Consider the following 56,632-nt stretch of genomic DNA (forward strand, 5'->3'; position numbering starts at 1 on the left):
GGGCAAGGCCGCCGCGGTGGAAGGCCTGAACTGGATGGCGGTGGCCAAGGCGCTGGGCGCGATCGCAGCGGTGGTGTTCGGCGGCCGGGTGCTGCTGCGCCAGGTGTTCCGCGTCGTCGCCCGCACCCGCATGCCCGAGGTGTTCACCGGCGCGGCGCTGCTGACCGTCCTGGGGTCGGCCTGGATCATGCAGATCGCCGGGCTGTCGGCCGGCCTGGGCGCGTTCCTGGCCGGCGTGCTGCTGGCCGATTCGGAGTTCCGCCACGAGCTGGAATCGCAGATCGAACCGTTCAAGGGCCTGCTGCTGGGCCTGTTCTTCATGGCCGTGGGCATGAGCATCGACCTGCAGCGGGTGCTGGCCGAGCCGGTCACCATCGCCACGATCGTGTTCGCCCTGCTGGCGGTGAAATTCGTCCTGCTGTTCGGGGTCGGCATCAGCGCCGGCGGCCTGGACAGGCGCGGCGCGTTCCAGCTCGCCACGGTAATGTCGCTGGGCGGCGAGTTCGCCTTCATCGTGTTCAACGAAGCGGTCAAGGCGCGGCTGCTCGACGACCCGACCCGCGACCGCCTGATCGCCGCGGTCGGCGTGTCGATGGCGCTGACCCCTTTGCTGATGATCGCCGCCCAGCGCATGCTCGACGCGGCGCCGGCGGCGAAGGAAAAGCGCCCCTACGACGAGATTCCCGACCACCACCCGCAGGTGCTGCTGGCCGGCATGGGCCGCTTCGGCCAGATCATCGCCCGCCTGCTGGTCGCCCATCGCACGCCGTTCATCGCGATCGAGAACAGCGCCGACCAGGTCGACTTCATGCGTCGCTTCGGCACCATGATCTATTACGGCGACCCGGCCCGGCCGGAACTGCTGCGCTCGGCCGGCGCGGCCCAGGTCAAGGTGTTCGTGATCGCGATCGACGACCGCGAATCCGGCATCCGCACCGTGCGCACGATCCGCCGCCTGTATCCCAAGGCCAAGGTGTTCGCCCGCGCGCGCGACCGCCGCCATGCCTGGGAGCTGATGGACCTGGGCGCCGAGCCGATGCGCGAGACCTTCTTTTCCAGCCTCAAGCTGGGCGAGGACGTGCTGGTCGAGCTCGGGGTCGCGCCCGACGTCGCGCGCGACCACGTCGAGCGCTTCCGCGAGCTCGACGAGCGCATGCTCAACGCCCAGTACCTGGTCCACGACGACGAGGACGCGATCCTGCAGACCGCGCGCGATGCGCGCAAGGAACTGGAAGAGCTGTTCGACGCCGACCGCGGCGAGGGCCTGCTGGCGAACATGGTCGAGAAGCACACGTCGGTCGGGCCGGAGAATCCGACCCGGCATTGAGGCCGCGACCGCGAACGCACGGCCTCCTGTAGGAGCGGCGTCCCACGGGGATTTCCTGTGGTCATGAGCCGCGACCAACCGCAGCGCTGTACGAAAGCGCCGCAGCCGAAGCCCGGTAAGACGGCGCTTCTGATTGAAGGCGTGGAAGCCACGGCGTCGGCGGGATACGTGGTATCTCACCGCTTCGTTTGTCGCGGCTGACGCCGCTCCTACAGAAGAGCGCGCGCCGCTCCTACAGGGGCAGCGGTCAGTGCCCCGGGCCGCGCAGGAACCTGGCCATCGACATGTCGCGGCCGTTGCCGCTGCTCGGCGCGGGCGGGGCGAATTCGGCGGCGATGTCGACGAAGCCGCGCATCACCGCGATTTCGCGCGGGGTGCGGTTGAGCGCGTCGCGCAGGTCCGGGTTGGCGCCGTGGCGCAGCAGGCGCTGGACCACCCGCAGCAGGCCGTGCAGCGCGGCCAGGTGCAGCGGGCCGAAACCGCGCGGGTCCTGCACGTCGAGCGAGGCGTCGTGGTCGAGCAGCAGCTCCAGGCCGGCGATCAGCACGTCCTCGTCGGCGGCGGTGCCCGGCTCGGCGCGCGCGCCGAGCAGCAACAGCAGCGGCGTCGCGCCGGCCGCGGACTGGTCGGCGTCGACGCCGGCCAGCAGCAAGGTGTCGAACAAGGCCACCAGGCGGCTGCGCTCGCGCGCGGTGAAGCCGTACATCGCCGCGCAATGCAGGGCCATGCGGCCCTGGGCGTCGCGCGCATGGACGTCGGCGCCGGCGGCGAGCAGGCGCGCGGCCAGGTCGGTCAGGCCCAGAGCGCAGGCCACCATCAGCACGGTCAGGTCGCCCGGCAGGCGCTGCTCCAGCGACGCGCCGGCCGCGACCAGGCGGTCGACGATCTCGCCGTGGCGCATGCTGACCGCCGCCGACAGCGGGGTCGCGCCGGAATGGGCCGCGCGTTGCGGATCGGCGCCGCGCGCCAGCAGCAGGTCGACCACCGCGCGATGGCCGCCGCCGGCGGCGCGCAGCAAGGCGGTGCAGCCCTGGCTGTCGGGGGCGTCGACCGCCAGGCCCAGATCCAACAGGCGCCGCACCGCGTCGGCGTCGCCGACGATCGCCGCGGCCGGTACGTCGGCCTCGTGCAGGGCGCGCCGCGGCAGCGGCCAGCCGCGCCAGTCCAGCCAGTCGGCCAGGTCGCGCCGGCCCGAGGCCAGGGCCACGCCGAGCGGGGTCTGGCCGTCGGCGGCGAGCAGGTCGGGCGCGGCGCCCTGCGCCACCAGGCGCTTGAGCATCGCCTCGCGGCCCAGCGCCGCGGCCAGGTGCAGCGCGCTCATGCCGTGGCTGTCGCGGGTATTGAGGTCGACGCCGGCGGCGAGCAGGCGTTCGAGCAGGCGGCTCCAGCCCAGGCGCACCGCGATCGCCAGCGGCGGGTCGCCGGCCGGGGTCGGGGCGAACGCATCGGCGCCGCGCTCGAGCAGGTCGAGGGCGAATTGTTCCAGGCCGCGGGTGGCCTGGTCGCCGGCCGAGCAGGTGCCGAGGAAGCGGCCCAGGCCGCCGCGGCCGGCCGGCGAGACGCCGTGGCGCAGCAGCGCCTGCAGCGCCGGCAAGGCTTCCACGCCGCGGCCGAGCAGGGCGAACAGCACGGTGTCGCCGTGTTCGTCGCGTACCGCCGGGTCGGCGCCCTGCGCCAACAGCCACTCGATCCGCTGCGCGGTCGGCACCGCGCCTTCGTCTTCGAACAACTGCGCGCCCAGTTCGGTCGGGCTGAGCAGCTTGGCCAGCCCGGTCAGGTCGGCTTCGTGGCCTTCGCGCAGGCCGTCGCGCAGCAGCGCCGCCGGCATCCGGTCGACGATCACCCGCTCGCCCTCGCCCACCTCGCCGTCGCCCTCGCCGCTGACCGCGGCCGGCAACGGATAGGCGCGATCGAGCGCGGCGACCAGCGACCAGCGGCCGGCCTCGGCGGCGCGGTCGACCGCGCGCTTGCCGGAGCGGTCGCGCAGCTCCGGGTCCAGGCCGAGGTCGAGCAGGCGCACCACCAGCGGCGCCGAGGCGGTCTCGGCCTGGCAGGCGAGGATCAGCGCGCTGGCGCCGTCGGCGTCGACCGCCGCGGCCTCGGCGGCCCCGCCTTGCGGCAGGTGTTCGAGCAGCCGCTCCAGCACCGCCGGGCGGCCGCCGCGTGCGGCTTCCAGCAGCGGCGTGCGCTGTTGCAGGTCGATCGCGCGCGCATCGGCGCCGGCGGCGAGCAAAGCGGTGACGATGTCCAGATGGCCGGCGAACGCGGCCACGTGCAGGGCGCTGCGGCGCTGCGCGTCGCGCGCGTCGATGCGCGCCTTGTGCTTGAGCAGCAACTGCACGCCGGCCGGATCGTCCTCGTCGGCGCCGGCGGCGGCGAGCAGGGCGGGCGTGCCGCCGGGCTGTTCGGCCTTGGCGCCGCGTTCGAGCAGGAACTTGGCCAGGCGCCAGTTGCCGCTGGCGCAGGCCACCCCGAGCGGGGACAGGCCGTCGTCGTTGAGCGGGTCCAGTTCGGCCTGAGCGTCGAACAGCAGCGCGGCGACGCCCGGGTCGGAGCTGCGCGCGGCATGGTGCAGCGGAGTATTGCCTTCGTGATCAGCCAGGCGCGGATCGGCGCCGTTGGCGAGCAGGGTCATGACCGCGTCGGGACGGCCGTGCCAGCTGTCGCGGGTCGCGGCCAGCAAGGGCGTGGTGCCCACGGCGACGGCGTTGAGGTCGACGCCCTTGGCGATCAGCGCGCGCAACAGGCGCAGGTCCGGCAGCACCGCCGCCAGCACCGGCAGGCTGCGCCGGTCGCGGTCGTCGGCGGCCGGCAACGCGCGCACGTCGGCGCCCAGTTCGATCAGTTCCAGCGCGCGCTCGACCTTGCCGCCGCGCGCGGCGGCGTACAGCGCCGGCTCGAGCTCTTCGTCGAGCGCGGCGGCGTCGGCCGCCGCGGCACCGTCGAGTTCGGGCACGAATTCCACGCCGGGCAAGGCCTCGGCCGCGGGGATGCGCTGCAGCCACAGGTGCAGGGCCGGCGAGACCAGCGCCAGAGCGATGGCCAGACCCCAGCGCAGGCCAGCGGAGACGATCAGCCCCGGCCAGGCCAGCACCAGCACCAGCCCGACCAGGCCGGCGACGATCGCGGCCACGCCCAGGCCGCGCCAGGCGCCCAGGTCGAGATCGGCCAGCCGCGCCCAGGCCGGCGCCAGCGGCGCGCCGTCGCGTTCGACCTCCTGGTACAGCGGCCACAGCCGCCACAGGCCGAGCAGGATCAGGCCGGCGACCGCGCTCAGGCCGAGCGCGGCCAGCAAAGAACCTGTCTGCAGCAGGGCGCTCAGCGGCCAGGCCACCAGCGCCGCGGAGGCGACGGTGGCCCCGCCCCACAGCGCCGACAGGGCGAGCAGTTCCGGCTTCCAGCGCGGCGCGGCGTCGCGCCGGCCCCACAGCCGGGCGGCGATCGCGAACGCGGGTTGGGCCAGCGCGCCGCCGAGCAGGGCGATCAGCGCGCCGCCGAGGCCGCCGCCGAAGCCGGTGGCCAGGGCCAGCACCAGGCCGGCGCCTGCGGCGATGCCCAGGTCGCGGGAGGCGCTGTGCGCGGTCCGGGATTCAGGCATCGGGCGCGACCGCACTGGTCAGGGTCGGCGGGAACTGGATGTGGAAGCCGCGCGACTGCAGGTGCTCGCGCACGGTCGCGGCGTCGGCGCGGGCCAGCTTGCGCTGCGCGCTCAACTCGACTTCGAGCACGAATTGCAGCGAGCCCAACTGCTCGCGCAGCGGGTCGGGCAGGCGCTCGAAATCGTCGCGCGCGCTCAGGAACACGTAGGTGTCTGCCTTGCGGAGACTTTTATAAACGTAGGCTTGCATGAAGGCGGGCGGTACGGCCGGGGGACGGGTGTTTCTGCGCCGCAGGTGGGCTACAGCATACCCGCCCGTCCGTGCCGCGCGCACTTTCGCGTTCAGCGCCGGGCGCAGGCCGGGATGGTAGGACGGCCGCGGGCGCCGTGGCGGCGGACCGGCGTCCGCTGAGTCGCCGGTGCATCGTCCGCACTCGTCCCACGATCCGTCGCCCGACGGCCTGCTGCTGTCGCTCCCGTGCAGGCGAGCCGCGCCTTGCGTCGGCGGAGCCGGATACCCAGGGCTTTACCCAAGCATGGCGCCGGAGTCTCCGGATGCCCGCCTGCGCGGGCATGACGGCCGGAAGGTTCGCCGCCCGATCCGGCCGCCGACGGTCGCGACCGTCCCTCAGTGATACCCCGCGTCCGCCGCGATCTTGCCGCGGAACACCCGGTACGACCAATACGTGTAGCCCAGGATCGCCGGCAGCAGCACCACCAGGCCGGCCAGCACGAAGCCCTGCGAGGACGGCGGCGAGGCCGCATCCCACAGCGACAGCCCGGGGACGATGTTCGGCCAGATGCCCAGGATCAGGCCGAGGAAGCCGAGCACGAAGAACGCCAGCGCATGCAGGAAGGGATGGCCGTCGCGGCCCTCGCGCATCACCGAACGCCACAGCGCCCAGGCGTTGGCGACCACCAGCAAGGGCACCGGGAACAACCAGAGGAAATTGCCGCCCTCGAACCAGCGCGCCATGATCCGCGAGTCCAGGAACGGCAGCCAGGCGCTGACCAGGCCGATGAACACCGCCACCACCAGCACCAGCGGCCGCGCCAGGGTACGCGCGACCTGCTGCATGCGGCCCTCGGTCTTGAGGATCAGCCAGGTCGAGCCGAGCAGGGCGTAGCCGAACACCACCGCCGCGCCGGTCAGCATCGAGAACGGGCTGAACCAGTCGAACATGCCGCCGACGTACTTGCCTTCCTGCAGCGGCATGCCTTCGACCACGGCGCCGAGGATCACCCCCTGGGCGAAGGCGCACAGCAGCGAGCCCAGCGCGAACGCCGCGCCCCAGGCCGGCTTGGAACGGCGCGCCTTGAAGCGGAATTCGAACGCCACGCCGCGGAACACCAGCGCGATCAGCATCAGCAGCACCGGCAGGTACAGCGCCGACAACACCAAGGCATAGGCCTTGGGAAACGCCGCCAGCAGACCGGCGCCGCCGAGCACCAGCCAGGTCTCGTTGCCGTCCCAGATCGGCGCGGCGGTGTTCATCATGTGGTCGAGCTGGCCCTCGTCCTCGGCGAACGGCGCCAGGATGCCCAGGCCGAGCACGAAGCCGTCCAGCAGCACGTACATCAACACGCCGAAGCCGATCACGCCGAACCAGATCACCGGCAGCCAGTAGTCCATCGTCGTACTCCGTCTCGCTATGCGGCGGCGCTCAGGCGCCGGCCTCGCTGGATTCGTCCGGCACCGACAACGGCCGCGCCGGGGTGCGCTCGCCCTGCACCGTGCGCGGCGGCGGCTCGTGCGGATGCGGCCCCTTGGCCACCAGCCGGAACAGGTAGCGGATGCCGGCGCCGAACACGACCAGGTAGACCACCGCGAACACGATCAGCGAGCTGAGCACGCTCGCCGCCTCGACCGTCGGGCTGACCGCGTCGGCGGTGCGCAGCAGGCCGTAGATCACGTAGGGCTGGCGGCCGATCTCGACCACGTACCAGCCGGCGAGCAGGGCGACGAAGCCGCTCAGGCTCAGCCAGCGCCAGCCGTGCAGGGCCAGGCGCGAGGCGTACAGCTTGCCGCGCCACAGCTGCCAGGCCGAGAACAGCGCCACCAGCAGCATCGCCACGCCCAGCCCGACCATGATCCGGAACGCGTAGAACACCGGCTTGACCGGCGGCCGCTCGCTGGCCGGCACCGACTTCAGCGGCTGGATCTCGCCGTCCAGGCTGTGGGTCAGGATCAGGCTGCCGAGCTTGGGAATGGCGATCTCGTAGTCGTTGCGCTCCTCGCGCTCGTTCGGCACCGCGAACACCACCAGCGGCACGCCCTCGCCGGCCGGCCTGGCTTCCCAGTGCGCCTCCATCGCCGCGACCTTGATCGGTTGGAATTCGCGCGCCTTGAGCCCGTGCAGATCGCCGACCAGCACCTGCGCCGGCACGGTGATCGCGGCGAACACGGTCGCCGCCTTGAGCATGCGCTTGGCCGCGTCCACGTGCACGCCGCGCAGCAGATACGACGCGGCCACGCCGCCGATCACGAAGCAGGTGGTGATGAACGCCGCCAGCACCATGTGCGCCAGCCGGTACGGGAACGAGGGGTTGAACACGATCGCCCACCAGTCGGCGGGTTCGAACACGCCGTCGACGATCTTGTAGCCGGTCGGGGTCTGCATCCAACTGTTCGCCGACAGGATCCAGAACGCCGAGATCAGCGTGCCCAGCGCGACCATGCAGGTGGCGAGGAAATGCATCTTCTCCTCGACCCGGTTCCAGCCGAACAGCATCACCCCGAGGAAGGTCGCCTCCAGGAAGAACGCGGTCAGCACCTCGTAGGACAGCAGCGGGCCGAGGATGTTGCCGGCCTGTTCGCTGAGCACCGCCCAGTTGGTGCCGAACTGGAAACTCATGACGATGCCGGACACCACGCCCATGCCGAAGGACACGGCGAAGATCTTGGTCCAGAAGAAATACAGGTCGCGCCAGCCGGTGTCGCGAGTGCGCAGCCAGCGCCACTCCACGAACGCCAGCCAGCTCGCCAGGCCGATGGTGAAGGCCGGGAACAGGATATGGAACGAGACCACGAAGCCGAACTGGATCCGCGACAGCAACAGGGCGTCCACGCGCTTGCCTCCACGGCGCGATGGGTGCGCCGGCCGGGTCATATTGCGTCGCAGCACGCGACCGCGACGGCGGCTTGCCGGAACCACATAAACCGCAAAGCCAGTGAGCGCAGCGTGGTGACAGTCCGTCCCAGACCCGCGTGCGCGGCGCAAACACCGCCGCCGCAAGGCCCGCATCGCCACCGTCCACCGCACCGCCGCAACGCCGACCGCCAAGGTCCCTGCGACAAACCGCAGCACGCCCGCGCGGACGAACTTCGCCCCGGCACCCGCCCCTCGCCCGAGTTTTGCGCGAACCCGCCCAAATCCCCGATTCCGCAAACCCCGCCGTACCGGCCTTGCTCCCACCCATTCCCTATTCCCCATTCCCGGCGGCCCACCGTGACCAACGGCCGACCCGTTCGCTGCCCCCCGGCTGCTACCCTGCGCACACTTTTGTCCCACGCCCAGAGCCCGCTCCATGCGCATCTCCTACGCCACGCTCGCCGCGCTGCCCTGCGCCCTGCTCGCCAGCGCCGCCTTCGCCCAGAGCGCGCCGCTGACCCTCGCCGACACCATGGCCAACCCGGACTGGATCGGCGCCCCGGTCGAGGCCGCCTGGTGGGCCTGGGACGGCCAGCGCGTGCAATACCAGCTCAAGCGCGACGATTCGATCGTCCGCGACACCTGGCAGGCCGGCGTCGGCGGCGGCGCGCCGCAGCGGGTCGACGGCGCGGCGCGCGCCGAGCTCGATGCCGCCGCCCCGGTCTACGACGCCCAGCGCACCCGCATGGCCTACGTCCGCAACGGCGACGTGTTCGTGCGCGACCTGCGCAGCGGCGCGCTGACCCAGGTCACCCGGAGCAACGACACCGAGGCGCGGCCGCAATTCGGCCGCGACGGCAACCTGGTGTTCCGGGTCGACAACCAGTGGTACCAGTGGCGCGCCGGACAGGGCGTGAGCCAGGCCGCGCAGGTGCGCGCCGAGAACGACCCGGCCAAGCCGCCCAAGGCCGACGCGTTGCGCGACTACCAACTGGCGACCATCGACACCCTGCGCAACGACCGCGCCCAGCGCGAGGCCGCGCGCGAGCAGGACGAGGCCTGGCGCCGCGCCGACGCCAGCCGCGCGCCCAAGCCGGTCTATCTCGGCGACGAGGTCGAGATCGCCGACAGCGCGCTGTCGCCGGACGCGCGCTACCTGCTGGTGGTGACCCAGGCCAAGAAGGGCGACGCCGGCCAGGGCGGCAAGATGCCCAAGTACGTGACCGAATCGGGCTACGAGGAATTCGAGGAAGTGCGCACCCGGGTCGGCCGCAACGAACCGCTGGCGCAGAAGCTGTGGCTGGTCGACGTCGCCAACGCCAAGGCCAGCGAACTCAAGTTCGACACGCTGCCGGGCATCGCCGTCGACCCGCTGGCGGCGCTGCGCAAGGCCGCCAAGCAGGAGCCGCTCAAGGGCGACCGCCCGGTGCGGGTGGAAACCGACGGCGACGGCAGCGGGGTGTCGATCCGCTGGAGCGACGACGGCCGCCAGGCCGCGGTGCTGATCCGGGCGATCGACAACAAGGACCGCTGGCTGGCCTCGGTCGACCTGGCCCAGGCCAAGCTGCAGACCCGCCACCGGCTCACCGATCCGGCCTGGATCGGCTGGAACTTCAACGATTTCGGCTGGACCCCAGACGGCGCTTTGTGGCTGCTGTCCGAACAGAGCGGCTATTCGCACCTCTACCTCAGCGACGGCGGCGCGCCGCGCGCGCTGACCTCGGGCCGGTGGGAAGTCTCCGAGCCGCGCCTGTCCGCCGACGGCAAGAGCTTCTATTTCCTGTGCAACCGCAAGTGGCCGGGCGACTACGAAGTCTGCGCGGTCGACCGCCAGGGCGGCGCCGTGCGCGAGGTCACCGCGCTGGACGGGGTGGAGAATTTCGCCCTGTCGCCGGACGGCCGCAAGCTGCTGGTGCGCTACTCCGACAGCTACCTGCCGCCGCAGCTGGCGGTGGTCGGCAGCGACGGCGAAGGCCTGGTCAAGCTCACCGATACCCGCAAGGACGCGTTCAAGGCGCGCGAATGGATCCGCCCCGAGTACGTGCAGATCCCGTCCAAGCACGGCGCCGGCACGATCTGGGGCAAATACTACGGCCCGAAGACCGTCGAGCCGGGCAAGAAGTACCCGGTGGTGATGTTCGTGCACGGCGCCGGCTACCTGCAGAACGTCAGCGCGCGCTACCCGAACTACTTCCGCGAGCAGATGTTCCACAACCTGCTGGTGAACGAAGGCTACATCGTCCTGGATCTCGACTATCGCGCCTCGGAAGGCTACGGCCGCGACTGGCGCACGGCGATCTACCGGCAGATGGGCCATCCGGAGCTCGAGGACTACCTGGACGGTCTGGACTGGCTGGTCGCCAACAAGCAGGGCGACCGCGACCGCGCCGGCATCTACGGCGGTTCCTACGGCGGCTTCATGACCTTCATGGCGCTGTTCCGCAGCCCCGGCACGTTCAAGGCCGGCGCCGCGCTGCGCCCGGTCGCGGACTGGTCGCAGTACAACCACGAGTACACCTCGAACATCCTCAACACCCCGGAACTCGATCCGCAGGCGTACAAGAAGTCCTCGCCGATCGAGTACGCCGCCGGGCTCAAGGACAGCCTGCTGATCGCCCACGGCATGATCGACGACAACGTGTTCTTCAAGGACTCGGTGATGATGACCCAGAAGCTGATCGAGCTGCGCAAGGACAAGTGGGAGATCGCCCCCTATCCGCTGGAACGCCACGGCTTCGTCCATCCGGACGCCTGGTACGACGAGTACCGGCGCATCCACGAGCTGTTCAATCGCACGCTGAAGTGAGCGTCGATTGAAAGGACTGGCGCGCAACGCGGTTTTGCCCGTCGCCGTCGGCCTGTGGTCGGCGGCGTGGAGCGCGCTGCCCTACTCGATGTACCGGCAACTCGACGAGCCGTTGCGCTCGCCGATGCTGGAAGCGGCCGCCTTCGTCGGCTCGATCCTGTCTCGGCGGTTGGGCGTGAGCGCCCTGTCCCCACTGGCGCTGCAGACCATCGCCGTGTTTGCGGCGGCCGCCGTCGCGGCGGCGATCTGGCGAGGCGCGCTGAGAAGGCTCGACAGCCGGTTCGATTCCGCGCCGACGGTCCGTTGGAGCCTGGGCTCGATGCCGATGCTCGCGCTGTGGAGTGCGGGCTTGTTCGCCGGCATCGCCTTGGCGCTGCATCCCCCGGGCGATCTCTAGGCCTGATCGGTGGCCGATCGCGGTCGGCGTCGCGGCGTCGCTGCCGTTGCTGTGCTGGCGCGGCGAGATCGTCGATTCGCCGCAGCTTCCCCGGTTTTGGGCGCCGGCTTGGCCTGGCCTGTTCCCGGCCGGGTTCGCCGTGCTGATGGCGGCGTTGTACTGGGCCCTGACCACCGCGCTCGATATCGCCGCCGGCGCGGCCGCCTGGGCCAGGCTGGCAGCCGGCCTGACCGAGATGGCCATCGCGAGCGCGCTGCTGGTAGCGGCCGGATCGCCGTGGCTATCGCGCGCGCGCCCTTCGCGCGTGCTGCGTGTGGCCGCCGATGCGTTGCGGATCGCGCCCGTGCGCGCCGCTTTCGCGATCCAATGGCGCATCCACGGATGGTTCGCGCTGGTACTGGGCCCTGCCGTGCTGGCGATGGCATGGGATCAGATCCATCTCGCACCGCAAGCGGCCGCTTCGTTCGCATCGATCGGGCAAGACGTCCCCGTGTGGCTGAGTCGATGGACCGGCATCGAGACCTGGCTGGTGTGGAGCTGGCATATCCCCGTTGCCGCCGCGCAAGCCTGGCTGGTGCTCCTGTGCACCGCCCGGGCCTTACGGCGAGCAAACCCGCCGCCGCACGCCACCCAGTGAGCGGCGCCGGACCGGCAGCCGTCGTGGCGGACGGATGCCCGCGGCGCGGCGCCCCGCGACCGAACGCCGCAGCGGCCGCCTGACCCAAATCAAATCCGCGCCGGCCGACGCCGCTAGAATGCGCGAATGAACGATTTCGACCGCGTACGCGACTACCTCACCGGTCTGCAGGACCGCATCTGCGCCGCCATCGAACAGGCCGACGGCGGCGCCCGCTTCGTCGAAGACCGCTGGCAGCGCGCCGAAGGCGGCGGCGGGCGCACCCGCGTGCTGCGCGGCGGCAAGGTATTCGAGCAAGCCGGGATCGGCTTCTCCGACGTGTCGGGCAGCAAGCTGCCGCCCTCGGCCAGCGCGGCGCGGCCGGAACTGGCCGGCGCCTCTTGGCGCGCGGTCGGGGTGTCGCTGGTGTTCCACCCGCACAACCCCTATCTGCCGACCACTCACGCCAATGTGCGCCACTTCCGCGCGATGCGCGACGGCGAGACCGTGGCCTGGTGGTTCGGCGGCGGCTTCGACCTGACCCCGTTCTACCCCTTCGACGAGGACGTGCGCCACTGGCACCGCACCGCGCGCGCGCTGTGCGAGCCGTTCGGCGCCGAGGACCGGTACCAGGCGCACAAGCGCTGGTGCGACGAGTACTTCTTCCTCAAGCACCGCAACGAAACCCGCGGTGTCGGCGGCCTGTTCTTCGACGATCTGCACGACGATTTCGAACGCGACTTCGCCTATCAGCGCGCGGTCGGCGACGGCTTTCTCGACGCCTACCTGCCGCTGGTCGAACGCCGACGCGACACGCCCTACGGCGAGCGCGAGCGGCAGTTCCAACTGTACCGCCGCGGTCGCTACGTCGAGTTCAACCTGGTCTTCGACCGCGGCACCCTGTTCGGCCTGCAGTCCGGCGGCCGCACCGAATCGATCCTGATGAGCCTGCCGCCGCTGGTGCGCTGGGAGTACGGTTTCCAACCCGAAGCCGGCAGCGACGAAGCGCGGCTGGCGGAGTATCTGGTGGCGCGGGATTGGGTTTGAAGCGAGGAGTGAGCGCAGAGGAGTGAGGATCGAGCAACGGCCGCGACTTTGGCTTTACTCACTCCTCACTCCTCTGCGCTCGCTTCCGGCTCCTACTCACTTCTCGCTGCGCTTCAAAATCGTAATCCGCCCGTTGGTCTCCAGCATCGCCACCTCGATCTGATCGACTTCGTCGCAGTCGTTCTCGCGCATCGCTTTTTCGAAGTCGGCGCGGCTGACCAGCTCGCGCCGCAGTACCTGACGCAGCACCCGGCCGTGGCGCGCCAGCACCACCGGCTCGCCTTCGAGCAGGCGCTCGGCGCGCTCGCTGCGCGCGGCGACGTAGCCGACCGCCCAGTTCAGCGCCATCAGCGTCGCCGCCAGCAGCAGGCCGCCGCCGACCGAGGTGTCGCTGCCGAGCAGGGCGTTCTGCACCGCGTTGCCGAGCAGCACGATCAGCAGCATGTCGAACGAGGTGAACTGGCCCATGGTGCGCTTGCCCGACAGCCGGATCAGCGCCAGCAGGACGAAATAGACCACGCAGGCGCGCAGCGGGTAGTGCCACCAGGGCATCGACAGGTCGAAGGCATCGGTCATGGGCGCGGCTCCGCATCGTTCGGGCGCCGCCGCGGTCGCGCCGCGGCGGCAGGACCCGGCGATTTTGGACCGCGGCGGCGTGCAGCGCGCGTGCAGCCGCCGGCGCAGCGCGTTGTAACGCAATGTGCGCCGCGTCACTTGTTGAGTTTGATTCGCATTTGCATCTTCTACGCGACCGTCGCAGAATGCGCACGCTTCGCCCGCCGAGGATTTCAGCCAGCGCGGAGCCTCTCCCACATCCGCGCAGAACCGGCGCCCGGCGACCGTCCGGCGGCGCGCGTTCGCGCCCCTGCCGAAGGAACGCCGCCCGATGTCCGCCTCCTCCTCCCGCCTGCTGTCCGGCCTGGCCCTGCTCGCCTGCGCGCCGCTGGCGCATGCGGCCGACGCCGCAGACGCCGGCGACAGCGCCCGCACCCTGGACGCGATCACCGTGGTCGCCGAGCGCGAGCCCGGCAACTTCGACCTCGACCGCAGCGAGATCGAACTGACCCAGGCCTCCGACCTCGGCGACCTGCTGTCCAACGAATCCGGCGTCGCCGTCGGCGGCGGCTCGCCGGTGGCGCAGAAGGTCTACGTGCGCGGCTTCGAAGACACCTTGCTCAACGTCAGCATCGACGGCGCGCAGGAACCGGCCGAGCTTTACCACCACCAGACCCGGGTCCAAATCGAGCCGGAGTTCATCAAGTCGATCGAACTCGACGCCGGCGCCGGCGCGGCCACCGCCGGCGCCGGCGCGCTGACCGGCGCGATGCGGGTGCGCACCCGCGACGCCTTCGACCTGCTGCGCCCGGGCCAGGACGCCGGCGTCCTGGTCAAGGCCCAGGCCGGCCTCAACGGCGAGAACAGCAGCAAGGGCGTGCTGGCCGGCTACGGCCGCCTGTCCGACCGGCTCGGCCTGCTCGTCACCTACGTCTACCAGGACGGCGGCGACTACGACGACGGCCACGACGACCGGGTCGAGCCGACCGGCTACCGCCACGAGCGCGCCCAGGCCAAGCTCAGCGGCCTGTTCGACGCGCACCAGTTCGATTTTTCGGCCGAGCAGTTGGAAGACACCGGCACCTACTACGAACGCCCGCACATGACCAACTTCAGCGGCCGCTTCGTGCTGTCCGACCACCGCATGCGCCGCACCACCTACGCCTACGAACACCGCTTCGATCCGGACGGCGAGGCGCTGAACCTGCGCTTCAACGCCTACCGCACCCGCAGCGACTACCAGAACCGGCGCAACACCACCGGCCTGCTGTACGGCTGGGGCGAACAGACCAGCACCGGCTTCGACCTGCGCAACACCTCGGTCTGGGACGCGCTGTCGCTGACCTACGGCGTGGACTACCGCGGCGACCGCCTGCACGCACTGCAACAGGCCACGCCGCGCCCGTTCTGGGGCCGCACCGAACAAACCGCGAAGGTGTTCGGCGCCTATGCCCAGGGCGAATGGCGGGCCTCGCCGCAGTGGAAGCTGGCCGCCGGCCTGCGCTGGGACGACTACCGCCACCAGGGCGAGTCGGGCGTCAGCGCCGGCGCGCGCAACGACCAGGCCAAGCTCAGCCCGAACCTGTCGCTGACCTGGACCCCGGTCGAATCGCTGAGCCTGCGCGCGGCCTATTCGCAGGCCTTCCGCGGCGTGACCATCCGCGAGGCCTTCTTCAGCTCGCTCTACACCCACCGCGGCGACCTCGACGGCGAGCAGGCCGACAACCTCGAATTCGGCATCGCCTGGGAACGCGACGGCTTCTTCGCCCGCGCCACCGTGTTCCGCCAGCGCATCGAGAACTACATCAACGCGGTCTACGACGGCGGCGCCGCCTGGGGTTACTGGGAGAACGTGGGCACGGCCAAGGTCGACGGCTACGAGGCCGAGCTCGGCCAGCGCTGGGAGCGCAGCGGCTGGAGCCTGGGGGTGTGGAACTCGGACAATCAGCTCGACGGCCGCCCGCTCAACGACGCCGACCTCGGCCTGGGCACCCGCATCGGCCGCACCTGGACCGCGCGCTTGGACTGGCAGCCGGCCTCGGCCCAGGCCAGCTACGCGATCCGCGCGCGCCTGGTCGAGGACGAGCGCAACTCGATCGCTCCGGCCGCGCCGGACAAGCCCGGCTACGCGGTGGTCGACGTGATGGCGAACTGGAACCTGCTCGGCGACGACCGGCTCAAGCTGGGCGCGGCGATCAACAATCTGTTCGACCGTTTCTATTACGACCACGGCACCTACGGCTATCAGGCCGGGACCAAGAGCTACATCGGCTTCCCGTCGCCGGGCCGCGAGCTGTCGCTGTCGCTGACCTATCGCTACTAGTCCGGCCGCGCCGGGCGCGGGGCAGGCCGCCTCGCGCCCGGGTCGCCGGCGCCGATTACCGCGTCGGATTCGTTCGAGCAACGACTCGACACGAACTTGGCACATTTAGATAGTTAACTGGGCCCGGTTAATGTCGGCAGCGCGACACATTAACTCGCTGAATGAAATCGCCAGCGGCACTTTCCGCGGCACAAATAAAAAGCCCCGCGGGCAGGGGGGGCCGGCGGGGCTGGTGGAGCGGGACCTGGGGAGGGGTCGTACGCTCCGGGGGATCACTCCAGGGGAGGGAGAGATCAGCGACAGACGTTGCATCTGTCGCGGCCTATATGACCATCTCCCACATGGATAGTTCGTGAAGATCGGAGTTAATAATTTGTTGGATTCAGGAGGGATTCATTAAGCCCAGTCCAGCAAAATCAATAGCTTCCAGATAATCAATGCGCTTCGTCCCAGTTAATCCCGACCCCGCTGTCGACGACGAGCGGTACCCGCAGGCTCGCCGCGGCCGACATCCGGGCCGAGGCCTGCGCCACCAGGGTATCGACGAAACCGTCGTCGACCTCGAACACCAGTTCGTCGTGCACCTGCAGGATCATCTTGGCCTGCCCGCCCTGCCCGGCCAGCCAGCCGTCGATGTCGATCATCGCCCGCTTGATGATGTCGGCCGCGGTACCCTGCATCGGCGCATTGATCGCGGCGCGCTCGGCGCCGGCGCGCAGGCCCTGGTTGGAGGCCTTGATGTTCTCCAGGTATAGGCGGCGGCCGAACACGGTTTCGACATAACCCTGGTCGCGCGCCTCCTGGCGGGTGCGCTCCATGAAATCGCGCACCCCGGGATAGCGGCTGAAGTACAGGGCGATGTAGTCCTGCGCCTCGCCGCGGCCGATGCCGAGCTGGCGCGCCAGGCCGAACGCGCTCATGCCGTACATCAGGCCGAAGTTGATCGCCTTGGCGGCGCGACGCTCGTTGCCGCTGACCTCGTCGATCGAAGCCTTGCCGAACACCTCCGCGGCGGTGGCGCGATGCACGTCGGCGCCGGATTCGAACGCGCGCACCAGGCCGGCGTCCTCCGACAGGTGGGCCATGATCCGCAACTCGATCTGCGAATAGTCGCAGGCGACCAGTCGCCGGCCCTGCGGGGCGACGAAGGCGCGGCGGATGCGGCGGCCGTCGTCGGTGCGGATCGGGATGTTCTGCAGATTCGGGTCGCTGGAGGCGAGCCGGCCGGTGGCGGCGCCGGCCTGGTGGTAGCTGGTGTGGACGCGGCCGGTGTGCGGATTGACCATCTCCGACAGCTTGTCGGTATAGGTGCTGCGCAGCTTGGCCAGGCCGCGGTACTCCAGGATCACCCGCGGCAGCTCGTGCTGGTCGGCGATCGCCTCCAGCGCCTCTTCGTTGGTCGACGGCGCGCCGGACGGGGTTTTGACCAAGGCCGGCAGCTTGAGCTCGTCGAACAGCAGCGCGCCGAGCTGCTTGGGCGAATCCAGGTTGAAGGCGCGCCCGGCCAGCTCGGTAGCCTTCTGCTGCGCGGCGAGCATGCGCCGCGACAGGTCGGCCGACTGCCGGCGCAGTTCGTCGCCGTCGATCATCACCCCGTTGGCCTCGACCCGCGCCAGCACCGGCACCAACGGCATTTCGATCTCGCGGTAGACGCGCTCCAGCGCCGGCTCGGCGGCCAGGCGCGGGCCCAGCACCCGGTGCAGGCGCAGGGTCACGTCGGCGTCTTCGGCGGCGTAGCGGGTCGCGTCGTCGATGGCGACCTGCGAGAACGCGATCTGCTTGGCGCCCTTGCCGGCGACATCGGCGTACTTGATCGTGTCGTAGCCGAGGTAACGCTTGGCCAGCGAGTCCATGTCGTGGCGGCTGGCGGTGGCGTTGTAGACGAAGCTTTCCAGCATGGTGTCGTCGGCGTAGCCGGCGACCTCGACCCCGTGCCGGCGCAGCACGTGCAGGTCGTACTTGCCGTGCTGGCCGAGCTTGCGCCTGGCCGGGTCGGCGAACGCGGGACGCAGCGCGGCCAGCACCTGCTCGCGATCGAGCTGGGCCGGCGCGCCGGGATAGTCGTGGCCGACCGGCACATACACCGCACGGCCGCTGCGGGTGGCGAAGCTGAGCCCGACCAGGTTGGCCTGCATCGCATCCAGCGAGTCGGTCTCGGTGTCGAAGGCGAACTCCTCGGCCGCCTGCAGTTCGGCGACCAACGCATCGAGCTGGGCCTGGGTGGTCACCGCCTCGTATTCGCCGGGCGCGGCCAGTGCGGCGTCGGGCGTTTCCGCCGCGGCGCTGGAACGGGCATGGCCGGCGGCGGTGGCGCGCAGGCCGGCGCGGTCGGCGGCCAGCTCGTTGGCGGCCGCGGCGGCGCCGCCCTCGAGTTCGCGCAGCGCCTGCTTGAAGCCGTAGCGCGCGTACAGGGTGCGCAGCGATTCGCTGTCGCGCTCGCGCAGGGCCAGTTCCTGCGGGCCGCGCTCGAGCTCGACGTCGGTCTTGATCGTCGCCAACTGGCGGTTCAGCGGCAACCGCGGCAAGGCCGCGCGCAGGTTGTCGCCGATCTTGCCCTTGATCTGCGCGGCATGCTCGATCACCCCGTCCAGGGTGCCGTACTCGCCCAGCCACTTGGCCGCGGTCTTGGGCCCGCATTTCTCCACGCCGGGGATGTTGTCGACGCTGTCGCCCATCAGCGACAGCAGGTCGACGACCTGGTTGGGGTTGACCCCGAACTTGGCGAACACCGCCTCGTCGGAGTCCATCCGGCTGCCGCTCATGGTGTTGACCAGGACCACGCCCGGCCGCACCAGCTGGGCGAAATCCTTGTCGCCGGTGGAGATGGTCACGTCGATGCCGTCGGCCGCCGCGCGCAGGGCCAGGGTGCCGATCACGTCGTCGGCCTCGACCCCGTCGATGCGCAGGATCGGGATGCCCAGCGCCTCGACGATCTCGCACATCGGCAGCACCTGCGCGCGCAGGTCGTCCGGCATCGGCGGGCGGTTGGCCTTGTACTGCGGATCGAGATCGTCGCGGAAGGTCTTGCCGGGCGCGTCGACCACGAAGGCGACGAAATCGGGCCGTTCGCTCAAGGTCGAGCGCAGCATGTTGACCACGCCGAACAGGGCGCCGGTGGGCTCGCCCGCGTCGTTGCTCAAAGGCGGCAACGCATGGAAGGCGCGGTAGAGGTAGCTGGAACCATCGATGAGGACGAGTCGTTTCATGTCCGCGATTCTACGCCCGCCGGTCTCGCAGCCCGAAACCGGCACCGGGCCATGCGCGCGCTTCACCGCATCCGGCGTATCCTGTCGGCCTGAAGCAACCGCCCAAGAATGGAGAACCGCCATGCGCGCCCCCAACGCGACGTCGGTCGCAGTGTTCGCCTCGCCCCGGGCCCTGTTCGCCGCCACCGCCCTGCTCGCCCTGGCCCTGACCGGCTGCGCCAGCGCCGGCGCCGCCGCGGACGACCCCACCGCCGGCCTGCGCAACGCCGAAATCCGCACCCGCACGGTCGAGAACGGCGACGTGCTGGAGGAATACCGCGTCGCCGGCCAGTTGCGCGCGGTCAAGGTGACCCCGGCGCGCGGCCCGATCTATTACCTGGTCGACGAAAACGGCGACGGCCGCCTGGACAGCAGCAAGGGCGAGGGCACGGTGTCGCCGGTGTATTTCAAGTTGTTCAGCTGGTAGGAGCCAGGAGCGAGTGGAGAGGAGCGAGGAGTGAGCGGGTTCGCCGCCGAATCCCAGCCTCTGTTCTTGCTCTGGCCTTCGCTCGCTCCCCACTCCTCTCCGCTATCTCCTGGCCCCATGGACATCCGCACCATCGTCGGCGACACCGCCCTGCGCCAGGTCTGGCCGCTGGTCTCGCAGCTGCGCCCGGACTTCGACGAGGAGCGTTTCGTCGCCCAGATGCATCGCCAGATCGCCGAGGGCTGCCGCGCCACCGTGGCCTACGACGAACAAGGCCTGCCGCGCGCGTTCGCCTGCTGGCGGGTCATGGAGATGCTTGCGGTCGGCCTGCATGTCTATGTCGACGATCTGATCGTCGACCAGACCGTGCGCAGCCGCGGCTACGGCAAGGCCCTGCTCGACTGGCTCAAGGCCGAGGCCAAGCGCCTGGGCTGCGCGCGCCTGCAGCTGGACTCGGGCACCCAGCGCCAGGACGCGCACGCCTTCTACCTGCGCGAGCGCTTGCGCATCGAAGCCTTCCACTTCGGCGTCGCCCTCGACTGAGGCCGGCGACGCGACGCTGAACCGTCGCGCGGCTCCGGCCCGAACGGCACACGAGATCGTCCGCGCGGCCTGCTAGGGTGGCGGGGCCACGGGGGGTGGCGACAGGGACGACGTCGATGGCGCTCGGGTTCCGACGGCAATCGCGCGGGCGGGCAGCGGCCGCCGGGTTTCGGCTGCCGTGGCTGCTGGCGCTCGCCTGGCTGCTGGCCGGCTGCGGCGAACGCGCCGCCGACCTGGAGCATCCGCAACGCTACGACGCGCCCGGCCTGCGCCTGCAGGTGCCGGGCAACTGGCGCATCGGCGAGGACCGGCGCATCGGCCAGGTCCAGTACCTGACCGTGGAAAGCCCGGGTTCGGCGCTGTTCGTGGCCATCGTCGGCAGCGGCCGCGGCCAGGAGCTGGACACCTTCGCCCGCAGCTTCGCCGCCGAAGCCGACCGGCAACTGCCGCCGTCGTCGGTGCCCGGCCACCGCTTCGAGCGCGGCGGCTTCGCCGAAGGCGCGATCCGCGAGCGCTACAGCCTGCGCCTGGGCGGCGTCGACGTGCCGCACCGGCGCGAGTACCGCAAGGTCACCGGCGCGCGCCGCAGCGCGTTCCTGATCACCCAGGGCGCCGAGCAGGACCTGGACAAGACCCAACCCGGCTTCGACCTGCTGCTGCGCTCGTTCGAGCTGCCCGAAGCGCCGTAGCGCGCCGCGCTCAGCGCGTGCCGCCCGCGTCGGCGCGACCGGGCCGCAGCAGCCGCCACGACGCCACCGCCAGCCGCGGCACCACCGCCGCCAGCGCCGGCGCGATGCAGGCCAGTTGGATCCACAGGTAATTGAACGCCAGGTTGACCGGCAGCCCGCTGTGCCACTGGTCCGGATCGGCGGCGAAGCGCAGCAGGGCCGGCACCGGGGTCAGCAGCAGGCAGAACAGCAGCCCGCGCACCGCCGCGCCGGTGCCGCGGCTGAGCCAGGCGATCGGGGCGAGGAAGGCGAAGCCGACCAGCTCGTGAAAACCCATGCCGAACGGCAGGTCCGGGGCCCAGCCCGGCACGCTCATGACCTTGCCGAACAGATAGGCCTGCGGGTGCGCCGCGACGACCGCGGACAGGCCGATCAGGCCGTAGCCGAACAACGTCAGGTTCCAGTGCCGATCCGAAGCAGGCCGATTCGAAGCAGGCCGATCCGAAGCACGCTGATTCGAAGCAGGCCGATCCGAAGCGCGCCGGTCCGAAGCTTGGCTTGTATCCATGAGTCGCTTTCCTTGGCGGCGCCGTCGCCCGATGCGGCGGCGCGGTGGTTCGTCCTTGCGCCGGCGGCCGCTCGCGGCCGGCCCGGCGTCGCTATCGCGATCGGTTCGGCGCGATCGCAGCTACGCGATCGCGCCGCGGCGGCCGGCCCGCTCAGGCCGGCTGCAGGTTCGCGTACGCCAACACCAGCCACTTGCTGCCGGCGTCGTCGAAGTTGACCTGCACCCGCGCGTGCGCGCCGCTGCCCTCGTAGTCGGTGACCGTACCGGTGCCGAAGCTGGGATGGCGCACCTGCGCGCCCAGCCGCACCGGTGGCGCCTCGATCGCGGCATGGCCCGGGTCGCGGCGCGGCGCGGCGTTGTACATCGGCCGCGACACCTGGACCTTGGGCCGGACCTCGTTGAGCAACGCGGTGGGAATCTCGCGCAGGAAGCGCGACGGCACGCCGAACATGTCCATGCCGTGGATGCGCCGGGTCTCGGCGTAGCTCAGCACCAGCTTCTCGCGCGCGCGGGTGATGCCGACATAGGCCAGCCGGCGCTCCTCTTCCAGGCGCCCGGATTCCTCGGTCGAGCGCCCGCTCGGGAACAGCCCTTCCTCCAGGCCGCCGAGGAACACCAGCGGGAACTCCAGGCCCTTGGCGCTGTGCAGGGTCATCAGCTGGACCCCATCCTCGCCGGCCTGAGCCTGGCCTTCGCCGGCTTCGAGCGCGGCGTAGCTGAGGAAGGCGATCAGCTCGGGCATCGCCGCCGCATCGTCCTCGTCGCTGCGGGTGAAGCGCGAGGCCACCGAGACCAGTTCGTCGAGGTTGTCGGTGCGCGAGTCGAGCTGGCCGCGCGATTCGTTGGCGTAGTGGTCGCGCAGGCCCGAGCGCTGCAGCACGTGGTCGATCTTCTCCTGCAGCGGGATTTCGGTCACGTCGGCCTGCAGGGCGTCGACCAGGGTCGCGAAGCCGGCCAGGGCGTTGCGCGCGCGCGCCGCCAGCACGCTTTCGCCGGACACGCGGCGCGCGGCTTCCCATAGCGACACCGCGTCGGCGCGGGCGCGCTTGCGCACCTCGTCGAGGGTGCGCTCGCCGATGCCGCGGGTCGGGGTGTTGACCGCGCGCTCGAACGCCGCATCGTCGTCGCGGTTGGCGATCAGGCGCAGATAGGCCAGGGTGTCCTTGATTTCGGCGCGTTCGAAGAAGCGCTGGCCGCCGTAGACCCGGTACGGCACCTGCTCGGACAGCAAGGCTTCTTCGTAGGCGCGCGACTGCGCGTTGCTGCGGTAGAGCACGGCGACGTCGCCGTAGCTGCCGCCGTCGCGCACCCACTGGCGCAGGCGCTCGACCACGAAGCGCGCCTCGTCCATCTCGTTGTAGGCCGCGTACAGGTCGATCGGCTCGCCGTGGCCGGTATCGGTCCACAGTTTTTTGCCGAGCCGGTCCGGGTTGTGGGCGATGACCGCGTTGGCGGCGTCTAGGATGTTGGCGCTGGAGCGGTAGTTCTGCTCCAGGCGGATGGTCTGCGCGCCGGGGAAGTCGCGCAGGAAGCGCTGCACGTTCTCGACCTTGGCCCCGCGCCAGCCGTAGATCGCCTGATCGTCGTCGCCGACCACGAACACGTGGCCGGTGTCGCCGGCGAGCACGCGCACGAAGGCGTACTGGATCGCGTTGGTGTCCTGGAACTCGTCGACCAGGATCTCGCGGAAGCGGGTGCGGTAATGGGTCAGCAGGGCCGGGTTGTCGCGCAGCAGTTCGTGCGCGCGCAGCAGCAGCTCGGCGAAGTCGACCAGGCCGGCGCGCTCGCAGCGTTCCTGGTAGGCCTCGTAGCAGCGCAGCATCACGTCCGACCAGTCGTCGCCGCCGGGCTGGATGTTGCGCGGGCGCCGGCCCTCGTCCTTCTGCGCGTTGATCCACCAGGCGATCTGGCGCGGCGGGAAGCGGGTCTCGTCCAGTTCCAGCGCCTGCACCACGCGCTTGACCAGGCGCAGCTGGTCGTCGCTGTCGAGCACCTGGAAGCCTTCCGGCAGCTTGGCCTCCTGCCAGTGCAGGCGCAGCAGGCGGTGGGCCAGGCCGTGGAAGGTGCCGATCCACATCCCGCGCGCGCCGCGCGCCAGCTGCGCGTCGACGCGCTGGCGCATCTCGCCGGCGGCCTTGTTGGTGAAGGTCACCGCGAGAATGCCGTGGGTCGGCACGCCGAAGACTTCGTTGAGCCAGGCGATGCGGTGGGTCAGCACGCGGGTCTTGCCGCTGCCGGCGCCGGCCAGGACCAGATAGTGGCCGGGCGGGGCCGAAACGGCTTCGCGCTGGGCCGGATTGAGTGCGTCGAGCAGGTGCGATACGTCCATCGCGCTATTGTAGCGGCGATGCCTGCGGGAACCTTCGCGGCGCCGCCAAGATCCAAGCCGAACATGCCGACCCGTTCACCCTGGCTGCGCCGCCTCGCCGCCGTCGCCCTCGCCGCGGCGACGCTGCATGCGCAGGCCCGGGGCGCGGCCGAGGACGTGCGCGAGGACATACGCGAGGACACACGCGAGGACATACGCGAGTTTAGCGACGGCGCGCGCCGGCTGCGGATCGTGGTCGAGAACGCGTCCGACCCGGCCCGCGCCGCGCTGCTGCAGGGCTGGCTGAACGAGTGCGCGCGCGCCGCATCGACCGCATTCGGACAACTGCCGCTGGACTACGCCGAGGTGCGGATCCGCGAAGTGCCGCCGGGACGCGACCGCAGCCCGGTGCCCTGGGGCCAGACCCGGCGCGACGCGGACGGGGTCGCGGTGCTGCTGTTCGTGCGCGCCGACGCCGGTCTGGACGAGTTGCGCGCCGACTGGACCGCGGTGCACGAACTCGCCCATCTGTTCCACCCCTTTCTCGGCGACGACGGCCGCTGGCTGGCCGAGGGCCTGGCCAGCTACTACCAGAACGTGCTGCGCGCCCGCGCCGGCCTGCTGAGCGCCGACGAAGCCTGGCGCCGGCTCGACGCCGGTTTCGCGCGCGGACGCCGGGTCGGCCCGGGCGCGCGCATGGACGCGATCGGCCGCGGCCGCGCCGGCACCATGCGGGTGTACTGGGCCGGCGCCGCGTATTGGCTGGATGCCGACGTGACCCTGCGCCGCGAGCACGGCAGCAGCCTGGACCGGGCGCTGGCGCGGTATGCGCGCTGCTGCCTGGACGGCGGCGCCGAGCTGAGCCCGCAGCGATTCGTCGCCGCGCTCGACCGCGCCGGCGGCGCGGGCGTGTTCGCCCGGTTGTACCGGCGCCACGCCGCGCTGCGCGAGTTCCCCGCGCAGCAGGCGAGCTACGCGGCGCTGGGCCTGAGCGTCGAGGACGGCCGGCTGCGGTTCTCTCAGCGCGCCGAGGCGGCGCGCCTGCGCGCAGCGATCATGCGCGCGCCGGCGACCGCGCCGGCGCGCTGAGTCCGCACCCGGGCCTCAGTGGGCCTTGGCCGGCTTGTGCGCGGCGGCGCTGCTCATCAGCTTGTCGGTCCAGGCGATGCCGATCGCCGAGATGATGAACAGGAAATGGATCAGCGCCTGCCACATCACCCCCTGTTCGGTCAGCTGACTGCAGCCGGCGGTGGCGTTGGCGACGCCGTTGGCGGTCGCGGCGGCCGCGGCCTGGGCGGCGGTGAAAGCCTCCGGCGTGCCGCACAGCGGCAGGCCCAGGTTGCCGGCGCCGATGAAGGTCTTGAGCAGGTGGATCGAGGAGATGCCGATGATCGCCATCGCCAGCTTGACCTTGAGCACGCTGGCGTTGACGTGGCTCAGCCATTCCGGCTGGTCCGGATGGCCTTCCAGGCGCAGGCGCGAGACGAAGGTTTCGTAGCCGCCGACGATCACCATCACCAGCAGGTTGGAGATCATCACCACGTCGATCAGGCCGAGCACGATCAGCATGATCGACTGCTCGGTCAGGGTCGCCGCGTCGTGGACCAGGTGGATCAGCTCGCGCACGAACTGGAACACGTACACGCCCTGGGCGACGATCAGGCCCAGGTATAGCGGCAGCTGCAACCAGCGCGAGCTGAAGATCAGGGCCGGCAGGGGATTGAGTCGGTTGATCTTGGGATCGGACATGGGGTAGCTCATGAAATCAGACAGATACAGCGCCCAAGAGTAGCCCGCGACGATGGCCGCCGTCATGTCGGGCCGGCCCCAGGGCCGATCGGCGGGACGGGCCATTCCATCCGGGCCCAGGCCCCGTGCGCCGGGCCGCGCTTACACTGCGGCCTTTGCCGGCGGAGTCATCCCCCATGATCGACCTGCACTACTGGCCCACCCCGAACGGCCACAAGATCACCCTGTTGCTGGAAGAGGCCAACGCCGACGGCGCCGGCCTGGCGTATTCGATCAAGCCGGTCGACATCGGCGCCGGCGACCAGTTCAAGCCCGATTTCCTGCGTATTTCGCCCAACAACCGCATGCCGGCGATCGTCGACCACGCCCCGGCCGATGGCGGCGCGCCGCTGAGCGTGTTCGAATCCGGGGCGATCTTGCAGTATCTGGCGGAAAAGACCGGCCGCTACGGCGGCGACAGCGCGCGCGACCGGGTCGAGATCGGCGAATGGCTGTTCTGGCAGGTCGGCGGCTACGGCCCGATGCTGGGCCAGAACCATCACTTCAACCGTTACGCCCCGGAAAAGGTGCCCTACGCCATCGACCGCTATCAGCGCGAGACCGAACGCCTGTACGGGGTGCTGGACCGGCGTCTGGCCGGGCGCGAGTTCGTCGCCGCCGATACACTCAGCCTCGCCGATTTCGCCTGCCACCCCTGGACCCGCGAACACGAATGGCACCACGTCGACCTGGCCCGCTACCCGAACGTCCGGCGCTGGTACGAAACGCTGGCCGCGCGGCCGGCGTTCGCCCGCGCCTACGCGATCGGCCAGGCCTATCGCGCCGACAAGACCATGACCGACGAGATGCGCAAGCATCTGTTCGGCACGCCCGCGCCGACGCCCTGACGGCGCGCTCCACGCCCGCACCGGAACTTCCGCCCGCATGAAACCGCGCCTGTCCCGCCTCGCCTTCTGCCTGCTCGCCATGTCGCTGACCGCCACGCCCGTGTTCGCCGCTCCCGCCACGCCGACCGCCGGCGACGGCCGCCTGACCCTGGAGGCGCTGACCGGCGACGCGCCGCTGTCGGGCCCGAGCCTGGTCAAGCCGAAGATCGCGCCCGACGGCAGCCAGGTCGGTTTCCTGCGCGGCAAGCAGCGCGACAAGAACCGGCTGGACCTGTGGGCCTACGACATCGCCAGCGGCAAGACCCGGCTGCTGGTCGATTCCGACGACGTGCTGCCGGGCGAGGAAGTGCTCAGCGACGCCGAGAAGGCGCGCCGCGAGCGCCAGCGCATCGCCGCGCTGTCGGGCATCGTCGACTACCAGTGGTCGCCGGACGGCAAGCGCCTGCTGTTCCCGCTCGGCGGCGAGCTGTACCTGTACGACCTGGGCAAGAGCGGCAAGGCCGCGGTGCGCAAGCTCACCCACGGCGAAGGCTTCGCCACCGATCCCAAGCTCTCGCCCAAGGGCGGCTACGTCAGCTTCGTGCGCGAACGCAATCTGTGGGTGATCGATCTGGCCGACGGCAAGGCGACCCAGCTCACCCGCGACGGCAGCGACAGCATCGGCAACGGCGTGGCCGAGTTCGTCGCCGACGAGGAGATGGACCGCCATACCGGTTACTGGTGGGCGCCCGACGATTCGGCGATCGCGTTCGCGCGCATCGACGAAACCCCGGTGCCGATCCAGAAGCGCTACGAGGTCTATCCGGACCGCACCGACGTGATCGAGCAGCGCTATCCGGCCGCGGGCGACGCCAACGTGCGCGTGCGCCTGCTGGTCGCGCCGATCGGACGCAACGGCGGCGGCGCGCCGCGCGAGATCGACCTGGGCAAGAACCCGGACATCTACCTGGCCCGGGTCGACTGGCGCGATCCGCAGCGCCTGACCTTCCAGCGCCAATCGCGCGACCAGCACACCCTGGAGCTGATCGAGACCGAACTGGCCAGCGGCAAGCAGCGCGTGCTGGTCACCGAGACCAGCAAGACCTGGGTGCCGCTGCACAACGACCTGCGCTTCCTCAAGGACGGTCGGATCCTGTGGAACAGCGAGCGCAGCGGCTACGAACACCTGTACCTGCTGTCCGAAGACGGCCGCCAGGCGACCGCGTTGACCTCGGGCGAGTGGCCGGTGGACAGCGTGCTGGCGATCGACCAGGCCGCCGGGCAGGTGTATTTCGCCGCCGGCAAGGACTCGCCGCTGGACAGCCAGATCTACCGCGTGCCGCTGGCCGGCGGCCCGATCGAACGCCTGTCCAAGAACGACGGCTATCACTCGCCCAGCTTCGCCGACAACGCCAGCGTGTATGTCGACGCCTGGTCGAACCCGACCACGCCGCCGCAGCTGGAGCTGTACCGCAACGACGGCAGCCGGATCGCGACGCTGATCGACAACGACCTGGCCGATCCCGAGCATCCCTTCGCGCCGTACCGCGCCGCGCAACGTCCGACCGAGTTCGGCACGATTCCGGCCGCCGACGGCAAGACCGCGCTGCACTACAGCCTGATCAAGCCGACCGGCTTCGATCCGGCCAAGCGCTACCCGGTGGTGGTCTACGTCTACGGCGGCCCGGCCACGCAGACGGTCAAGCGCAGCTGGATGCCGGACTTCAACCAGTACCTGGCCCAGCAGGGCTATGTGGTGTTCTCGATCGACAACCGCGGCACCCCGCGCCGCGGCGCGGCGTTCGGCGGCGCGCTGTACCGCAAGCAGGGCACGGTCGAAGTCGCCGACCAGTTGGAAGGGGTGAAGTGGCTGAAGTCGCAGCCCTGGGTCGAGGGCTCGAAGATCGGCGTCTACGGCTGGTCCAACGGCGGTTACATGACCCTGATGCTGCTGGCCAAGGCCAGCGACCAGTACGCCTGCGGCGCCGCCGGCGCGCCGGTTACCGACTGGGGCCTGTACGACACGCACTACACCGAACGCTATATGGACCTGCCGAAGAACAACCCGGACGGTTATCGCGAAGGCCGCGTGCTCGAACACCTCGACGGCCTGCGCTCGAAGCTGCTGCTGATCCACGGCATGGCCGACGACAACGTGCTGTTCACCAACTCCACGGTGCTGATGAGCGCGCTGCAGCAACGCGGGCAAGCGTTCGAACTGATGACCTACCCCGGCGCCAAGCACGGCCTGCGCGGGCGCGACGCGCTGCATCGCTTGCGCCTGACCGAGGACTTCTTCGCCCGCTGCCTCAAGCGCTGACCGCGCGCGCCCGCACCGAACGGAATCGACCGCCATGAACGCTCCCCGCCCCGCCCGCGCCGCCGAGAAACCTTGGGTCCAGCGCCACTGGATCTTGCTGCTGATCGCCGCCCTGACGGTATCGATCGCGCTGTCGGCCGCGGTCGGGCTGGGCGTGATGTACACCTTCATGTCGACGATGAAGGACTCCGAGCCCTACCGCGAGGCGATGCGCCGCGCCCAGGCCGATCCGCGCGCGATCGCCGCCCTGGGCCAACCGATCGAACCGACCGGAACGATCCTCGGCGCGGTCGAGCAGAAGGACGGCGGCACCGCGCAGCTGTTCATCTTCATCCGCGGCCCGCGCGGCGAGGCCGATGTGCAGGTCGAAGGCAGCTATCGCAAGCGCGCCTGGGATTACCGGGTGATGCAGATCGACGTCGACGGCAGCGGCGAGCGGATCGATTTGCTGGAGGGCGGGGAACCGGGAATGGAGAACGGGGAATCGTAGGAGCGCGACCGCGCTCCTGCAGGAGCGGCGTCCCACAGGGATTTCCTCCGGTCATAAGCCGCGACAACCGAAGCGGTGAGGTAGCACGCGGCTGGCCGAAGCCATGTCGCTCCATGCCGAACCGCGCCGCTGGCCGGACTTCGGTCGCTGCGCTGACCCACGCCGCTGCGGTGGGTCAGCGCTCATGACCGGAGCAAATCCCTGTGGGACGCCGCTCCTACCGGAGTCCGCACGGCGAAATGGGCGCGCCATCGCACGCATGACCTTCGGCGCTTGGCCGCGGCCGGGCCAGCGCCGATGCTGGCCGGCAATCATCCACCGGGACCGCCCATGAAGCCGCTCGTCCTCGCCGTCGCCCTGGCGCTGTCCGCGCCCGTCCTCGCCCACGCCGCCGACGCCGCTCCGGCCGCGGCCGCAGTCGCCAAGCCGGTTCCGGCCTGGGTCGCGCAGAGCAACGAATACACCAACATCCTGATCAAGGCCCAGGGCCAGTTCTCGCCCGAGCAGATGTCGTTCTTCGGCGTGCCCGGCTACGACGACAAGGTCAGCGACCTCAAGCCGGAGGTCGGCAAGCGCTTCCGCGCCGCGATGGAGCAGGCCAAGCGCGAGCTGCAGGCCAAGCTGGCCGGCGAACGCGACCCCAGCGTGCGCCAGGACCTGGAAATCCTGATCCAGGCCGCCGACGACAACATCGAAGGCAGCGCGCTCAACGAACGCCTGGTCCTGCCCTGGTTCGACGCGCCGCAGACGGTGTTCTCCGGCATGCGCGCCCTGCTCTCCGACCAGACCCCGGCCGAACGCCGCGCGCACGCGCTGCAGCGGCTGCAGGCCTACGTCGGCCTGGCCCCGGGCAGCGAGCCGCTGACCGTACTGGCGCGGCAGCGCTACGAAGAACGCCTGGCCGACAAGACCCTGCTGCAGCCGACCAAGCTCGAGGTCGAGCAGGCGCTGGGCAACGTCGACACCTACGTCGCCGGGATCCGCAAGCTGTTCGAGAAGTACAAGATCGACGGCGCCGAGCCGGCGCTGAAGGCGATGGAAACCCAGCTGCGCGAGTACGGCCAGTGGACCCGCAGCGCGGTGCTGCCGAAGGCGCGCAGCGACGCGCGCCTGCCGCCGGAGCTGTACGCCTATTCGCTCAAGCAGTACGGCATCGACGTCGATCCGCAGTTGCTGATCCGCCGCGCCCAGGTCGAGTTCATGGAGACCCGCGCGGCGATGCGCCAACTCGCGCCGCTGGTCGCGCAGGCCAAGGGCCTGAAGGTGGCCGACCCGCACGATTACGTCGCGGTGATCCGCGCCTTGAAGAAGGACACCATCCCCAACGATCAGCTCGAATCGCGCTACCGCAAGATCATCGACGCGATCGACCCGATCATCCGCAAGGAACGGATCGTCGACGTGCCGCAGCGGCCGATGGTGATGCGCCTGGGCAGCGAGGCCGAATCGGCCGCGCAGCCGGCGCCGCACTTCCTGCCCGCGCCGCTGGTCGGCAACACCGGCCAGCAGGGCCAGTTCGTGCTGCCGGTGGCGGTGCCCAGCGCCGGCGGCAAGGCCCTGCACTACGACGACTTCAACTACGAGTCGGCGGCCTGGACCCTGTCCGCGCACGAGGGCCGCCCCGGCCACGAACTGCAGTTCACCGCGATGGTCGAGCGCGGCGTGTCGCTGGCGCGCTCGATGTTCGCCTTCAATTCGGTCAACGTCGAAGGCTGGGCGCTGTACGCCGAAGCCGAGATGGTGCCGTACGAGCCGCTGGACGGACAGCTGATCGCGCTGCAGTTCCGCCTGCTGCGCGCGGCCCGCGCGATCCTCGACCCGATGCTCAACCTCGGCCTGACCGACCGCGCCAGCGCCGGCAAGGTGCTGGCCGAGCAGGTCGGCTTCTCCGAGGCGATGACCAAGCAGGAACTGGACCGCTACATGTTCAACGCCCCGGGCCAGGCCGGCAGCTATTTCTACGGCTACAGCCGGATCCTGGAGCTGCGCATGGAAACCGAACTCAAGCTCGGCGATCGCTTCGACCGGCTCAAGTTCAACAACTTCCTGCTCGACCAGGGCATGCTGCCGCCGGGCCTGCTGGCCAAGTCGGTGCGCGAGGATTTCGTCGCCAAGCAGGACAAGCGCTGAGCGCACGGCCAAACGTTCGATGTTCGAAAGCGAAGGCCGCGGCGAACACCGCGGCCTTCGTCGTTACGGCGATGCCGCGCGGGCACTTGCAGGAGCGGCGCCGCTCAATACATCAGCGCCGGAGTCACCGTCTTCAACGCGAACACCGACCAGGCCGTCGCCGCGCAGGCCAGGGCGAGCGCGACCGCGCAGATCCGGCGCAGGCGGTGCGGCGGCGAGCGCCACAGGCGCCAGGCGTAGACCAGGGCGACGACCGCGGTCGCCGCGCTCGCCAGCCCCAGCAGCTGCGCCAGGCGCAGCCAAGCGTCGAGCCCGCCGTCCAGCATCCGCACCGAAGCCTCGATCCGCGCCAGGATCCACGCCCACAAAGCCGCCAGGGCGAGGTTCGCCACCACCCCGGCCTGCAGCCAATGCCGCCAGCGCAACGCGCGCGCGTCCAGCCCCAGGCCGCGGTGCACCCGCCGGCGCACCAGCGCGGCGACCGGCCACAGCAACGCGGCCGCCAGCTGCGCCGCCAACGCCGCCGCCAGCGCGGGCAGCATCCAGCCCGGCGAACGCCAGGCCGGCACCGGCTGCAGCCACATCGCCGCCGGCACGTCGTCGCTGCTCACCGCGACCACCTCGGTGCCGCGCAGCTTGGCCGCGAGCAGGCTGTCGCCGCCGACCTCCTGCCACAGGTACGGGCCGACCTCGCGCCAGCGCTTGGGCCGGCCGTCCGGCGTGCGCAGGGTCGAAACGCTGACCGTGGCGTCGTCGTGGACGCGGACGGTCGCGCCGCCGAGCAGACGGGCGATGGCGAGGAAGTTGCTGGCCGAACTGCGGCTGTTCTCGTAATGCCCGGCGATCTGCTCGCCGTGCAGGCGCGCGGTGGCCAGGGTCGGCCGCGCCGGCACAGGGCTCGGGAAATAGCGCCGGATCACCCCGTCGACCAGGTCGCGGTGCAACGCGCGGCCGGCGCGGCCCGGGCCGCTGGCGGACACGAACAGGCCGACGCCGTGCTCGGGCAACAGCACCAGCATGCTCTGGAAGGCCTCGGTCGCGCCGCCATGGCCGATCGCCAATGGGCCGCGGCCGTCGCGGCGGAAGAAGCCCAGGCCGATCGCGTCCAGGCCGGCGATCGGCCGCCACGCCGCCGCATGCAGCTGGCGCAGGCTGTGCGGCTGCAGCAGCGCGGCCTGGCGATAGCGGCCCGCTTCGAGCTGGGCGCTCATGAACGCCGCCATGTCCTGGGCGGTCGCCGACAGGCTGCCGGCGGGCGCGGGATTGACGTATTCGAAACCGATCGGCGCCGCCCCGGCCTGGGCATAGCCCTGGGCCAGATCGGCGGCGAGCCCCTGGGGCAAGGGCTGGCGGAAACTGGAATGGCGCATGCCCAGCGGCGCCAGCACCCGGCGCTCGACGTATTCGTCGAACGGCAGTCCGGACACGCGCTGGACGATGTAGCCGGCCAGCGCCGCGCCGTAGTTCGAGTACGCCGGCACGGTCCCCGGCGGGTAGATCCTGCGCGGCTGAACTTCGCGCAGATAGCGTCCCAGCGGCAGCAGATGCGCCGCGTCGCGCGCGAACAGATGCTTGGTCGACTCTTCGAAGCCGGCGCTGTGGGTCATCAGCTGGCGCAGGGTCGCCGGCTTGCCGGCGTAGTCGCGGATGCGGAAATCCAGATAGCGGTTGACGTCGGCATCGAGGTCGAGCTTGCCCTGCTCGACCAGTTGCATGACCGCGGTCCAGACGAACAGCTTGGACACCGAGCCCGGCCGCACCAGGGTGCGCGCCGGGTCCATCGGTTTGCGCCGGGCCAGGTCGGCATAGCCATAGCCCTTGGACAGCAGGACCTGGCCGTCGCGCACCACCGTCACCACCGCGCCGGCCAGGCCGCCGCGAGCCAGCGCCGACGGCACCAGGCCGTCGACATAGGCCTCCAGGTCCGGTGCGGTCAGGGCCGGCTGCGGCGAACGCGCACCCGGCTCGAGCAGGATCGCCGCCGCCAACGCCGAGGCATCCGCCGGCGCCGGTTCGGCCAGCGCCGGCGGCAAGCCGGTGGGCAGCTCGATTGGCAACTCGATCCGCGCCGGCGCGCGCGCGGCGCCGGCTTTCGGCGTCGCGATCACGCCCAGCGGTTCGGCGTACGGGTCGATGGCCTCGGTCGGCGCCGGCGCGCTCGGCGCGATCCGCGCCTCGACCGGCGCGGTGCGCAGCGGCACCGCCGAGGGGGCCGCCGGGAAGGCGTCGGGCGTGGCCGCGACCGGCGCCGGCGCGTTCGCGGCCGCCGGCGGCGGGTCGGGCCGTACCTCGGCCGGGTCCACCGGCCGCGGCGCGGTCTGCGCCCAGGCCGCGCTCCAGCACAAGCCGGCGCCCAGCAACGCCGCCAACACCCTGCCCTTGTCCGCTCTCGCCTTCATCCGTCCCCCGCAAGTCCTCGGCGCCGATCCGCGCGCGGTGCCGGCCGGCACGCGACGCGCTGTGATGGCGATCAGATACCGTCCGCAACGCCGCGCGCAGTGTACGCGTTCGCCGCCTGCGCTCCGCACGGCCGTTCGCGCCGCGCACGGATTTCGCCTTTCGCAAAATCGCTTGCGCCTGCGTACAGCCTCGTCGGTCCCCGCTTGGCAAGCCCCCTGCGGCGCGCCTAGAGTCGTTGCAGGCAACCTTTACGGCCGCTCCCATGCCCGCCATGCGCAGCAAGCACGTAACCGCCGTCGCTCCCGCCGCCCACAATCCCGGCGTCGCCCTGCGCGCGCTGCGGCGACAGCGCGGCTGGACGCTGGCCGAGATCGGCGCGCGCACCGGCTTGCCGATCTCGACCTTATCGAAAATCGAAAACGGCAAGATGTCGCTGAGCTTCGACAAGCTCACCCGCATCGCGCAAGGGCTGGAAGTCGACATCGGCGAGCTGTTCGCCGCGCCGGCGGCGAGCGGCAACGACCAGTTCGCCGGCCGCCGCAGCATCACCCGCGCCGGCGAAGGCTATGCGATCCGCAGCGAGCATTACGACCATCGCTATCCCGCTTCTGAACTGCTCAACAAGCGCCTGGTGCCGATCATCGTCGACGTGCATGCGCGCAGCCTGGACGAGTTCGGCGAACTGATACGCCATGCCGGCGAAGAGTACGCGATGGTGCTGGAAGGCAGCATCGAGATGCACAGCGAGTTGTACGCGCCGATGCGCCTGGAGGTCGGCGATTCGATCTATTTCGACAGTTCGATGGGCCACGCCTACATCGCTGCCGCACCCGGCCCCTGCCGCCTGCTCGCGGTGTGCTCGGGCAACGAGAATCATCTGCGCGCGGCGCTGTCGAACCGCTACCCCATCGAGACGCCGCGCGAGACGCCGCGCGAGGCGCGGCCGCAGCGGCTGTCCGGCTGAACGGCCGCGCGGGCCCAGACCGCGCGCACGCCGGGCGGCGAATAGCCGTCACAGCGGCCGCAAACGGCGGTCACGGCGGCGGATTTTCCCGATCGGAAAATTCGCCGTACGCGCTTTCATGACCCGCTTTCATGATCGGTCGCGACAGCGCCGCAACGCGCCGGCGGCCAGCAGCCAGCCCAGCACGGCCTCGCGTTCGGCCCGGCCGCCGCGGCGCGGGTCGCGCAGCGCCTCGGCCACGGTCGTCGCAGCGCCGGTCCGCAGCCGCGCCAGCAAGGCCCGCGCCGCGTTCGCCGCGCCGTCCAGGCGCAGGCTGTGGCCGTCGGCGGCGAAGCGCCAGCCGCCGGCCTCGCGCCGCTGCAGCAGCATGGCGTCGCGGCGCAGGACCAGCCGCGCCGAGCGCGCCGGCAACGCGACCCGGCGCAGCGCCGGCACCGGCTCGAAACCGCCCGCCGACCAGCGCTGCAGCGACACCGCGGCGGTACGCGCGCTCAAGGCGTTCGCCCGCGCCGCGTCGGCGACCAGCGACAGCGCCGCCTGCAGCGCCGGCGGCAGACGCGCCGGCAGGCGGTCGCCGGAAGCATCGGCGCGCGGCCATAGCGCCGGCAGGTCGGCCGGCATGCGCGCGCGCAGCAGCGAGGCGGCCGGGTCGACCAGGGACGCGGCGCGGCCGATGTCGACCAACAGGTCTTCCAGGTCGTACACCGGCCGATGCTCGGTGCGCGGAATGCCGATGTTGACGCTGGTCGACACGCCGCCGCCGACGCTTTCGCCGACGTGGTAGTAGTCGGCCGGCCAGTACAGCAGGTCGCCCGGGCCGGCCTCGACCAGGAACGACGTCGCCAGGTGCGCGCGGTAATCCGGCAGGGTCGACACCGCCTCGGTCCACGGCTTGCGCGCCCAGAAGCGCATCCGCTTGCGGCCTTCGATCGGCACCATGAAGGTGGCGAAGCGATCGCGGTGCACGCCGACCGGGGTCGACTCGTAGTTGCCGTGGAACAAGGTGGTGATCGCGCCGGTCAGCGGCAGCCCGATGCGCCGCCACAGCGGGGCGAAGAACGCGCGCTCGCGCCGCCACAACGGCGCGTGGTAGGAGTGGAAAGCGCTGATCACCAGGGCGTAGCGGCGCGCGCCCAGCGTCGCCAGCATGCGCTCGCGATAGCCGGCCAGCGAGCCGTCGCCGGGCTGCGGCATCCACGGCGCGGGATCGAGCTGCTGCAACCGGCCCAGCGTCACCACCGCATTGTCCGGCTCGCCCGGCAGGCGGGCGCGGCTGCGCCGGGTCGCGACCAGGGCGCTGCGGTAGACCTCGGCCGGCCGGAACGGGCCGCCGCCGGCGAGCGCGCCCTTGAACAGCACCGGGCGGCGGTCCCAGTCCTCGTCGGCGAAGACCTCCCAATCCAGCGCGCCGCGCTCGATCGGCGCTTGCGGCGGCGACTCGAGCCGCGCGGTTTCCGGCATCGCGCCCTCGAACGCTAGGTTCTCGGACGTTGCGGTCTCCAACGACGCGCGCTCGAGCGATCGGTTCATGCCGGCACCCGCTCGCGCTCGATCGCGCGCAGATCGTGCAGCCTTTGCAGCAACGCGAGCAGGCCCGGATCGACACGCCGCCGCGGACCGGCGCACAGTTGCGCGACCGTGACCGGCGCGCCGCCTTGCAGCGCCTGCAGCAGCGCGTCCACCCGCGGATGCGCCGGCATCGAGAACGCATGGCCGTTGACCGCCCACCACTCGCGCTCGCCATCGGCCAGGCGCAGCAACGGGTTGCGCCGGTCCAGGCCGACCCGGTCGGCGGGCGCCAAGCGCTCTTCGCGCGGCGCAGGCACCGGCTCCAAGCCCGCGGCGCTGGCGCGCGCGGCCCAGCTCGCGCGCAGCGCGCGCTGCAGATCGCCGCCGGCCACCGCCGCGCGCATCTGCGCGGCGACCTGCTGCAGCGGCGCGATCGCGGCGCGGCCGCGCGGCGGGAAGTCGAGCATCGCCACCTGCGCCTGCTCGCCGAGTTCGGCGTCCACCAGTTCGGCCAGCACATCCTTGACCGCTACCGCCGCTTGTTCGCCGCCGACCGGCACGCTCACCGCCAGGCCCAGGGTCGGGCCGAAATCGGCCTCCTCGACCCAGCCGGCTTCGGGCCAGTACAGCGCTTCGCCCGCGGCGGCGCGCAGGATCCGCGCCGGCGCGGCGCCGGCGCGCGGGCGCGCGCGCCAGCAACGCACTTCGCTGCCGCCCAGCAGCGGCAGGCGCAGGCTCGCCGCCGCCGGCTCGAAGCGCGGCCCCAGCGTGCCGGCATCGGCATCGCCCAGCCACAGTTCGGCGCTCAGCGCCAGGCTCGGCTGGCCGAAGCGCTCGAACAGGCCGGCCAGGGCGTCGCGCGCCTGCGCCCACAGCGCATAGTCGAGAAACAGCGGCTGGCTCACCCGCAGCTGAAAACGGCGCCCGTCCAGGCGCGCGCGCACCCGCGCCACATAGCCGGCCGCGTCGGCGTCCTCCGCGCCGGGCAACAGATCGCCGGGCGCGCGCATCCAGCCGCCGTCGACGTAGAAGCGCACGTCGGGCAGGGCCAGGAAGCGGGTGCCGGCGCGGAACGGTTCGGCCGCGCGGCGCACCAACGCGTAAGCGCGCGTCGCATCCAGGGCGGGCGCCGTGCCCTGCAGGCGGCAGGCGCGGCGCCGCCAATGCGCCTGCAGGCCGCTCCAGTCGATCGGCGCGCTCATTCGCGCGCCGCCGCGAACTGGCCGTGGATGCGCGCGGCGTACTCGGCCAGCGGCTCCAGGCCCATCGCCCGGCGGCGACGGTCGACCTCGCGCGGACGCTCGATCGGGCAGGGTTCGAAGCCCTCGTCGCGGCGACGGAATTTGGTGCCGTAGCGCTGCTTGCGCCCGCGCTGCACGCGCAGGGCGTCGGTCAGATAGGCCAGCTCGCGCAGGCTCATGTCGCCGTCGCGCGCCGCCGCGGCGATCAGCCGCAGGCAACGGTCCTGGAACGCGCGCGGCCCGTCGGCGTGCTGGAGCAGACGGCAGGCGGCCGCGGCCGCGGCGTCGCCGACCCGCGCGCGCCCCGGCCAGCCGTGGCGTTCGACCACCGCCTGCAACCAGGCCATCGACTGCTGCACATGCGCCTGCAGCTGCGCCTCCAGCGCGGCATCGGCGAAACCGCCGTCGGTCCACGGCGTGCGCAGGGCCGCATCGATGCGGTCGATGCGCAGCAAGCGCTGCGCTACCGCGCCGGCGTCGTCCTGGTCCGCGCCGTCTTGATTCGCCTCGACCGCCTCGCCGGGCTGCGAAATCGCCTCCACCCGCAGGCTCACCTCATCGCCCTGCCAGCGGCAGACCACGCGCCGGTCCTGACGCTTCCAGTCGAAACCCGCTTCGCCGTCCTGCGCGCCCAGCCAGTGCAGGCGCACGCCCAGGCGCGGATCGTGCAGTTCGCCGCAGCGACCGTGCGCGGCGCTCAGATCGGCCAGCACATGGGCGACCGCATCGCGCACCGCCACCGCCAGGTCGAGCAAGTCGAAGCCTTCGCCGCGACGTCGCGCCGGCTGCGGATTGAGCCGTTCGCGCGGCTGCGGCAAGGCGCCGCGCACGCGCAGCGCCGGGCCGCTGGCCGACGGCGACTGCATCAGCAGCGGCGCGTCGCTATCCAGGCGGGTGTAGAAATAAGGCACGTCGCCGCAACGCAGTTGCGCGCGTTCGCCGGCGGTGTAGCCGCGCAGGTCCGGCGCCGTCGCGGCGTGCGGGTCCAGCGCGGCGGCGTAGTCGGGCGTCGGCCGCAGCAGCACCCGGGTGCGGTGCCCGCGCAGGCGCGTGCGCAGCGCCGCGCGCAACTCGTCGCGATGCAGGTGCAGGCGCATCCACAGTTCGAACAGGCCGCGCAGGAACTGCAGCGGATAGGCGCCGTAGCCGACCCGGCCGGCGCGATCGGCGACCAGACCGGGCGCCTGCTCGCGCCGCCACGGCCGCGCCACCGCGCGCAATTGCGCGCCGCCGTCGTCGCGGTCGAAGAAGGCCCAGTCCGGTCCCTCGCTGTCGCCGCGCGCGGCGTCGCGTTCGAACCCGGCCGGATAACGGCCGCGATCGCGTTCGCCAACGGTCAGCCCGGTGTCCTCCAGCCGCTGTACCGGAAACAGGCAGACCTCCAGGTCCACCGGCAGCAGTTGCGGCCGGCCGTGGCGCAGCCCGCAGACCAGGTTGCCCGGCCCCAGGTCGACCAGGCCAAGGCCGAAACAGGCGCCGGCCAGGGCGCCGGCATCGCGCCACAGGCGCTGCGCCTGGGCGCGGCCCAAGCGCGTCGCATGCAGGCGGCGGCCGCGCAGGCGGCCGTAACCAGGCGGCGGCGCGATCCATTCCTGCCACAGGTAATCGCGGTCGCGACCGCGGCCATGAAAACTGTTCAGCGTCGGCAGCCGCACCGCACCGGGCCCGCCGGCCAACGCGTTGATCCAGGCGAACACGCCGTCCTCGCCGAGCATGGCGATCTCGGCATCGGCCGGTCGCGGCTTGTAGGCCAGGACCACGCCGTTGGCCCAACTCACGCGCAGCACGCGCTGGCCGCCATGGTGGGTTTCTTCCGGATGCGCCCACAGCGCCGTCACCGGGCCGTCCACGCCGGCGTGCGCGACCAGCGCGCCGCTGCGCAGATCGCGCGCCAGGCGGCGCACAAACGTTTCCAGGAACCGGCGGTGGCGCTCGCGCAGGGCGCGCAGGCGCGCGGCCAGGCGCGGCCGGCGCGGCGCCAGGCACCAGTGCAGGGCCAGGTCCAGCACCGGCGCGTGCAGTTCGCCGTTGTCGAGCGCCAGCGCGGCCGGCCGCACCCGTGCGGCGTGCGCGCGCGCCAGCGCGGCGCAGTCGCGGTCGAGCGCATCGAGGAAGGCCAGCCACGGCGCCAGGCGCGCATCGCGCAAGCCATTGCCGATGCGTCGCGCGGCGCGTGCGCCGCGCCAGGGGCGCAGCGGAACCAACAAGCCGTCGTCGCCCAGGCGCGCCCGCGGCGGCCACCACCAGGCGATGCCGCCTTCGGCGACCGCGGCCAGCAACCGACGCGCGGCGGGCGAGGCCGGCGCGTCGACGGACCCGGGCGCGGGCGGCAGATCCAACCAGGATTCGCTCATCGGGCCGCGTCGCCGCAACCGCGACGACGCGGCCGGCGCGAGGCGCCGGCCGCGGTGCCGATCACGGAATGCAGTAGATGCGGCGGCAGGTGGCCGGCACGAAGCTCGCGCCTGCGGCGGCCTGCTTGCGCAGTTCGCCGATCGCCAGCGCCGGCACGGCCTGGCGCTGCTTGGTTGCGGTGGACGGGGCGGGCTTGGACTTCTTCATCTTCATCGGACCATCTCCTTGGGCAGGTGACGAGCCGCGACGCGGGCGCGCCGCGGTCAGGGGCGCAGGATCAGACGCAATAGATGAAACGACTGCACGAACGCGGCGCGTACGACGCCGAAGCCGGGATCGGCTTGCTCAACGGCTGCGGGGTCGGTTCGAGCTTGACGCGGGTGGCCGGCGCAACGGCCGGCGCGGACGCTTTCGCGGTGGCGGCTTGCTTCACGGTGGCTCTCCTTGAGTACGCGTTGGAACGCGCGGAGCGGCACCGTCGGCGACTCCGCGCACGAACGCTTCGCGGCGCAACGCGCATACCTCCGTACGCCCGCGGCGAAGCGTCCCGACTCTAGCCCATGCCGACGCCACGCCCGCCAGCGGGCGCGCAAACCGTGAGCGGCTTCGCAAGCTTCGCCTCGGCGCCGGGTCCGGCGCGAACGCGGCCGCCACCGTCGGAGGTAGCGAAGCGCCCGGAAAACAAAGGGAAAACGCTAACTACCCAGGCCGCGACCATCGCCCGGACTATGTGCGCCCGCAGCATCGGGCCTCCACCGCTTTTCCGAGTCCCGAATCCCGAATCCCGAATCAGCGTATCCGCTCGAGCATCCGCCGATTGCCGATCAGTTGCGCCCAGCGCGCGCCGATGTCGCTCATGCACACGTAGGCGGCCTCGCCGGCCAGGCGCAGCAGCATGCGCGGGCTCAGCCGCAGGCGCGGCTCGGCCGCGCACAGCTCCCAGTCGTAGCCGAGCTGGCGCGCGAACAGGGCGCAGCGCGCCAGGTGATAGCGGCTGCTGAGCAGGGTCACCCGCGTACGCATGCCCTCGCCGAGCAGGACCCGCGCATTGCGCAGGTTCTGCAGGGTGTCGCGCGATTCGGCTTCCAGCCGCAGCGGCGCGTCGGCCGACAGGCCGCGCGCGAGCAGGCCGGAACGGGCCAGTTCGGCTTCGGTCGGCTCGTCGTCGGCGCCGCCGCCGAGCAGCACCACGCTGGCCGGCGGACGCTCGCGCCACAGCGACACCGCGCGGTCCAGGCGCGCTTCGAAATCGTGGTCCAGGCGCCCGCCCGGCGCGTGCTTGCCGAACAGCAGCACGCATTCGCCGCGTTCGGGCTGGCACGGCGCATTGCGCGCCACCCGCAGCACGTGGACGAAATAGCCGACGTAGACCAGCCCGGCGCTGAGCACGCAGGCGGCCGAGGCCACCGCCGCGACGTGCAGCACGTCGCGGTCGCCGAACAGCGACAGACGATGGGACAGGCGACTGCTCATGCGATGCGGCGCGGAAACCTCGGCGACCCCTGTGGACGGAACCCGGATGCGGGGACCGGCGCGGCCGCTGAAGCGTTCACCGCGGCGGGCCGGTGCGATCCGGCGGGGCGGACGGCCCCCTCGCTATACTGCCGTCGGCTCCCTTCGCCCGATTCTACCGACTACGTGACGTCCGTACCCGCTCCGATGCCGCCGCTGGCGGTCCGCGCCTATACCGCCACCACCGCGCTCGGCCGCGGCCTGGAGGCCCAGGCCCAGGCCCTGCGCGAGCGCCGCAGCGGCCTGCGCCGCAACGATCTGGCGCCGCTGGCGGCGGGCGAGGCGCCGCTGGACTGCTGGATCGGCCGGGTCGACGGGCTCGAGGACGCCGCCCTGCCGGCGCATCTGGCGCCCTGGGAGTGCCGCAACAACCGCCTGGCCTGGCTGAGCCTGCAGGCCGACGGCATTCAGGCGGCGATCGCCGAGATCGCGGCGCGCCACGGCGCCGAACGGGTCGCGGTAATCATCGGCACCTCGACCTCGAGCATCGGCGCGACCGAAGAAGCCTACGCCGGCCTCGACGGCGACGGTCGCTTCCCCGCCGGCCTGGCCCGGCCCGGGCTGCACACCCCGCATTCGCTAGGCGCCTTCGTCGCCGCGGCCACCGGCCTGCGCGGCCCCTGCGTGACCGTGGCCACCGCCTGCTCGTCCAGCGCCAAAGTCTTCGCCCAGGCCGCACGCCTGATCGGCGCCGGGCTCGCCGACGCGGCCCTGGTCGGCGGCGTCGACACCCTGTGCGGCAGCGTGCTGTACGGCTTCAACTCGCTGCAGTTGGTCTCGACCGCGCCGTGCCGGCCGTTCGACGCCGACCGCGACGGCCTGTCGCTGGGCGAAGCCGGCGGCTTCGCCGTGCTCGAACGCCTCGGCGGCGGCGAAACCGCGCCGTTGCGGCTGTGCGGCTACGGCGAATCCAGCGACGCCCACCACATGTCCTCGCCGCACCCGCAGGGCCTGGGCGCACGCCTGGCGATGGCCGACGCCCTGGCCCGCGCCGGCATCGGCGCCGACCGGGTCGGCTACCTCAACCTGCACGGCACCGCCACTCCGGCCAACGACTCGATCGAGGCGCTGGCGGTGGCGGCGCTGTTCCCGCCGTCGCTGCACGCCGGCTCGACCAAGGGCTGGACCGGGCACACGCTCGGCGCCGCCGGCATCGTCGAATCGGCGATCGCCCTGCTCGCGCTGGAACGCGGCCACCTGCCCGGCACGCTCAACAGCGCCACGCCGGATCCCGGCAACGGCCCGCAGATCCGCTTCGACGACGCCCGCACCGAGATCGCTTACGCCATGAACAATTCCTTCGGCTTCGGCGGCAACAACTGCTCGCTGGTGTTCGCCCGCGCATGAGCTCCACCGCCACGCAAGCGCGCAGCGGCGCGTCCCCGGTTTTGAGCGCGATCGTCGAAGGCATCGGCTACTGGAGCCGCGGCCTGCCCTCGTGGGCGGCCGCGCGCGAATTCGTTGCTGGCGCCGAGGCCGACGAAACGGCGCCGGGCCGGCCCTCGCCGCAACTGCTGGCGGCGAACGAACGCCGGCGCGCGCCGGACACGGTCGCGGTGGCGCTGGAAGTGGCGCTGGCCGCCTGCCAGGACGCCGGCCGCGATCCGGCCGCGCTGCCGTCGGTGTTCGCCTCCAGCCACGGCGACATGGCGATCACCGACTACATGTGCGCCACCCTCGCCCGCGAGCCGCGCACGATTTCGCCGACCCGTTTCCACAACTCGGTGCACAACGCCGCCGCCGGCTACTGGACCATCGGCGCCGGCTCGATGCGCCCGGCGACCGCGATCAGCGCGCTCGAGGCCAGCTTCGCCCAGGGCCTGATCGAAGCCCTGGCCCAACTCGCCGCCGGCGACGAGGCGGTGCTGCTGGTCGGCTACGACGGCGCCGCGTCCGGGCCGCTGCAGGACGTATCGCCGAGCCAGGGCCTGCTGGGCGCGGCGCTGGTGCTGGCGCGCGCCGCGGCGCCGGCGCGCGGACCGCGCCTGCGCGCCTGGCTGGAGCAGGCCGGCGACGGCGACGCGGCGCCGGCCTCGGGCAAGCTGTCCGTCCGCGAAACGGGCAACGCCGGCGCGCCGATGCTGGCCTTGTTCGACGCCCTGGCCTGCGGCCATGATCGCCTCGCCCTGCCGGCGGGCGCCGGCCGGATCCTGCGGCTGGAGCTCGCGCATGACTGATCACGCCGCCGCACCGGGCGATAGCGCCGACCGGCCGCGCGTCGCCCGGCTGGACCGCAACAACGTCGCCGTCGTCATTCCGGCGCTCAACGAAGCCCTGCGCATCCGCGAGGTGGTCGAAGGCGCGTTGGCGCAGTGCCCGCACGTGATCGTGATCGACGACGGCTCCGACGACGGCACCGGCGAACGCATCGCCGACCTGCCGGCGACCGTGCTGCGCCACCCCCGACGCCAGGGCAAGGGCGCCAGCCTGCGCGACGGTTTCGCCGAAGCGCTGCGCCGCGGCTTCCTCGCCGTGGTCACCATGGACGGCGACGGCCAGCATGCGGCCAGCGACATTCCGCGCCTGATCGACAGCGCCAACCGCCATCCCGGCCACATCGTGATCGGCGCGCGCCTGCGCAAGCGCGCCGCGCAGCCGACCTATCGCCGCCTGGCCAACAATTTCGGCGACTGGGGCGTGGCCTGGGGCACCGGTTACCAGATCGCCGACAGCCAGAGCGGGCAGCGCCTTTACCCGGCCGAGGTCATGGCCCTGCGCGAGGTGCCGGGCGAGGATTTCGTGTTCGAGGCGCAGATCCTGATGTCGGCGGCGCAGCAACTGGGCACGCGCTGCGTTTCGGTGCCGATCGAATCGCGCTACCAGACTCAGGATTCGGACGAACAGTTCCGCGCCAGCCACTTCAAGCCGCTGCGCGACTTCAGCCGGATCACCTCGCACATCGTCCTGCAGTGCCTGCGCCGCGGCGGCGTGCCGGCGATGTACCGCCGCATCCGCGCCAATCCGCCGCTGATCGACGACCCCAGCGGCGAATTCGCCAGCGCACCGGCCAAGGTCCAGGCCAACCCGCGCTGAGGCCAGGCGCCGGGCTCAGGGCCGCGGCGGCGGGCCTTGCGGGCCCGGATCGCTCAGCGGCGGCGGGTCCAGTACATAGATCGCCACGCCGTGGCCGAATTTCTGCCGCGGACTGATGTCGATGCCGACCCCGCCGCCGGTGTAGCTGCGCCCGCCGACCCGGCCGCCGCCGGCGCCGACGCTGACCCCGCCGCCGCCGTAACCGTCTTCGGTGCCCTGGAACAGCACGCCGTTGGCGCCGAGCTTGGCGGCCTCGTTGCGCAGCTTGCCGATCACCGAATCCATCTTGTTCTGTTCGCCGTAGGTGAACGGGCCGCTATTGCTCTGCAACAGGGCGATCTCTTCGAAGCGGCTCGGCGGCGGGGCGAAATACACCCGCACCTGCGCCACCGGCACCGGCGGCCGCGGCCGGCCGGTCAGGACATGGGAGCTGGCGCAGGCGGCGAGCAGCGGCACCAACGCCGCGATGACGGCTAGTCTGCGCATGAGGACGGCTCCGTGGATGGCTGCGGCCATCCTACGACGGCGGGCGCCGCGGCGCGATGAAGCCGGATCCGCCGGCGCCGGGGATTCGGCCGCGCGTCGGGCCGGCGAACCTCGGGCCGGACGGCCGCCGCGAATCGCTTGCGCCGGCGCTTTGGCAGGGCCGGCGCCCGCGGCGGCCGAGGGGCAACGATCCCGGCGTCTGCGTGCGCTCGCTCACCGGCGCGGCGGCCTCGGCTCAGCCCATGCCGCCGTTGATCCCGATCACCTGGCCGTTGATGTAGCCGGCGTCGTTCGAACACAGGAACGCGACCAGGGCCGCGACCTCGTCGGCGCGGCCGGCGCGGCCGGCCGGCACCATCTGCTTGATCGCCTCGGGCGGGAACGCGTCGGCGGCCATGCGTCCTTCGATCACGCCGGGCGCGATCACGTTGACGGTGATGCCGCGGCTGGCCATCTCCCGCGCCAGCGATTTCGATGCGCCGTGCAGCGCGGCCTTGGCCGCGGCGTAATTGCTCTGGCCGCGGTTGCCCAGCACCGCGGCGACCGAGGACACGCTGACGATGCGGCCCCAGCGGGTGCGCGCCATCGGCAGCAGCAAGGGTTGGGTGACGTGGAAGAAACCGTGCAGGGACACGTCGATCACCCGCGTCCACTGCGCCGCGCTCATGCCGGCCATCGGCGCGTCGTCGTGGATGCCGGCGTTGTTGACCAGGCCCTGGATCGGACCGTCCTCGAGCAAGCGTTCCAACGCCGCGCGCGCGGCCTCGCCGTCGGCGACGTCGAACGCCGCCGCCTCGGCCCGGCCGCCGTCGGCGCGGATCTGCGCGGCCAGCGTTTCGGCTCGCTCCAGGCCGGCGTTGGCGTGCACGATCACCTGCCAGCCGTCGCCGGCCAGGCGACGGCAGATCGCACCGCCGAGATCGCCGCTGCCGCCGGTGACCAGGGCGCGACGCGGTGCGGAAGGCGGCTGGGACATGCGGGCGGCTCCGATCGTCAAAGGCCGATTGTCCCCGGATGGGGGCGGGAGGTGAAGCGTGGTCCGGGAGCGAGTGGCGGGAAGCGAGTGACGAGCGTAAAGGAGTAAGAAGCGAGCAAAGCCACCGGCATCTACCGCCCTGGCTTTTCCTCACTCCTCACTCCTCGCTCCTCGTTTCTCTCTTCTCGCTCCTGGCTTCAATCCGGCGCCGCGAATCCCGCCGGATACGGCGGCGCGCCGCGTCCGTGCCGGCATTCGATCTGGTCCAGATCGTGGACGATCGCCAGGCCGTCGTCGCCGCATTGCAGGCGTTGTTCGCCGCACCACAGCGCCCAGTCGCGCTCTTCCTCGTCGGCCTCGTCCGGGTCCGGACCGTCCATCGCCAGCACCCACCATTCCAGCCGGCGCCGCACGCCCGGCCGTCGGCGCAGGGCGGCGCGATGGACGAAGTCCAGTTCCGCCGGACCGCTCGCAGCCGAGGTTTCCAGCCAGGGCAGGAAGGTCGCCAGGCGCGCGCCGGCGACGGCGTGCATGTCGACCCAGCGGTCGGCCAGCATGTCTTCGTCGTAGGGTCGGTCGCAGCGCTCGATCCAGTGCAGCCGCGCGCCCTCGCGCTGGGCGAAGTTCAGGCGCAGGCGGAAGCGGTGGCCGATGCTGCCGTCCTCGTGCAAGGCATGCGGATCCTCGAAGTGGAACTGGAACGGCATCGGCGACGGTCTGCGGCGGGACTACCCACGCAAACGCCGCATCGCCGCCGGCGTGAACGCCGCGCTCAGTCGCCGCGCGCCATCACCGCGGCGCGGCCGCGGGCGATCGGTTCGCCGCGATGCAGGATCTCGAATTCGTATTGCCAACTGTCCGCGCTCGCAGCGAGCTGGCGCGCGCGTCCTTCCAGCGCGCCGGCCAGGTCGTCGATGCGCGCCAGCCGCAGCTCGACCCCGCGCAGCGCCACCAGCACGCCCGGCTTGGCCCGGCCGCCCTGCGCGCGCGCCAGCAAACCGCCGTGCACGGCCATCAGCTGCGCGCCGTACTCGCACAGATGCACCGCATGCAGGCGCCCGCCGCTGCGCAATGGGTGGGCCGGATCGCGGTGGCCGGCGCTGCGGGCGACGATGCGCTCCTCGTCCCATTCGGCCACTTCTTCCCACAGGCACATCAGGCCCTGGTGCGGGATCAGCGCGGCAATGGCTTCACGCGTGCGCATGCGCGCCCTCCGCCGCGGTCGCCGGCTCGCGCACGATCAGCAAGGCCAGGACGAAATTGAACGCTACGCCGAGCGCGACCGTCGCGCCGATCGCGCGCAGCACCGGAATCGAGGACAGCGCCAGCAGCGCGAACACCATGAACGTGGTCAGGCTGCAGACGATCACCGCGTGCAATGTGCGCAGTTGTTCATTGCGGTCGTCGCCGGCGTGGTCGAAGAACAGTGCGTAGTCCAGGCCCAGGCCGGCGGCGAGGATCAGCGAGACCAGGTGGAACAGGTTGAGCTCGACCCCGGCCAGGCGCAGCACGGCCAGGATCAGCAGCGTGGTCAGCGCCATCGGCGCGAGCACGCGCAGCACCCGTCGCGGCGAGCGCAGCGCGATCCACACCGCCGCGGCCAACAGCACCGCGGCCAGGGCCAGCGCCATCAGCACCCGGCCGCGGTAATCGGCGACCAGCGATTCGGAGGCCTGCTTGAGGTCGAGCAATTGGCCGCCGTGGCGGCGCGCCGCCGTCGCGACCGCGACCGGATCGGCCAGTCCGGTCAGCGAGACCAGCGCGGTGGCGTGGCCGGGGCGCTGCAGCAGCAGGCCTTCGACGCTGACCGCCAGCGGCGTGCCGGCGAGATCGCGCGCGCTCAGCGGCGGCGCCTGCCGCGCGCGCTCGACGTCGGCGAGGAACTCGGCGAAGGCGTCGCTGCGGAACGGCGTGGCGGCGAGCGCCGTCTCCAGCGCTGCGTCCAGCGCGGCGGGCTGCGGCAGACGCTGCTGGCGTTCGCGCTGGGTCCTGGCGCTGGGCAGGTAACGCGCGGCCAGGTCGTAACCGGCGATCGCGCCTCGTTGGCGCAACGCGGGCAGTTCGGCCATCAACGCTTCGGAGGCCTGCAGCGCGGCTTCGGCGTCGCCGCGTTCGATCGCCACCACGTAGCGCACGTCGGGCGCGCCGAGTTCCTCGCGCAGTTGCGCGTCGCGCGCCAGCGCCGCGACCGGCACCGGGGTCAGCTTGGCCAGGTCGTTCTGCCAGAACGGCCCCGGCACGAACACGATCGCCGCCAGCGCCAGCGCCGCGATCGAGGCGCTGCCGGCCAGGCCGATCCGCGGCCAGCGCGCCAACCGCATCCAGGCCCGCGCCAGCCACGGCGAACCGGCGGCGTCGCGCGGCGCGGGATCGATCAACGCCGGCAGCGCGAAGCGCGTGGCCAGCGCCGCGGTGGCCAGGCCGACGATGGTGAACACCGCCAGCTGCTGCAGGCCGTCGACGCCGGACGCGAAGAAGGTCAGGTAGGCGATGCAGGTCGAGACCACGCCGGTGCCCAGCGTGGGCCACAGGCTGCGCGCGCTGGCCCACGGCGACAGCCCCGGCCGCTGGTGGCTGAACAAGTGGATCGGATAATCCTGGACCACGCCGATCAGGGTGAAGCCGAAGGCGACGGTGATGCCGTGCACGCCGTCGAACAGCGCCGCGACCGCGCCCAGGCCGGCCAGGCCGGCGGTCGCCAGCGGCAGGCCGCCGAGCAGCGGCACCTTCCAGCTGCGGTACGCCAGCCACAGCAACAGGGCGAAGACGATGCCGTCGATGGTGCCGATCAGGCTGGCCTCGCGCTGGGTGCGGCCGCCGATCTCGACCGAGAACGCGCCCGGGCCGCTGATCGTCAGCTGCGCCGGGCTGCCGCCGCGGGCTTGCGCGAACGCGCTGCGGATCGCCTCGATCGCCTGCTGCTGACCGGTGGGATCGAAGCCGGCGGCGCGGGTTTCCACCGCCAGCAAGGCCTGCCGCCCGGCGCGGTCGAACCACACCCCGTGCAGGGTCTGCGGCGCCTGCGCCGGTTGCCAGGCTTCGGCCAGGCGCAGCATCTCCAGGGTCGGATCGCTGGGCAGCAAGGGCTCGATCAGCTCGCCGGCGGGCGAACCCAGGTCCTGCAGCCGCTGCTCGAGCTGGTCGCGCAGGTAGCCGGCGTCGAAGGCCTGTTCGTCCAGGGTCGGCGACAACAGATAGCGATACGGGCGCAGGCGCTCGGGCACCGCGTCCAGGCCTTGACCGGCGCCGTTGGCGACCAGCTTGAACCCGGGCTGCGCCGCCAGCGCTTCGCGCAACGCCGCCGATTGCGCGGCCAGGGTCGCCGGATCGTCGCCGTCGATCGCCAGCAACAGCAGGCGCGAGCCCGGGCCTTCGCCGAGTTCGTCGATCAGCAGTTTCTGCGCCGGGGTCTGCGCGGTCGGCATGAAGCGGCGCAGATCGCCGCTGAGCTGCAGGCGCTGGCCGATCGCCCAGCCGGCCACGGCCAGCGCCGCCAGCCACAGCAGGGCCAGCGCGATCCGGCGGGCGGGCGTCATCAACGCGCTGCGCCGTGGCCGCGGCACAGGGCCGCGAGCTGGCTGGCGTCGGCGACATTGGCCGCGGCGCGCGCCGCGCTGGCCAGCAGGGTGCGTTGCTGCTCGCTGCCGCGCGCGGGCCGGGTTTCGATGCAGCGCAGTTCGTCGTCGCGGCCGAGCAGCACGATCTCGCGCACCCGCGCCGCCAACCCGGCGTCCTTCGGGATCAGGCTGATCGTCCATTGGCGGCGCGTGCCTTCGGCGGCCAGGCGGTAGTGCCGCTCGAGCAGGGCCCGATCGCCGCCGAGCAGGGCGCCGAAGCTGGCCTGCAGCGCGACCAGTTCGGGCGCGCGCGCCAGCGAGAAACGCTTGGCCGGCTTGTTCGGGCGGACCACGCTGACCTCGCCCTGGCCCGGCTTGGCGCCGGCCTGGATGGTGGTGGTCTCGGCATACGGCGCGCGCACCTCGCGCACCAGGGTCGCCGCGTCGGGACGGCGGTACTCGCCGGACAGGCGCAGCGGCTGCTTGAGCAGGGCCGAACCGCGCACTTCGACGAAGTCGGTGCGCGCCGGCGCCGGCTGCGCCAGGCGCGGCAGGATCCAGGCCGGATCGGCCGGCGCGGCTTCGGCCGGCGCGGCGCCGTCCTCAGTAGCCGGAGCGGCGTGCAGCGACGCCGCGGCGCACAGCAGCGCCAGCGTCCACAGGCAGGGCTTGATCGTCATCGGCATGCCAGAAATCGTAGAAGTTGAACCAGTTGTAGGGCGCGCTGCGGGTGTGCAGCTGCAGCCGCTCGGCGTAGCGCTGGACCAGCGCGGCCAGGATAGCGGGGCGGTTATGCCGCTCGATCGCCACACCGTCGCTGAACGCTTCGAAGATCAGGTCGTAGCGCGGGCCGCCGCGGTACAGGCCGAAGGCCAGCACCACCGGCACCTTCAGCGCGGCGGCGATCAGCCAGGGCGCGCTCGGGAACGGCGCCGCGGCGCCGAGGAAGGAGACGGCGACGCTGGGCTCGCCGGGGCCGACGCGGTCGACCAGCAGGGCCACCACCGCGCCCTCGTCGGTGGCCTGCTTGATCGCCAGCACGATCGAGGGCCCGTCCTGGCCGGCGTCGATCACGGTGCAGGCGATCTGCGGGTCGAGCGTGTCCAGCAGTTCGGTCAGCGCCGGGTTGTGGCCGCGGTCGAGCAACACCCGCAACTTCATCCCCGGGCGTTGCCGCGACAGCACCCGCAAGGCCTCGAAGCTGCCCAGGTGCGAGCCGAACAGCAGCAGGCCCTGGCCGCGGTCGAGGTGGCGCTCCAGCGCGTCCAGGCCGCTGACCCGGATGTCGAACGGCTGCATCCGCCCGCACAGCAGGTACAGCCGGTCGAGGATGGTCGCGGCGAAGGTATGGATGTGGCGGGCGATGTCGAGCAGACCGGGGCGGCGGTCGAGCACCCGCGCCAGGTAGGCGCGCGAGGCGCGCCGTTCCGGTCCGCGCACGGCCAGGAAGTAGGCCACGATCGGGTACAGGGTCAGTCGCGCCAGGGCGCGGCCGCCGCGGCTGGCGACGAAGGCGATCGCGCGGAAGGCGAGCCGGCCGCCGCCTTCCGGGCGCTGCTTCCAGTGCGCGCTCATGCGCCCACCCCATCGGCGACGGCTTCGCCGCTGGCGATCGGTTGATCCTCGCGCCGGACCCTGAATCGCCAGCGTCCGGGCCCCAGCGTTTCCAGCTCGATCTGCGCGACCTGCTGCGGCAGCAAGGGCTGGACGAACTTGACCTGCGGCAGGCGCAGGCCGGGCAACGGTCCGTGCTCGGCCTCGATCGCCTCGATCACCCGCTCCAGCACCACCACGCCGGGCACCAGCGGCCGCCCCGGGAAATGGCCGGGCAGGCAGGGATGATCGGAATCGACGGCGAAATGCATGAGGATCGGAGCGGCGAGGAACGATGGACCGGAAGGCAAGGATAAAGCACCGGCCGCAGCGGCCGCGTGGAAATGCGACCGCCGCCGCTTGCCGCGCGGCCCAATGTGTGGCGTAGACGACGCGGCGGCGCGGGCCGGGCCCGCTGCCTTTTACGCCGAAACTCAGGAAAACAGGTCGCGCCAGAAACGCGGGCCGAGCCGGGCCATGCGCCGCAGGAAATCGAAAAAGCCGGTTTCCGGGCGCTGGACGAACAAACGCCGCCGGACCAGGTACTCGCCGGCGAACAAGCCGCCGACGATGCCGTAGTTGAGCAGGTTGGCGAACCAGGACCATTGCTCCTGGGTGATCGCGAAGGCCGGGGGATGGCCGAGCCGGGCCAGCAGGCCGTCGGGCACGGCGATCGTCGCCAGCGCGCCGTTGATCAGCGCCAGCAGCAGCAGGACCGCCGCCCACAGCGCGGTCAGGCGGCGGGTGTAGCGGTACAGCGGCGGCGCCAGCGCGGCCGGCGCGCAGTCGTGCAGGGCGGCGACGATGCGGGTGATCAGCGCCTCGCGCGGCGCGCGCAGACTGCGCCCGAACCACCAGCCCAGCCAGGCGTTGAACAGCATCGGCGGCGCCAGCAACAGCATCTGCGCCAGCGGCGTGCGTGCGGCCAGGCCCAGCGCCACGGCCAGCGCCAGCACCAGCGCCCACACCGACGGGCGCAGGGCCAGCAGGCCGTCGATGGCGACGAACACGATCAGGTCGGCCAGGGCCAGCGCCGCGACCCAGCCGCCGCCGTCGTGGCTGGCCCAGTGCGCCAGCAGCGGATAGGCGATGGCCAGCAGCAGGCGCGCCGGGGCGCTGAACGAAGAAGCGGTCACGGGGCGGCGGCTCGCGGCCGGAGCAGACGGTGGACGACGGCGGCGGACGCGCCGCTCAGGCGGCGCGGTGCTGCTCGATGTGGCCCGACAGCGCGCGCAACGAGGCGAAGATGCGCCGGTTCTCGTCGTTGTCCGAGCGCAGCTGGAAGCCGTAGCGCTTGCTGATCGCCAACGCCAGTTCGAGCGCGTCGATCGAATCCAGGCCCAGTCCGTCGTTGAACAGCGCCGCTTCCGGATCGATCTGCTCCGGCGCCACGTCCTCCAGGTTCAGGCTCTCGACCAGCAGCTGCGCCAGTTCGCGTTCGGCAGGGCTTTGTTCAGACATCGGGACGATCCGGTGGGGCTAAGGCGAAGGGCGGTCACGATCCGCCATCGGCGCCGCAGGCGCAACCGGGCGCCGCTGTCCGGCGCCGCCCGGAACCCGCCGACCGGGCAACAGGCCCAGCCAGATCAATCACTTGCGCGCCATCGGCAGGCGGCCCACAGACGCGGCCCAGGGCCGCAGGCTGCACAGCCGGCGAAGGCGGCAGGCTATGATTTGCGCATGACTCCGCCCGAATCCGCGCCCGGCGCCACCGCCACGGCTCCCGTTTCCGCTCCGACCCAGGCGCCCGCACAGACCCTTGAGGTCGACGTGCTGGTGATCGGCGGCGGCCCGGCGGGCACCACCGCGGCGACCCTGTTGGCGCGCAAGGGCTGGAAGGTGCTGTTGCTGGAAAAGGACCGGCACCCGCGCTTCCACATCGGCGAATCGCTGCTGCCGATGAACCTGGCCATCCTCGAGCGCCTCGGCGTGCTCGAGCAGGTGCGCGCGATCGGCGTGCACAAGCCCGGCGCCGAGTTCCCGATCGACGCGCAGCGCTATAACACCTTCCGTTTCGAGCGCGCGCTGAATCCGGCGTTCGGCTATGCCTTCCAGGTCAAGCGCGAGGAATTCGACCAGTTGCTGTTCCGCCACGCCCAGGCCAACGGCGTCGACGCGCGCGAGCAGGTCAAGGTCGAGAAACTCGAATTCGGCGCCGACGGCCGCCCCGCCCTGGCCCATGCCCGCGCCGCCGACGGCGCCGCGCTGCAGGTGCGCATGCGCTACCTGGTCGACGGCAGCGGCCGCGACACCTTCCTCGGCAGCCAGCTCAAGCTCAAGCGCAAGAACCCGCTGCACCAGTCGGCGGCGATCTTCAGCCATTTCACCGGCGTGCAGCGCCGCGACGGCGAAGACGCCGGCAACATCACCGTGCAGCGCTTCGCCCACGGCTGGATGTGGCTGATCCCGCTGCAGCGCGGGGTGATGAGCGTGGGCGCGGTGTGCTTCCCCGAGTACCTCAAGCAGCGCCGCGGCGACAACGAGAGCTTCCTGATGCGGACCCTGGAGTCCGAGCCCTCGGTGTGGGCGCGCATGCAGGGCGCGCAGCGCTGCGGCGAGGTTCACGTCACCGGCAACTATTCCTATACCTGCAGCCGCATGGCCGGCCCCGGCTGGGTCATGGTCGGCGACGCCTACGCCTTCGTCGATCCGGTGTTCTCCTCCGGCGTCTACCTCGGCATGAACAGCGGCGAACAGGCCGCGGCCGTGGTCGACGGCGCGCTGCGCGAGCCGGCTCGCGAGGCCGCGCTGCAGGGCGAAATGACCGTGCGCCTCAAGCGCGGCCTGAAACATTTCCAGTGGTTCATCTATCGCTTCACCACCCCGGTCATGCGCGAATTGTTCAACGCTCCACGCAATTTCTGCCAGGTCGAGCAGGCGGTCATCTCGATGCTCGCCGGCGACGTGTTCGACAACCGGGCGGTACTGCGCCGCCTGCGCCTGTTCCGTTTCATCTATGCGCTCACCGCCGTGCGCATGGCGCCGCAGGCGCTGCGCGGCTGGCTGCGGCGCAAGCGTCAGGTCGGGGTCGACTTCCGCGGCGACACTCTGCAGCGGGGCAACCCGTGAGCGCGGCCGCCGCGATGCTGGCCGGCCCGCGCCTGCAGGTCGACTACCTGGACGCCGCGCCCGGGGCGCTGTTGGCGCAGGACGACACCCTGGCGGTGTTCGGCTTCGGCGCGGACGCGCCGCATCACGACGACCCGCGCTATCTGCGCGTGGCGCTGGAGCCGTTCGGCGACACCCGCCTGGAGCGCTGGCGCGGCACCGGCCCGGTCAGCAAGGGCCGCGACGGCGACCTGGCCTGGGCCGAGGACGGCGCGCTGCAGTTCGGCGTGATCGAGTTCGACGAGCCCGAACCGCTGCCGGGCGAAGCCGCCAACGGCGAGATCGCGCGCGCCGCCGAGTATCTGTACCGCAAGCTGATCGGCTTCACCGCCGAGCGCGGCTACCCGCACCTGCTGCGGATCTGGAACTACCTCGACGGCATCACCCTCGGCCACGGCGACGAAGAGCGCTACCGCGTGTTCTGCGTCGGCCGCGCGCGCGGCCTGGGCGAGTTCGACACCGCGCAGTTGCCGGCGGCGACCGCGATCGGCCGCGCCGACGGCGCGCGCCGGCTGCAGGTGTATTGGCTGGCCGGGCGCAGCCCGGGCACGCCGCTGGAGAATCCGCGCCAGGTCAGCGCCTACCGCTACCCGCGCCAGTACGGCCCGCAGTCGCCGAGCTTCGCCCGGGCGATGCTGCCGCCGCAGCCGGCGGCGATGCCGCTGCTGCTGTCGGGCACCGCCGCGGTGGTCGGCCACGAGTCGCGCCACGCCGATTCGGTGCTGGCCCAGCTCGACGAGACCCTGGCCAACTTCGACAGCCTGCTCGCGGTCGCGCGCCAGCGCCGGCCGCAGTTGCCGGCCGCGTTCGGCGCCGGCACGCGGTTGAAAGTCTACGTGCGCGACGCGGAGGACATCCCGCTGGTCGCGCAGGCCCTGGACCGGCGATTCGGCGATCGGGTGCCGCGGATCCTGGTGCACGCGGCGATCTGCCGCCACGAGCTGCGGGTCGAGATCGACGGCGTGCACGGCGGCTGAGCGCGGGTCGGCCGCGCCGACCTGCGGCACTTGCAATCGCCCGGGCAGACATTACGTTGCAGGCATGGCCGATCCGGCCGCTTGCGGAGCCACCTCGATGGGTTTGATCAGTCTGCTCTGGGGCATCGTCGCGCTGCTGTGGATGATCGCCGCACTGATTCCGTTCCTCGGCTGGGGCAACTGGTTCATGATTCCGTTCGCCGCGATCGGCGCGATGATCGCCGCGATCGGCCTGTTGTTCACCCGCAGCGAGAACAACGCCCGGGCCAAGGCCGGCTTGTGGCTCAACGGCATCGCGATCCTGGTCGGCGTGGTCCGGCTCGCCCTCGGCGGCGGTTTGATCTGAGCGCGGCGCGGTAAGCCGCCGGCGCGACGCCGGCATCGAGCGCCCGAACGCGATCCGCGTCGGGCGCGGCTGCGGGGTGCGCCGCCGCTCAGCCGGCCGGGCGCGCGGCGAGCAGAGCGCGGGTATGCGCGTGCCGCGGCGCGCGCAGCACCTGCGCGGTGGGGCCGGTTTCGACGATGCGCCCGGCTTCGAGCACGGCGATGCGCTCGGCCACCGCCGCGGCCGCGGCCAGGTCGTGGGTCACGAACAACAGCGCCAGGCCGCGTTCGCGCTTGAGCCGCGCCAGCAGGGCCAGGATCGCGGCGCGATGGTGCGCGTCCAGCGCCGACACCGCCTCGTCGCAGACCAGCAGTTTGGGCTCGGTCGCCAGAGCGCGCGCGATCGCGATGCGCTGGCGCTGGCCGCCGGAAAACTGGTGCGGGTAGCGATCGAGCATGGCCGCGTCCAGGCCGACCGCGGCCAACAGTCCGGCGGCGCGTTCGCGGCGCGCGGCCGCGTCCGACCGGGTGTGGATGCGCAGCGGTTCGGCGACGATCTCGGCTACGCGCAGGCGCGGATCGAGCGAGGCGTACGGGTCCTGGAACACCACCCCGGTCTGCGCCCGCCAACGGCGCAGCGCGGCCGCGTCCAGCGTCGCCAGGTCGGCGCCGTCGACCCAGACCCGGCCTTGCGCGCCGCGCAGCAAGCGCAACAGCACCCGGCCGAGCGTGCTCTTGCCGCTGCCGCTCTCGCCGACCAGGGCCAGGCCCTCGCCGCTGCGCAGCTCGATATCGACCGCCTCCAACGCCGGCTTCGGCGCGCGCGGATAACGCAGGCCCAGACCCTCGCCGCGCAACCACACCGGCGCGTCGCAGACAGCGTCCGGCAAGGCCTCGATGCGGTCGGCGGCGAGCAACTCGCGGGTGTAGGCCTGCGCCGGCGCGGCGAACACGCGCGCGGTCGGGCCCTGCTCGACCGCGGCGCCGCGCTGCAGCACCAGCAGTTGCTGGGCATAGGCGCCGACCAGCGGCAGGTCGTGGCTGATCAACAGCAGGGCCAGGCCGTCTTCGCGCCGCAGGCGATCGAGCAGGTCGAGGATGTCGCGGGCGATCCGCGCGTCCAGCGCCGAGGTCGGTTCGTCGGCGATCAGCGCCTGCGGCGCGGTCGCCAAGGCCAGGGCGATGGCGATGCGCTGGCGCTGGCCGCCGGAAAACTGGTGCGGATAGCGTTGCAGGGCCGCCGCGGGTTCCGGCAATTGCACGCGTTCGAACAGACTCTGCGCCTGGCCGCGGGCCTGGTCCTTGCCGAGCCCGCGCACCGCGCGCAGGGTTTCGATCAACTGCGCGCCGACCCGGCGCAGCGGATGCAGGGCCGCGAGCGGGTCCTGCGGCACCCAGGCCAGGCGGCGGCCGCGCAATCGCGCCTGCGCCGCGCTGCCGAGCGCGACCGCTTCGCCGTCGATGCGCAGTTCGCCTTGCGCCTGCAATCCGGCCGGCAGCAGGCCGAGCAGGGACAGCGCGG

Annotated in this window: 48 protein-coding genes (2 of these 48 cut by a window edge); 21 read left to right on the forward strand and 27 right to left on the reverse strand. The window is 71.9% G+C overall.

The window, feature by feature from the left end; genetic code table 11:
- Positions 1-1,327: the 3' portion of a monovalent cation:proton antiporter-2 (CPA2) family protein gene (locus AC3A57_RS02735; protein WP_487577462.1), read on the forward strand. The gene continues 524 nt to the left of window position 1, outside the view; only the last 1,327 of its 1,851 coding nucleotides appear in the window; the start codon falls outside the window, past its left edge; its stop codon occupies positions 1,325-1,327.
- 247 nt (positions 1,328-1,574) lie between these two features.
- Here AC3A57_RS02735 and AC3A57_RS02740 read toward each other — a convergent pair whose 3' ends face one another.
- The 4 genes from AC3A57_RS02740 to AC3A57_RS02755 all read right to left on the reverse strand — a co-directional run bounded on the left by AC3A57_RS02740 (position 1,575) and on the right by AC3A57_RS02755 (position 7,993).
- Positions 1,575-4,925 carry an ankyrin repeat domain-containing protein gene (locus AC3A57_RS02740; RefSeq protein ID WP_487577463.1) on the reverse strand — a complete coding sequence of 1,117 codons (3,351 nt, stop codon included), beginning with the start codon at positions 4,923-4,925 and terminating at the stop codon, positions 1,575-1,577.
- Entirely contained in the window at positions 4,918-5,175 is a 258-nt protein-coding gene (locus AC3A57_RS02745) for a YcgL domain-containing protein (protein ID WP_487577464.1), read from the reverse strand. The genes AC3A57_RS02740 and AC3A57_RS02745 overlap by 8 nt, the downstream gene beginning before the upstream one ends.
- A gap of 378 nt (positions 5,176-5,553) precedes the next feature.
- Positions 5,554-6,558 (reverse strand): cytochrome d ubiquinol oxidase subunit II, encoded by a 1,005-nt coding sequence (cydB, locus tag AC3A57_RS02750; RefSeq protein WP_487577465.1) that lies wholly within the window; start codon positions 6,556-6,558, stop codon positions 5,554-5,556.
- Positions 6,559-6,589: 31 nt separating this feature from the next.
- A complete protein-coding gene (locus AC3A57_RS02755) occupies positions 6,590-7,993 on the reverse strand; it encodes a cytochrome ubiquinol oxidase subunit I (RefSeq protein WP_487577466.1) in 1,404 nt (467 codons plus the stop codon).
- A gap of 460 nt (positions 7,994-8,453) precedes the next feature.
- Between AC3A57_RS02755 and AC3A57_RS02760 the strand changes: the two genes are divergently transcribed.
- From AC3A57_RS02760 to hemF, 4 genes are all read left to right on the forward strand, one after another.
- The gene (locus AC3A57_RS02760; protein WP_487577467.1) at positions 8,454-10,823 is read left to right on the forward strand and encodes a S9 family peptidase; all 2,370 of its coding nucleotides are present in this window, start codon (positions 8,454-8,456) and stop codon (positions 10,821-10,823) included.
- A gap of 34 nt (positions 10,824-10,857) precedes the next feature.
- Positions 10,858-11,220, forward strand: a complete 363-nt coding sequence (locus AC3A57_RS02765; RefSeq protein WP_487577468.1) for a hypothetical protein — start codon at positions 10,858-10,860, stop codon at positions 11,218-11,220.
- 46 nt (positions 11,221-11,266) lie between these two features.
- The gene (locus AC3A57_RS02770) at positions 11,267-11,857 is read left to right on the forward strand and encodes a hypothetical protein (RefSeq protein WP_487577469.1); all 591 of its coding nucleotides are present in this window, start codon (positions 11,267-11,269) and stop codon (positions 11,855-11,857) included.
- 126 nt (positions 11,858-11,983) lie between these two features.
- Positions 11,984-12,883, forward strand: a complete 900-nt coding sequence (gene hemF / locus AC3A57_RS02775; protein WP_487577470.1) for an oxygen-dependent coproporphyrinogen oxidase — start codon at positions 11,984-11,986, stop codon at positions 12,881-12,883.
- A gap of 96 nt (positions 12,884-12,979) precedes the next feature.
- Here the strand turns inward: hemF and AC3A57_RS02780 are convergent, their stop codons facing one another.
- Positions 12,980-13,459, reverse strand: coding sequence for a DUF421 domain-containing protein (locus AC3A57_RS02780; RefSeq protein WP_487577471.1), 480 nt, complete (start codon positions 13,457-13,459; stop codon positions 12,980-12,982).
- 310 nt (positions 13,460-13,769) lie between these two features.
- On the opposite strand from AC3A57_RS02780, the gene AC3A57_RS02785 reads away from it, so the two are divergent.
- Positions 13,770-15,761: a TonB-dependent receptor domain-containing protein gene (locus AC3A57_RS02785; protein ID WP_487577472.1), complete on the forward strand. Its 1,992-nt coding sequence runs from the start codon at positions 13,770-13,772 to the stop codon at positions 15,759-15,761.
- Positions 15,762-16,195: 434 nt separating this feature from the next.
- Here AC3A57_RS02785 and polA read toward each other — a convergent pair whose 3' ends face one another.
- Entirely contained in the window at positions 16,196-18,967 is a 2,772-nt protein-coding gene (gene polA, locus AC3A57_RS02790; protein ID WP_487577473.1) for a DNA polymerase I, read from the reverse strand.
- 121 nt (positions 18,968-19,088) lie between these two features.
- Here polA and AC3A57_RS02795 point away from each other — a divergent pair, with 121 nt between their 5' ends.
- From AC3A57_RS02795 to AC3A57_RS02805, 3 genes are all read left to right on the forward strand, one after another.
- Positions 19,089-19,433 (forward strand): DUF2782 domain-containing protein, encoded by a 345-nt coding sequence (locus AC3A57_RS02795; RefSeq protein ID WP_487577474.1) that lies wholly within the window; start codon positions 19,089-19,091, stop codon positions 19,431-19,433.
- 117 nt (positions 19,434-19,550) lie between these two features.
- A complete protein-coding gene (locus AC3A57_RS02800; protein ID WP_221670419.1) occupies positions 19,551-19,976 on the forward strand; it encodes a GNAT family N-acetyltransferase in 426 nt (141 codons plus the stop codon).
- Positions 19,977-20,092: 116 nt separating this feature from the next.
- Positions 20,093-20,665 (forward strand): hypothetical protein, encoded by a 573-nt coding sequence (locus AC3A57_RS02805; RefSeq protein ID WP_221670420.1) that lies wholly within the window; start codon positions 20,093-20,095, stop codon positions 20,663-20,665.
- A gap of 10 nt (positions 20,666-20,675) precedes the next feature.
- On the opposite strand, the gene AC3A57_RS02810 is transcribed toward AC3A57_RS02805, so the two are convergent.
- Together AC3A57_RS02810 and uvrD are read right to left on the reverse strand one after the other, a co-directional pair.
- Complete coding sequence (locus AC3A57_RS02810; RefSeq protein WP_487577475.1) at positions 20,676-21,095, reverse strand: hypothetical protein; 420 nt, start codon at positions 21,093-21,095, stop codon at positions 20,676-20,678.
- 268 nt (positions 21,096-21,363) lie between these two features.
- Entirely contained in the window at positions 21,364-23,541 is a 2,178-nt protein-coding gene (gene uvrD, locus AC3A57_RS02815; protein ID WP_487577476.1) for a DNA helicase II, read from the reverse strand.
- A gap of 63 nt (positions 23,542-23,604) precedes the next feature.
- Between uvrD and AC3A57_RS02820 the strand changes: the two genes are divergently transcribed.
- Positions 23,605-24,609: a M61 family metallopeptidase gene (locus AC3A57_RS02820; RefSeq protein ID WP_487577477.1), complete on the forward strand. Its 1,005-nt coding sequence runs from the start codon at positions 23,605-23,607 to the stop codon at positions 24,607-24,609.
- A gap of 15 nt (positions 24,610-24,624) precedes the next feature.
- On the opposite strand, the gene AC3A57_RS02825 is transcribed toward AC3A57_RS02820, so the two are convergent.
- Positions 24,625-25,269 carry a TIGR00645 family protein gene (locus AC3A57_RS02825; protein ID WP_487577478.1) on the reverse strand — a complete coding sequence of 215 codons (645 nt, stop codon included), beginning with the start codon at positions 25,267-25,269 and terminating at the stop codon, positions 24,625-24,627.
- Positions 25,270-25,445: 176 nt separating this feature from the next.
- On the opposite strand from AC3A57_RS02825, the gene AC3A57_RS02830 reads away from it, so the two are divergent.
- From AC3A57_RS02830 to AC3A57_RS02845, 4 genes are all read left to right on the forward strand, one after another.
- Positions 25,446-26,156 (forward strand): glutathione binding-like protein, encoded by a 711-nt coding sequence (locus AC3A57_RS02830; RefSeq protein ID WP_487577479.1) that lies wholly within the window; start codon positions 25,446-25,448, stop codon positions 26,154-26,156.
- Positions 26,157-26,235: 79 nt separating this feature from the next.
- Complete coding sequence (locus AC3A57_RS02835; RefSeq protein WP_487577710.1) at positions 26,236-28,455, forward strand: S9 family peptidase; 2,220 nt, start codon at positions 26,236-26,238, stop codon at positions 28,453-28,455.
- Positions 28,456-28,489: 34 nt separating this feature from the next.
- Positions 28,490-28,945 carry a cytochrome c oxidase assembly factor Coa1 family protein gene (locus AC3A57_RS02840; RefSeq protein ID WP_487577480.1) on the forward strand — a complete coding sequence of 152 codons (456 nt, stop codon included), beginning with the start codon at positions 28,490-28,492 and terminating at the stop codon, positions 28,943-28,945.
- 330 nt (positions 28,946-29,275) lie between these two features.
- Entirely contained in the window at positions 29,276-31,075 is a 1,800-nt protein-coding gene (locus AC3A57_RS02845) for a DUF885 domain-containing protein (protein WP_487577481.1), read from the forward strand.
- 104 nt (positions 31,076-31,179) lie between these two features.
- Here AC3A57_RS02845 and AC3A57_RS02850 read toward each other — a convergent pair whose 3' ends face one another.
- Positions 31,180-33,474: a serine hydrolase domain-containing protein gene (locus tag AC3A57_RS02850; protein ID WP_487577482.1), complete on the reverse strand. Its 2,295-nt coding sequence runs from the start codon at positions 33,472-33,474 to the stop codon at positions 31,180-31,182.
- Positions 33,475-33,737: 263 nt separating this feature from the next.
- Between AC3A57_RS02850 and AC3A57_RS02855 the strand changes: the two genes are divergently transcribed.
- Positions 33,738-34,439, forward strand: a complete 702-nt coding sequence (locus tag AC3A57_RS02855; RefSeq protein ID WP_487577483.1) for a helix-turn-helix domain-containing protein — start codon at positions 33,738-33,740, stop codon at positions 34,437-34,439.
- Positions 34,440-34,568: 129 nt separating this feature from the next.
- On the opposite strand, the gene AC3A57_RS02860 is transcribed toward AC3A57_RS02855, so the two are convergent.
- The 6 genes from AC3A57_RS02860 to AC3A57_RS02885 all read right to left on the reverse strand — a co-directional run bounded on the left by AC3A57_RS02860 (position 34,569) and on the right by AC3A57_RS02885 (position 41,017).
- Positions 34,569-35,969, reverse strand: coding sequence for a JmjC domain-containing protein (locus AC3A57_RS02860; protein WP_487577484.1), 1,401 nt, complete (start codon positions 35,967-35,969; stop codon positions 34,569-34,571).
- On the reverse strand, positions 35,966-37,150 hold the full coding sequence (locus AC3A57_RS02865) for a hypothetical protein (RefSeq protein WP_487577485.1): 1,185 nt from the start codon (positions 37,148-37,150) through the stop codon (positions 35,966-35,968). Before AC3A57_RS02865 ends, AC3A57_RS02860 begins: the two co-directional genes overlap by 4 nt.
- Positions 37,147-39,543, reverse strand: coding sequence for a DUF4135 domain-containing protein (locus AC3A57_RS02870; protein WP_487577486.1), 2,397 nt, complete (start codon positions 39,541-39,543; stop codon positions 37,147-37,149). Before AC3A57_RS02870 ends, AC3A57_RS02865 begins: the two co-directional genes overlap by 4 nt.
- 61 nt (positions 39,544-39,604) lie before the next feature.
- Positions 39,605-39,757 carry a hypothetical protein gene (locus tag AC3A57_RS02875; RefSeq protein WP_221670434.1) on the reverse strand — a complete coding sequence of 51 codons (153 nt, stop codon included), beginning with the start codon at positions 39,755-39,757 and terminating at the stop codon, positions 39,605-39,607.
- A 64-nt stretch (positions 39,758-39,821) separates the two neighbouring features.
- Positions 39,822-39,977, reverse strand: a complete 156-nt coding sequence (locus AC3A57_RS02880; RefSeq protein ID WP_487577487.1) for a hypothetical protein — start codon at positions 39,975-39,977, stop codon at positions 39,822-39,824.
- Positions 39,978-40,333: 356 nt separating this feature from the next.
- Positions 40,334-41,017 (reverse strand): YdcF family protein, encoded by a 684-nt coding sequence (locus AC3A57_RS02885; RefSeq protein WP_221670435.1) that lies wholly within the window; start codon positions 41,015-41,017, stop codon positions 40,334-40,336.
- Positions 41,018-41,203: 186 nt separating this feature from the next.
- Here AC3A57_RS02885 and AC3A57_RS02890 point away from each other — a divergent pair, with 186 nt between their 5' ends.
- The 3 genes from AC3A57_RS02890 to AC3A57_RS02900 are packed head-to-tail and all read left to right on the forward strand — an operon-like array spanning position 41,204 to position 44,089.
- Positions 41,204-42,403, forward strand: a complete 1,200-nt coding sequence (locus AC3A57_RS02890; protein ID WP_487577711.1) for a beta-ketoacyl-[acyl-carrier-protein] synthase family protein — start codon at positions 41,204-41,206, stop codon at positions 42,401-42,403.
- A complete protein-coding gene (locus tag AC3A57_RS02895) occupies positions 42,400-43,233 on the forward strand; it encodes a beta-ketoacyl synthase chain length factor (protein ID WP_487577488.1) in 834 nt (277 codons plus the stop codon). Before AC3A57_RS02890 ends, AC3A57_RS02895 begins: the two co-directional genes overlap by 4 nt.
- Positions 43,226-44,089 carry a glycosyltransferase family 2 protein gene (locus tag AC3A57_RS02900; protein WP_487577489.1) on the forward strand — a complete coding sequence of 288 codons (864 nt, stop codon included), beginning with the start codon at positions 43,226-43,228 and terminating at the stop codon, positions 44,087-44,089. The genes AC3A57_RS02895 and AC3A57_RS02900 overlap by 8 nt, the downstream gene beginning before the upstream one ends.
- Positions 44,090-44,104: 15 nt before the next feature.
- On the opposite strand, the gene AC3A57_RS02905 is transcribed toward AC3A57_RS02900, so the two are convergent.
- The 10 genes from AC3A57_RS02905 to AC3A57_RS02950 form a co-directional block, all read right to left on the reverse strand.
- The gene (locus AC3A57_RS02905; protein ID WP_487577490.1) at positions 44,105-44,575 is read right to left on the reverse strand and encodes a DUF4156 domain-containing protein; all 471 of its coding nucleotides are present in this window, start codon (positions 44,573-44,575) and stop codon (positions 44,105-44,107) included.
- 235 nt (positions 44,576-44,810) lie between these two features.
- Entirely contained in the window at positions 44,811-45,551 is a 741-nt protein-coding gene (fabG, locus tag AC3A57_RS02910) for a 3-oxoacyl-ACP reductase FabG (protein WP_487577491.1), read from the reverse strand.
- Between the two features lie 197 nt (positions 45,552-45,748).
- Positions 45,749-46,258 (reverse strand): hypothetical protein, encoded by a 510-nt coding sequence (locus tag AC3A57_RS02915; RefSeq protein WP_487577492.1) that lies wholly within the window; start codon positions 46,256-46,258, stop codon positions 45,749-45,751.
- Positions 46,259-46,323: 65 nt separating this feature from the next.
- Positions 46,324-46,755: a hotdog family protein gene (locus AC3A57_RS02920; RefSeq protein ID WP_487577493.1), complete on the reverse strand. Its 432-nt coding sequence runs from the start codon at positions 46,753-46,755 to the stop codon at positions 46,324-46,326.
- A complete protein-coding gene (locus tag AC3A57_RS02925) occupies positions 46,742-49,087 on the reverse strand; it encodes an MMPL family transporter (RefSeq protein ID WP_487577494.1) in 2,346 nt (781 codons plus the stop codon). Before AC3A57_RS02925 ends, AC3A57_RS02920 begins: the two co-directional genes overlap by 14 nt.
- Positions 49,087-49,794, reverse strand: a complete 708-nt coding sequence (locus tag AC3A57_RS02930) for a LolA-related protein (protein WP_487577495.1) — start codon at positions 49,792-49,794, stop codon at positions 49,087-49,089. The genes AC3A57_RS02925 and AC3A57_RS02930 overlap by 1 nt, the downstream gene beginning before the upstream one ends.
- Positions 49,712-50,683 (reverse strand): lysophospholipid acyltransferase family protein, encoded by a 972-nt coding sequence (locus AC3A57_RS02935; protein WP_487577496.1) that lies wholly within the window; start codon positions 50,681-50,683, stop codon positions 49,712-49,714. Before AC3A57_RS02935 ends, AC3A57_RS02930 begins: the two co-directional genes overlap by 83 nt.
- Positions 50,680-50,973, reverse strand: a complete 294-nt coding sequence (locus AC3A57_RS02940; protein WP_487577497.1) for an ApeI family dehydratase — start codon at positions 50,971-50,973, stop codon at positions 50,680-50,682. The genes AC3A57_RS02935 and AC3A57_RS02940 overlap by 4 nt, the downstream gene beginning before the upstream one ends.
- A 162-nt stretch (positions 50,974-51,135) precedes the next feature.
- On the reverse strand, positions 51,136-51,837 hold the full coding sequence (locus tag AC3A57_RS02945; protein WP_487577498.1) for a COG4648 family protein: 702 nt from the start codon (positions 51,835-51,837) through the stop codon (positions 51,136-51,138).
- Positions 51,838-51,892: 55 nt separating this feature from the next.
- Positions 51,893-52,162: a phosphopantetheine-binding protein gene (locus tag AC3A57_RS02950; RefSeq protein WP_221670446.1), complete on the reverse strand. Its 270-nt coding sequence runs from the start codon at positions 52,160-52,162 to the stop codon at positions 51,893-51,895.
- 219 nt (positions 52,163-52,381) lie between these two features.
- On the opposite strand from AC3A57_RS02950, the gene AC3A57_RS02955 reads away from it, so the two are divergent.
- The 3 genes from AC3A57_RS02955 to AC3A57_RS02965 all read left to right on the forward strand — a co-directional run bounded on the left by AC3A57_RS02955 (position 52,382) and on the right by AC3A57_RS02965 (position 55,132).
- Positions 52,382-53,770, forward strand: a complete 1,389-nt coding sequence (locus AC3A57_RS02955; RefSeq protein ID WP_487577499.1) for an NAD(P)/FAD-dependent oxidoreductase — start codon at positions 52,382-52,384, stop codon at positions 53,768-53,770.
- 14 nt (positions 53,771-53,784) lie between these two features.
- Entirely contained in the window at positions 53,785-54,786 is a 1,002-nt protein-coding gene (locus AC3A57_RS02960) for a chorismate transformation FkbO/Hyg5 family protein (protein ID WP_487577712.1), read from the forward strand.
- 97 nt (positions 54,787-54,883) lie between these two features.
- Positions 54,884-55,132 (forward strand): hypothetical protein, encoded by a 249-nt coding sequence (locus AC3A57_RS02965; protein WP_487577500.1) that lies wholly within the window; start codon positions 54,884-54,886, stop codon positions 55,130-55,132.
- Positions 55,133-55,220: 88 nt separating this feature from the next.
- On the opposite strand, the gene AC3A57_RS02970 is transcribed toward AC3A57_RS02965, so the two are convergent.
- Positions 55,221-56,632, reverse strand: the 3' portion of a protein-coding gene (locus AC3A57_RS02970; protein ID WP_487577501.1) for a dipeptide ABC transporter ATP-binding protein. 145 nt of this gene lie beyond the right edge of the window; 1,412 of the gene's 1,557 nt are visible here — the last part of the coding sequence; its start codon lies off the right edge, out of view; it ends in the stop codon at positions 55,221-55,223.

The sequence above is a fragment of the Lysobacter sp. Soil_C_15 genome, from assembly GCF_057657315.1.

Excerpts from the sequence above, each read along its gene's own strand:
- AC3A57_RS02740 (WP_487577463.1), bottom strand. The coding sequence starts at position 4,925 with ATGCCTGAATCCCGGACCGCGCACAGCGCCTCCCGCGACCTGGGCATC.
- AC3A57_RS02805 (WP_221670420.1), top strand. The coding sequence starts at position 20,093 with ATGGCGCTCGGGTTCCGACGGCAATCGCGCGGGCGGGCAGCGGCCGCC.
- AC3A57_RS02865 (WP_487577485.1), bottom strand. The coding sequence starts at position 37,150 with ATGAGCGCGCCGATCGACTGGAGCGGCCTGCAGGCGCATTGGCGGCGC.
- AC3A57_RS02955 (WP_487577499.1), top strand. The coding sequence starts at position 52,382 with ATGACTCCGCCCGAATCCGCGCCCGGCGCCACCGCCACGGCTCCCGTT.
- AC3A57_RS02915 (WP_487577492.1), bottom strand. The coding sequence starts at position 46,258 with ATGCCGTTCCAGTTCCACTTCGAGGATCCGCATGCCTTGCACGAGGAC.
- AC3A57_RS02905 (WP_487577490.1), bottom strand. The coding sequence starts at position 44,575 with ATGCGCAGACTAGCCGTCATCGCGGCGTTGGTGCCGCTGCTCGCCGCC.
- AC3A57_RS02940 (WP_487577497.1), bottom strand. The coding sequence starts at position 50,973 with ATGCATTTCGCCGTCGATTCCGATCATCCCTGCCTGCCCGGCCATTTC.
- AC3A57_RS02860 (WP_487577484.1), bottom strand. The coding sequence starts at position 35,969 with ATGAACCGATCGCTCGAGCGCGCGTCGTTGGAGACCGCAACGTCCGAG.
- AC3A57_RS02800 (WP_221670419.1), top strand. The coding sequence starts at position 19,551 with ATGGACATCCGCACCATCGTCGGCGACACCGCCCTGCGCCAGGTCTGG.
- polA (WP_487577473.1), bottom strand. The coding sequence starts at position 18,967 with ATGAAACGACTCGTCCTCATCGATGGTTCCAGCTACCTCTACCGCGCC.
- uvrD (WP_487577476.1), bottom strand. The coding sequence starts at position 23,541 with ATGGACGTATCGCACCTGCTCGACGCACTCAATCCGGCCCAGCGCGAA.
- AC3A57_RS02885 (WP_221670435.1), bottom strand. The coding sequence starts at position 41,017 with ATGAGCAGTCGCCTGTCCCATCGTCTGTCGCTGTTCGGCGACCGCGAC.
- AC3A57_RS02835 (WP_487577710.1), top strand. The coding sequence starts at position 26,236 with ATGTCGCTGACCGCCACGCCCGTGTTCGCCGCTCCCGCCACGCCGACC.
- hemF (WP_487577470.1), top strand. The coding sequence starts at position 11,984 with ATGAACGATTTCGACCGCGTACGCGACTACCTCACCGGTCTGCAGGAC.
- AC3A57_RS02890 (WP_487577711.1), top strand. The coding sequence starts at position 41,204 with ATGCCGCCGCTGGCGGTCCGCGCCTATACCGCCACCACCGCGCTCGGC.
- fabG (WP_487577491.1), bottom strand. The coding sequence starts at position 45,551 with ATGTCCCAGCCGCCTTCCGCACCGCGTCGCGCCCTGGTCACCGGCGGC.
- AC3A57_RS02950 (WP_221670446.1), bottom strand. The coding sequence starts at position 52,162 with ATGTCTGAACAAAGCCCTGCCGAACGCGAACTGGCGCAGCTGCTGGTC.
- AC3A57_RS02785 (WP_487577472.1), top strand. The coding sequence starts at position 13,770 with ATGTCCGCCTCCTCCTCCCGCCTGCTGTCCGGCCTGGCCCTGCTCGCC.
- AC3A57_RS02840 (WP_487577480.1), top strand. The coding sequence starts at position 28,490 with ATGAACGCTCCCCGCCCCGCCCGCGCCGCCGAGAAACCTTGGGTCCAG.
- AC3A57_RS02895 (WP_487577488.1), top strand. The coding sequence starts at position 42,400 with ATGAGCTCCACCGCCACGCAAGCGCGCAGCGGCGCGTCCCCGGTTTTG.
- AC3A57_RS02825 (WP_487577478.1), bottom strand. The coding sequence starts at position 25,269 with ATGTCCGATCCCAAGATCAACCGACTCAATCCCCTGCCGGCCCTGATC.
- AC3A57_RS02960 (WP_487577712.1), top strand. The coding sequence starts at position 53,785 with ATGCTGGCCGGCCCGCGCCTGCAGGTCGACTACCTGGACGCCGCGCCC.
- AC3A57_RS02925 (WP_487577494.1), bottom strand. The coding sequence starts at position 49,087 with ATGACGCCCGCCCGCCGGATCGCGCTGGCCCTGCTGTGGCTGGCGGCG.
- AC3A57_RS02870 (WP_487577486.1), bottom strand. The coding sequence starts at position 39,543 with ATGAGCGAATCCTGGTTGGATCTGCCGCCCGCGCCCGGGTCCGTCGAC.
- AC3A57_RS02850 (WP_487577482.1), bottom strand. The coding sequence starts at position 33,474 with ATGAAGGCGAGAGCGGACAAGGGCAGGGTGTTGGCGGCGTTGCTGGGC.
- AC3A57_RS02745 (WP_487577464.1), bottom strand. The coding sequence starts at position 5,175 with ATGCAAGCCTACGTTTATAAAAGTCTCCGCAAGGCAGACACCTACGTG.
- AC3A57_RS02900 (WP_487577489.1), top strand. The coding sequence starts at position 43,226 with ATGACTGATCACGCCGCCGCACCGGGCGATAGCGCCGACCGGCCGCGC.
- AC3A57_RS02830 (WP_487577479.1), top strand. The coding sequence starts at position 25,446 with ATGATCGACCTGCACTACTGGCCCACCCCGAACGGCCACAAGATCACC.
- AC3A57_RS02780 (WP_487577471.1), bottom strand. The coding sequence starts at position 13,459 with ATGACCGATGCCTTCGACCTGTCGATGCCCTGGTGGCACTACCCGCTG.
- AC3A57_RS02965 (WP_487577500.1), top strand. The coding sequence starts at position 54,884 with ATGGGTTTGATCAGTCTGCTCTGGGGCATCGTCGCGCTGCTGTGGATG.
- cydB (WP_487577465.1), bottom strand. The coding sequence starts at position 6,558 with ATGGACTACTGGCTGCCGGTGATCTGGTTCGGCGTGATCGGCTTCGGC.
- AC3A57_RS02920 (WP_487577493.1), bottom strand. The coding sequence starts at position 46,755 with ATGCGCACGCGTGAAGCCATTGCCGCGCTGATCCCGCACCAGGGCCTG.
- AC3A57_RS02930 (WP_487577495.1), bottom strand. The coding sequence starts at position 49,794 with ATGCCGATGACGATCAAGCCCTGCCTGTGGACGCTGGCGCTGCTGTGC.
- AC3A57_RS02855 (WP_487577483.1), top strand. The coding sequence starts at position 33,738 with ATGCCCGCCATGCGCAGCAAGCACGTAACCGCCGTCGCTCCCGCCGCC.
- AC3A57_RS02935 (WP_487577496.1), bottom strand. The coding sequence starts at position 50,683 with ATGAGCGCGCACTGGAAGCAGCGCCCGGAAGGCGGCGGCCGGCTCGCC.
- AC3A57_RS02820 (WP_487577477.1), top strand. The coding sequence starts at position 23,605 with ATGCCGACCCGTTCACCCTGGCTGCGCCGCCTCGCCGCCGTCGCCCTC.
- AC3A57_RS02795 (WP_487577474.1), top strand. The coding sequence starts at position 19,089 with ATGCGCGCCCCCAACGCGACGTCGGTCGCAGTGTTCGCCTCGCCCCGG.
- AC3A57_RS02875 (WP_221670434.1), bottom strand. The coding sequence starts at position 39,757 with ATGAAGATGAAGAAGTCCAAGCCCGCCCCGTCCACCGCAACCAAGCAG.
- AC3A57_RS02845 (WP_487577481.1), top strand. The coding sequence starts at position 29,276 with ATGAAGCCGCTCGTCCTCGCCGTCGCCCTGGCGCTGTCCGCGCCCGTC.
- AC3A57_RS02760 (WP_487577467.1), top strand. The coding sequence starts at position 8,454 with ATGCGCATCTCCTACGCCACGCTCGCCGCGCTGCCCTGCGCCCTGCTC.